Genomic DNA, 57671 nt, shown 5'->3' with positions numbered 1-57671 from the left:
GGGCGGACGAAGGTGAACACCGCGACGAAGATCAGCCCGACGACGGGTACGGCGCTGCCGAGTGCCCACGCGAGCATCACCCGCCCGGTGGTGCCGGCGAACTTCCGGCGAGGGGGTGTGCCCGCTTCGAGGGCTCTCGCGGAAATAGGGCGGAGTGCGAACTCCGTGAACATGTATGCGAAACCGCACACGGTAACCCCGGCGAGCGTGATGGTCAGGGCCACCTTGGGAATCGTCTCGGCGTCGACGATGCCGAAGCACGTGGTGAAGAAGACGAACCCGACGAACCACAGTGCACCCTGCTGAAGGGTGATCCGCCACGGCATCGTGAGAGCGATGCGCTGCTCGTCGGCGGTGGGTGGCCGGTTCTCCAGCGCCCACCGCAACCGGCGGAGTGCCCCGCGGGTGAACAGGACCGACCCCAGGACGATCGCGACCCCCACGTACACAGGCGCAAGGATCGCGGTGATCACGAGGAATTCGGAGGTGAGGACCGATGGGCCGGGGATCACCACGTTGATGAGCGCGGCCACGATCGCCGCCCCCACAAGGTGCGTCCCGATCAGCGACAGGGTGAGCAACAACTGGATGCGGATGCGCTGCCGCCGGACGGGTTCGGCGGGTTCACCGAGGATCGCGGATCCGAGCGGTGCGGTGCGGTTGCTGCGTGCTGGCATGGTCGTTCGAGAGTAGTCGAGCAGATCCACTAGGGTAGGTCCGTGCGTCTAGTGATTGCCCGTTGCCGTGTGGACTACATCGGACGCCTGACGGCGCACCTGCCCACGGCGCGCCGACTCCTGCTCGTCAAGGCCGACGGGTCGGTGAGTATCCACGCCGACGACCGCGCCTACAAACCTCTCAACTGGATGAGCCCGCCGTGCTGGCTCGTCGAGGAACCGGCCGACGAGGCGCAGGCGCTCTGGGTGGTGACCAACAAAGCCGGCGAGGAACTGCGGATCACGCTCGAGGAGATCGAGCACGACTCGAGTCACGAACTCGGGGTGGACCCCGGTCTCATCAAGGACGGCGTGGAAGCGCACCTGCAGGAACTTCTCGCGGAACACGTGGAGACGCTCGGCCAGGGATTCACGCTCGTCCGGCGCGAGTACCCGACAGCGATCGGTCCCGTCGATCTGCTGTGCCGGGACGCCGACGGCGCCACGGTGGCCGTGGAGATCAAGCGTCGCGGTGAGATCGACGGCGTCGAACAGCTCACGCGCTATCTCGAACTTCTCAACCGCGACCCGCTCCTCGCCCCGGTCACCGGAGTGTTCGCTGCCCAGCAGATCAAGCCGCAGGCGAAGACCCTGGCGACGGATCGCGGGATCCGCTGCCTCGTCCTCGATTACGAGGCTCTGCGTGGCACCGAGAGCACCGAGTTCAGATTGTTCTGACGGTGCCCCGCCGCAATCGTCCCCCTACGTCGTCGCGCAGACGCGGACACGCCGAATCGGAGAGCGCCTCCTTCGGTTACGCCACCAGCCGCACCGAGAACGGTCCGGCAGGAGCTGACGACGAGAGGTACACGGTGCGGACAGTGCCGGGAAGCCGCGCCACCAAGCCGTACCGGTGCCCGGGATGCGACCACGAGATCGCGCCCGGCACACCACACGTGGTGGCATGGCCCGTCGACACTCCGGGCGGCGCCGACGACAGACGGCACTGGCACAACGGGTGCTGGAAGGGACGCGGAACGCGGCGGCCCACGCGTCGGTGGTCCTAGCGACAGTGCTCCCTGCCGGCAAGAGCGGGTGGTGTCCACCCTCCCCGTCGTAGTCTGTCGTCGTGGCGCTGCCGATGGCGGGACGTGAGCACTGGAGGCACGGATGACCGAGACGACAGTGGCGGATGTGATGGCCGAACTTGCTGCACTCGAGGACCCGAAGGCACGTGCGGTCAACGAGAAACACGACGACGACCACGGCGTGAATCTCAGCAGGCTACGGGCGCTCGCGAAGCGCTTGAAGACCCAGCACGAGCTCGCGCGGGGGCTCTGGGACACCCGGGACACAGCGGCGAGGCTGCTCGCGCTCCTGATCTGCCGGCCCAGGTCGTTCGAGCGTGACGAACTGGACGCGATGATGCGTGACGCGCGTGCTCCCAAGGTGCGGGTCTGGCTGGTGAGCTACGTCGTGAAGAAGAGCCCGCACGCAGAGGAACTGCGCGCGCGCTGGTTCCGTGACCCGGACCCGGCGGTCGCGAGTGCCGGCTGGGATCTGACCGCCGGACTGGTGGCCACGGATCCGGCCCGGCTGGACCTGGACGGACTCCTCGACATCGTCGAGACAGAGATGAAAGATGCTCCCGACACACTGCAATGGTCGATGAACACCTGCCTCGCCCAGATCGGGATCGAGCACGCTCACCACAGGCAACGCGCGCTCGAGATCGGGGAGCGGTTGAGAGTTCTCGAGGACTACCCGACGTCACCGGGCTGCACGTCGCCGTACGCCCCGGTCTGGATCAGCGAGATGGTAGGCCGCCGCCAGGGAGCAGGGTAGTCGCGCGACGCGTCAGTTTCTGACCTTGCTGGCGACCGCGGGGGAACGTCCCTGGATATTCGGTCCGGAGCCCGTGGTGTTCCGAGGCTGCGTTCCGGAACCGCGGACGCCGTCGGCGGGTTTCGGGGTGTCGGTCTTCTCGGTGTCGGTCTTCTCGGCGGCGTCGGATTTCCCGGTGCCGGCGTTCTTGCCGCTGTCCGTGGTGCGTCCGGTCTCACCGGCTGCCGCGTCGTCCCGGTCCGCTCGCGCAGGCGGGGCGACCCGTCCCTCGGTATCCGCGGTCGCCTTCGGCTTCGCCGCGGGAGTGCCGCCCTCCGTGTTGCGATCGCGGGGAGCGCCGCCACCGGCCGTGTTCCCACCGGCCGAAGTGCTGCCACCGCCCGGACGGGGGGTATCGAGCGAGATCTCCCGGTCGAGCAACTCGCCTTCGCGGTTGATCGCGGCGAGCATGGTCGGCACGTCGTCGAGCTGTTCGCGCACCGCATCGAGCTGGCCGAGGATGCGTCCGCGCAGCATCCGCATTTCCTCCGTGAGGTCGCGGGCGTTGGCGACCTTGCGCTCGGATTGTTCGGTGGCAGTCGCGAGTCGACGGGCGGCTTCCTGCGTCGCCACATCGATACGTCGTTCGGCTTCGGCCTTGCTCGTGCGCTCGAGGTTGTCGAGTTCGCCGAGAAGCTTGCTGCGACGTTCGGCCATCGTGATCTCGAAGTCCTGCTGAACCTGCTCGCGCTTGCTTTCGGCCTCGGCGGCGTGGCGGTCGGCCTCGGCGCGCGCAGCCGCGACGATGCGGTCGGCTTCCTTGCGCGCGGCAGCCATCGTCCGCTTGTGCTCGTCCTCGAATGCGCGGCGCCGTTCTTCGAGCTCTGCGAGCTTCTGTTCGTAGTCGCCGCGGAGTCTGATGCCCTCCTGCTCGGCGAGCGAAATCATTTCCGCGGAGTCGGCCTCGGCGCGCGCCCGCAACTCGGATGCTTCGTCCGAGGCGAGGCGCAGCATCCGGGAGATGCGGTCACTCATACCCTCGGCGGTGGTGGGGGGCACCGACAGCCGGTCCACATCGCGGCGGAGCTCGTCGATCTCGTTGCGCGCATTCTCGAGCTGGCGCGCGAGATCGCGGGCCTGCGCGGACGCGGCGTCGCGGTCGGTCGCGGTCACGCGTAACTCGGCCTCGAACCGCGCGAAGTAGTTGGTTACCTCGTCGCGGTCGAAGCCTTTTCGCACGATCGAGAACGGCAGGTGGCTGGGGGTGCGATCACGATCGAAGACCATGGCGACAATCTACCTGCTGAGGCCGGAGGACACGCTGCGCTCCCGCCGAAACGCGGGCGGGAACGCAGACTCGTGATCCGTCCGCGTGGCTCAGTGCGCGGCGTGAGCGGCCGGCTCGACCAATTCGACGAGAACGCCGCCCGCATCCTTCGGGTGGAGGAAGTTGATGCGGGAGTCGGCGGTGCCGCGACGCGGGGCGTCGTACAGCAGCCGGACGCCGTTGGCTCGCAATGCGGCGGCGACCGCGTCGAGATCGGACACGCGGTATGCGAGCTGCTGCAATCCCGGACCGCTGCGGTCCAGGAACTTGGCGATCGTCGAATTCTCGTTCAGCGGAGCGAGCAGCTGGATCTGGGTCGCGCCCTCCGGACTGCCCGGCACGGACAGCATCGCTTCCCGGACACCCTGTTCCTCGTTGACCTCTTCGTGTGTGGACACGAGGCCGAGGTTCTCGGCGTACCACGTGAGAGCGGCATCGAGGTCGGGCACCGCGATACCGACGTGATCGATCGCGGTGACGAGCCCGGTCGCGAGAAGCGCAGCGGCCGGCGTGGAGGTGGGAGAGATCTCGGTCATGTTCTAGACGGTAGCGTTAACGTTGAATGCGTTCATATCGGGAGTGATGTTTCAGGCCCGGTTGGGCGCCCCACATTTCCCCGATCGTCGGAGGTCGTTTCCGTGAGCAGTTCTGTCATCGTCGCCGGAGCCCGTACGCCCATGGGGCGCCTGCAGGGTTCACTCAAGGACCTCTCCGGCTCCGACCTCGGCGGCGTCGCGATCAAAGGCGCCCTCGAGAAGGCCGGCGTTGCGCCCGAACAGGTCGAGTACGTGATCATGGGGCAGGTTCTCACCGCGGGTGCCGGTCAGATCCCCGCGCGGCAGGCCGCAGTGGCCGCCGGCATTCCCATGGACGTGCCCGCGCTGACCATCAACAAGGTGTGCCTGTCGGGCATCAACGCGATCGCCATGGCCGATCAGATGATCCGTGCCGGCGAGTTCGACGTCGTCGTCGCCGGTGGGCAGGAGTCGATGAGCCAGGCGCCGCACATGCTCGAGAAGAGCCGTGCCGGATTCAAGTACGGCGATGTGACGCTGCGCGACCACATGGCGTACGACGGGCTGCACGACATCTTCACCGACCAGGCGATGGGCAACCTCACCGAGTCCGCCAACAGCGGAGAACGTTTCGTCTCGCGCGAGGAGCAGGATGCCTTCGCCGCGGCGTCGCACCAGAACGCGGCGCGCGCCTGGAAGGACGGCCTGTTCGACGAGGAGGTCGTGCCCGTCGCCATTCCACAGCGCAAGGGCGACCCCATCATGTTCGCCGCCGATGAGGGAATTCGCGCCGACACCACCACCGAGTCCCTCGGCAGGTTGCGTCCGGCGTTCTCCAAGGACGGCACCGTGACGGCCGGTTCGGCCTCGCAGATCTCCGACGGTGCCGCTGCGGTCGTGGTGATGAGCAAGGACAAGGCCGAGGCACTCGGCCTGAGCTGGATCGCGGAGATCGGCGCCCACGGTGTGGTCGCCGGACCGGACTCGACGTTGCAGTCGCAGCCGGCCCGTGCGATCGCCAAGGCGTGCGAGCGCGAGGGTGTCGATCCTCAGGACCTCGATCTGATCGAGATCAACGAGGCTTTCGCGGCGGTGGGCATCGTCTCGGCCCGTGAACTCGGCATCGACGCCGACAAGGTCAACGTCAACGGTGGCGCCATCGCGCTCGGGCACCCCCTCGGCATGTCCGGTGCCCGCATCGCCCTGCACCTCGCGCTGGAGTTGAAGCGTCGCGGCGGTGGCATCGGCGCGGCTGCGCTGTGCGGCGGCGGCGGCCAGGGCGATGCGCTCATCGTTCGCGTGCCGAAGGCCTGACGCGCACTGAGCACGATCACGGCCCCGGCGCACTCCGCCGGGGCCGTGATGTCTCTCACCCCCACTACGGGTCGTCGTAGTCCTCCGGCACAATGGGCGCCATGACGAACATCTTCGACCTGTCCACCCCCGCGAAGCGGTTCCGCCTCGTGGCGATCTGGGAAGCTGTGACGTGGCTCGCGCTCTTGATCGCCATGTTCTTCAAGTGGGTGCTCGGGTACGAAGAAGCGATCGCCATCCCGGGCATGGTGCACGGCGTGGCCGGTTTCATTCCGTTCGTTCTCATCGCGCTTCTCACCGCGTGGGCGCTGAAGTGGGACCTGAAGACCACCTTCCTGGCGCTCGTCTCGAGTGTCCCGCCGTTCGGCACCATCGTCTTCGAGCGCTGGGCTGTGCGCACCGGCCGGCTCGCCGAACTCTCCGCGCCCGAAAGCGCCGAAAAAGTCGACACGGCTGCCTGACCGCCCGGCACACCACCGCCCGGGCATGACAAACTGGAGAGCGTGACTCGACCCGGTTCCCGTCCAGCACGTTCCGCTGCCGCAGCCGCAGCAATGTCCGGCGCGGTGGATCTCGCGCCGCTCAAGGCGAGGGCCACCGCCCCACCGCCACCTCCGCCGAGTGCCGGTGCCTCCGGCGCAATCCCGTCGATCATCGACGTCACCGAAGCGACGTTCGAGGCCGAGGTTCTCGAGCGCTCGATGCAGGTGCCCGTGATCGTCGACCTCTGGGCGACGTGGTGCGAGCCCTGCAAGCAGCTGACCCCCTCCCTCGAGAAGCTTGCCGCAGAAGCCGGCGGCGAATGGGTGCTCGCGAAGGTCGATGTGGACGCCAACCCGCGGATCGCCCAGGCGTTCGGTGTGCAGTCGGTGCCCACCGTCGTCGCGATAGCAGCCGGGCAGCCTCTTGCCGACTTCCAGGGCGTCCAGCCCGAAGCCGCGCTCCGGCAGTGGCTCGACGCGATCCGCGAGGCCGTCGCCGGCAAATTGTCGGGACCCCCGAGCGCCGACGGTGAACCGGCCGAACAGCCCGTCGACCCGCGTTTCGAGGCTGCGGAGCAGGCTCTCGAGCAGGGCGATTTCGAGGGCGCCGAGGCCGCCTACCGGCTGATCCTCAACTCGGAGCCGAACAACACGGACGCGCAGGCCGCACTGCGGCAGGTCCGGTTCCTCGGCCGTGCGCAGCAACTCCCCGCCGACGCCGTCGAGCGCGCAGACGCGGCCCCGGCCGATCTCGACGCTCAACTGGCGGCGGCAGACGCCGAATTGTTCGCTCAGGACCCCGAAGCGGCGTTTGCACGCCTGATCGAATTCGTCCGTCGCAGCGCGGGTGACGAACGTACCGCGGCGCGTACCCGGCTGCTCGAACTGTTCGAGTTGTTCGACCCGGCAGAGGACTTCGTGGTCTCGGCTCGGCGCAAGCTCGCCATGGCGCTCTACTAGAACTCCACGACCGACCACACGTGTGTAACGGCCGCTGCCTACCGGTAGCGGCCGTTACACGCTGCTTCACCGCCGAGCACGCCGGTGCGGAACGCGTCGACCCGTGAGAAACCACTGGGGACCGTGTTGCCGTTGACGTCGCTCGCGGCCAGGCCGTCGGTGAGCAGACCGGACACCGCCTCGTCGAGGTCACCGGGGGAGAGCCACACCATGTTCGCGTCGGGCCCCACCTCGGCCGCGAGCGGGCTCATCGGGCTCAGCGCGGCGCTGATCACGCCCGACAGACATGCCGCGCGGAGCGCCGTGCGAGGCTCGGTCAGCGATTGACCGTTCGCGTGCTGGACAGCCAGCGCATACCGCGACGCGATCAGCACGTACGCGTTGTAGTCGCCGCGGACATCGGCGCTGAATTCGTTGCCGGAGGAGTCCTCCGGTGTGCTGCGCTCGGTGAGCGCGGCGAGGTCCACCCCGATCGTGTTCGTGGCAGGGCAGTACGACACCGGGGAGGTGAACGCGGCGTCCGCACACGCGAGTTCGGCTCCCGAAAGATCCAGTGCCGGCGGGTCTGCCAGCTCGAATACGCGCTCGAACGACCGGAAGATGAGGTCGACGGAGTCCGCGGTGACCGGAAGCTCGCCGTCGTCGCTGCCGTCGAAGTATTGCGGCAGGTCCGCGCGGCGGGTCTCCACCTCCGCGGCGTCGATCTCCGCGCACGCCGCGGCGCCGTCGGTGAAGCCGATCTGGACGGCGGTGACCCGCTCGAACGCCGAACCGTGGATGGAATCCGGATCGTTGGGATCGGTGTCGCGGAACAGCACCATCGACGCGAGCACCTTGTTGAGGCCGTCCGAGGTGTCGAGTTCGAAATGCGCCGCACGCCCCTCGGCGACGTGTCGCATGAACGCACCGGCGAAACAATCGGCCTGCTGTTCGAACACGATGCCGGGGTCGTCGTCGGCGATCAGGCCCGCCGTGTACTGGATCGCGTGACCGTACTCGTGCGCGAGGACCATGACGGCCGCCATCGGGCCGAAGTCCTCGATCAACTGGGGCATCAGATAGGAGCGGTCCCATCCGATGACGTCGCCGAGCCTGCAATACGCCGCATTGACGAAGTCGAACGTCGGTTCCCCGCAGAACCGGGGGCCGCGCCGTTGGGAGGGATCCCACGACATGATGGTGGACACCGGCTCGAACGAACCCTTCGCGATCGTTCCGAACTCTCCACGCCAGTAGTCCTCGATATCGCCGATCGCGTTGCCCGCGAGAGTGTCGATGGGACCACCGTCGGTGTTCTCGATGACGACCCCGGCGTCGGGAACCCCGTCACGGGGCCCGCTGTACCCGCTCGTGACGGGCAGGCCGGCGACCGTGAAGGGGTTGTCGTAGACCGACACGGGCGTGCCGTCGATCTGTTGCGCACACCCTGCCAGCAGAACCATCGCGATCACCGGCACCGCCACCCGCTCGAACCGGCGTGTCCGTCTCACGTTGTGGTGCTCCTGTCGTCGAATGCGGGTTTACCCCCGCAGCGACAACCAGATGGCACCGTGCGCGGGCAACGTGACCCGAGCCGACGCGGGACGTCCGTGCCACGAATGCTCCGTGGCCTCCACCGCACCGAGGTTTCCGGTGCCGTGACCCTGATAAGCGGTCGCGTCCGTGTTGAGAATTTCTTCCCACGTGCCGGGTTCGGGTAAACCGACACGATAGTCCGCGTGAGTGCTGCCGGAGAAGTTGTGCAGGCACGCGACGACCGAGCCGTCACTGCCGAACCGCAGAAAGCTCAGCACGTTGTTGTGCGCGTCGTTCGCGTCGATCCACGAGTAACCCTCGGGTGAACTGTCGAGCGTGTACAGCGCGGGGTGCGCACGATAGGTCCGGTTGAGGTCGCCGACGAGCCGCTGGATGCCGCTGTGGAGTGGCTGGTCGAGCTGCCACCAGTCCAGTCCGCGTTCCTCCGACCACTCGGCGACCTGACCGAACTCCTGACCCATGAACAGCAATTGCTTGCCCGGGTGTGCCCACATGTAGGCGAGCAGTGACCGGAGACCCGCGGCGCGGGTGTCGTCGTCGCCCGGCATCCGGGTCCACAGTGTGCCCTTGCCGTGCACGACCTCGTCGTGGCTGATGGGCAGCACGAAGTTCTCGCTCCACGCGTACATCAGCGAGAACGTGATTTCGTGGTGGTGGAAGGTGCGGTGCACGGGGTCGCGCGACAGGTAACCGAGCGTGTCGTGCATCCAGCCCATGTTCCATTTCATGGTGAACCCGAGTCCGCCGACGTTCGTCGGGCGGGTGACACCGGGCCACGACGTGGACTCCTCGGCCACCGTCACGACCCCGGCATGCTGCTTGTGGATCGTCGCGTTCAGTTCCTGGAGGAATCCGACCGCCTCGAGGTTCTCGCGACCGCCGTAGATGTTGGGGGTCCAGCCGCCCGCGGGCCGCGAGTAGTCGAGATAGAGCATGGAGGCGACCGCATCGACACGCAGCCCGTCGATGTGGAACTCCTCGATCCAGTACAGCGCGTTCGCGACCAGGAAGTTCCGGACTTCGGCTCGTCCGTAGTCGAAGACGTAGGTACCCCAGTCCAGTTGCTCACCGCGCTGCGGATCGGCGTGCTCGTACAGCGCCGTTCCGTCGAATCGCGCGAGTGCCCATTGATCCTTGGGGAAGTGGGCCGGAACCCAGTCCATGATGACGCCGATACCTGCGGCGTGAAGCCGGTCGACGAACTCGCGGAAATCGTCGGGTGTGCCGAAACGCGAGGTCGGGGCGTAGTAGGACGTGACCTGATAGCCCCAGGACCCGCCGAACGGGTGCTCGGCGACGGGAAGCAGTTCCACGTGCGTGAAACCCGTCTCGAGGACGTACTCGGCAAGCTGGTCCGCCATTTCGAGGTAGGTCAGGCCGGGGCGCCAGGACCCGAGATGTACCTCGTACACGGCCATCGCCTCGCGCACGGGTTCGGAGGTCGCGCGGGCGGCGATCCAGTCGTCGTCGCGCCAGGTGTGGCTGCTCTCGGTGACACGGGAGGCGGTCGCCGGCGGCACCTCGGCAGCGAACGCCATCGGATCGGCCTTGTCGAGCACCGAACCGTCGTGACCGTGGACCCGGTACTTGTACAGGTCGCCCGGTCCGACTCCGGGGATGAAGACCTCCCACACTCCGCTGGAACCGAGCACCCGCATCGGTGCGGTTCGTCCGCCCCAGCCGTCGAAGTCGCCGACGACGGTCACGCCGCGTGCGTTCGGAGCCCACACGGCGAAGGACGTCCCTGCGACGGGGCCGTCCGGGGTGTCGTAGTGCTGCGGGTGCGCGCCGAGGATCTCCCACAGCCGCTCGTGCCGTCCCTCGTTGAACAGGTGACGGTCGAGTTCGCCGAGCGTCGGCAGGAACCGGTATCCGTCGGCGACGACGACGGTGTGGTCGAACGGGTACGTCACGACGAGGCGGTAGTCGGCCAAGTCGAATTGCGGGACCAGTGCGCTGAAGACGTCGTGGCCCACCGGCTCGAGCGGGTAATCGATACCGCCGATCCGCGCGGCAACCTTCTCCGCGCCCGGACGCAACGTGCGCACGACCGTGCCCTCCGGATGCGGGTGTGCGCCGAGGACGGAGTGGGGGTCGTGGTGCTCACCGGCGGCCAGTCGCGCGAGGTCTTCCGGGCGCGGACTGTGCCGCCGCCGCGGTGGTTCCTCGGAGGAAGTCGGTGGGGGCACTGTCACGTGATTCTCCTGTAGGCGAGAGTCGATCGGGCCGGAATCCCGATCGGGGGCAGCACCATGATGTGCGCGACCGATTTCCACGGTTCGAGCCGCACATAGTTGGCTTGTCCCCAGATGTACTGTTCCCCGCTCACCTCGTCGTAAACGGGGAGCTGGTCCTGCCACTCGTGGCCGATGGACGGCATGTCCAGCCAGACGGTGCCTTCCTCGGCGCCGTACGGGTTGAGATTGACCACGACGAGCACCGCATCGCCGGTCACCGGATCGTGCTTCGAGTAGGCGATCAGAGCGTCGTTGTCGATGTGGTGGAAGGTGATGTTGCGCAACTGCTGTAAGGCGGGGTGTGCGCGCCGGATGCGGTTCAGGGTGGTCAGCCACGGCTCGAGCGATTCGCCGCGGCGTCGTGCCTCGTCGAAACGGCGTGGACGCAACTGGTACTTCTCCGAGTCGAGGTACTCCTCGCTGCCGGGACGAACGGCGAGGTGTTCGTAGAGCTCGTATCCGGAGTAGACGCCCCAGGTGGGGGACAGGGTCGCGGCGAGCGCGGCTCGCAACGCGAACATTCCGGGCCCGCCGTGCTGCAGCGTCTCGTGCAGGATGTCGGGCGTGTTGACGAACAGGTTGGGCCGGGCCTCGTCGGCCTTGGCAGCGATCTCACGTCCGAATTCGGTGAGTTCCCACTTGGCCACGCGCCAGGTGAAATACGTGTACGACTGCGTGAATCCGCGTCGTGCCAGGCCGTACATCCGCGCGGGCCGAGTGAACGCTTCCGCCAGGAACAGCACGTCCTGATCGGTTTTCTTGACCTCGGCGATGAGCCATTCCCAGAAGTCCGGCGGCTTGGTGTGCGGGTTGTCGACCCGGAAGATCTTGACCCCCAGAGAGATCCAGTGCCGGACCACCCGGAGCACTTCGGCGTAGATCCCCTCGCGATCGTTGTCGAAGTTCACCGGATAGATGTCCTGGTACTTCTTGGGCGGGTTCTCGGCGTACGCGATGGTCCCGTCCGGCAGCACGGTGAACCACTCCGGATGGTCACGGGCCCAGGGATGATCGGGCGCGCACTGCAAAGCGAGATCGAGCGCGACCTCGAGTCCGAGTTCCTCGGCCCGCAGCACGAACTTCCGGAAACTGTCCTCGTCGCCGAGTTCCGGATGGATCGCGTCGTGGCCACCTTCCTCCGCTCCGATCGCCCACGGTGAACCCACGTCGTCGGGCCCCGCGACGAGGGTGTTGTTGGGGCCCTTCCGATTGACCCTGCCGATCGGGTGGATCGGTGGCAGGTAGACGACATCGAACTCCATCGCCGCGATGCGCGGCAGATCCTCGGCCGCGGTCTCGAAGGTGCCGTGCCGGGGCGTGCCGTCCTCGTTCCAGCCTCCCGTCGACCGGGGGAAGAACTCGTACCATGATCCGAACAGGGCCCGCTTCCGGTCGACCACGATGGTGAAAGCTTTTCCCCGCGTGATGAGTTCGCGGAGGGGCTGAGCGCGGACGATCTCGGTGACGTCGGCGGAGAAGGCCGGTGCGACCCGCTCCGCCAGCGGCCGCTCGGAGCGCAGAGCCGCGGCGACGGCGAGCAGGGCGGGCCGGTTTCCGCGCAGTACGCCGCGCGCAGCCTTCTCGAAAATCCGTGCGCCGCTCTCGAGATCGTTGGCGAGGTCCTCCGGGCCCTGTCCCGCGGTTATCTTCGCGTCGACAGCGTGACGCCATGTGGACACCGGGTCGCTCCAGGCCTCGATGCGGTAGGTCCAGATGCCCGGGGTTGTGGGCGCGAACACCGCGTGGAAGGTGTCGGGTTCGGAGCCCGGCACCATCGGAATGCGGGTGAGCTTGGCCGGTGTCCCGGGTGCCGTGGCGGGCCCGCGCACGGCGAGCGTCGCGGCGATGGCGTCGTGGCCTTCGCGCCAGACGACCGCAGCGACCGGTACCACCTCGCCGACGACTGCCTTGGTGGGATACCGACCACCGTCGATCGATGGCTGGACGTCGTCGATGCCGAGGCGACCTGTCACGCTTGCTCCGTTCCGTACGGGACCGGGACGTACCCGGGCCGGGGCGTACTGCGGCCGTAGTTCGTGTCAACCGTAATGGAGGCGGCGGCACGGGGCCGATCATGTGGTGGTGACCTCGGGGATACCCGGTAACCGATGTGACGAACCGTATCGGTTACCACGGTTCACCGCGCGTGACTCCTGGGCAACACGCTGTTCCCTAACGTCTCCGGGGTGAGGTTCGACCGGTCTGCGGAGCCACACCGAAAGGGCGTACACCATGGGCACAGGCGGCGGGAACGGCCGGAATTGTCGGGCCTGTTCGGTTGTGGACGGGAATGTGCTCTGCGGCTTGTCGGTTCCGGCACCGGAGGCACCGCACACCGGCGGACATGAGTAGGCTTCCCAGAGTGAAAGCCTTGCGTCGGTTCACCGTACGAGCCCACCTTCCCGAGCGCCTCGCCGCGCTGGGGACTCTGACCTCCAACCTGCGGTGGTCGTGGCACCCGGAGACCCAGGATCTCTTCGCCGCCGTCGATCCCGAACTGTGGGAGCGATGCGGAAGCGACCCCGTCCGACTGCTCGGCGAGGTCCCGCCGGAGCGCCTCGACGCGCTCGCCGAGAACGAGGAGTTCCTCTCCCGGCTCGACGCCGCCGCGGCAGACCTCGACCACTATCTGGCCCGGCCCCGGTGGTATCAGCAACAGCAGGAGCGCGGGACCGCCGTGCCCGAGGGAATCGCCTACTTCTCGATGGAGTTCGGTGTCTCCGAAGTTCTGCCGAACTACTCCGGCGGACTCGGCATCCTCGCCGGTGACCACCTCAAAGCGGCCTCCGACCTCGGTTTGCCGCTGATCGGCGTCGGATTGCTCTACCGCTCCGGCTATTTCCGGCAGTCGCTCAGCGCCGACGGCTGGCAGGTCGAGCATTACCCTGCCTACGACCCGCAGGGACTGCCGATCAAGCTGCTCACCGAAGCCGACGGCACCACGGCGCTCGTCCAGGTGGAGATCCCGGGCGGCCGCACGCTCGACGCGCGGGTGTGGATCGCCCAGATCGGCCGGGTGCCGCTGCTGCTGCTCGACTCGGATATCGCGAGCAACGACGAACAACTCCGCGGCGTCACCGACCGGCTCTACGGAGGCGACCAGGACCACCGCATCAAACAGGAAATCCTGGCCGGGATCGGTGGGGTCCGCGCCGTCCGCGCGTACACCCGCATCCACGGCCTGCCCGACCCGGACGTGTTCCACATGAACGAGGGGCACGCGGGATTCCTCGGTGCCGAGCGCATCCGGGAACTCGTCACCGGCAGCGGCCTCGATTTCGACGAAGCGCTTGCCGCGGTCCGCGCCGGAACGGTCTTCACCACCCACACCCCCGTGCCCGCCGGCATCGACAGATTCCCGATCGAGCTTGTGCGCCATTACTTCTCGGGGCGTAACGGCGAAAACGAGTCGGCGCTCCTTCCCGGCCTGACCGTCGACCGCATTCTCGCTCTCGGCCGCGAGTCGAACCCCGACGTCTTCAACATGGCTCACCTCGGGCTGCGGCTCGGGCAGCGCTGCAACGGCGTATCGAAACTGCACGGTGAAGTCAGCCGGCACATGTTCGAAGAGTTGTGGCCCGGTTTCGACGCCACCGAGGTCCCGATCGGGTCGGTCACCAACGGCGTCCACGCGCCCACCTGGGCGGCACGCGAATGGCTGGCACTGGCCGACCGGCTGGCAGGACCGGATCTCGTCGAGGAATCGCGCGGCTGGGAACTGCTCCAGACGGTCGACGCCAAGGAACTGTGGGACATGCGCAACGACTTGCGCGGGATGCTCGTCCGCGAAGTGCGGCGTCGCCTGCGGAACTCGTGGATCGAACGCGGCGCGACCGACGCCGAACTGGGCTGGGTCGATTCCGTCTTCGACCCCGACGTGCTCACCATCGGTTTCGCGCGACGCGTGCCCACCTACAAGCGCCTGACCTTGATGCTGCGCGACCCGGAACGGTTGCGCGCGCTGCTGCTCGACCCCGAGCGGCCACTGCAACTGGTCGTCGCCGGCAAGAGTCACCCCGCCGACGACGGCGGCAAGGCGCTCATTCAGCAGGTCGTGCGATTCGCCGACGAGTACGGCGTCCGTCACCGCGTGGTGTTCCTGCCCGATTACGACATATCGATGGCGCGCTACCTCTACTGGGGCTGCGACGTCTGGCTCAACAACCCGCTGCGACCGCTCGAGGCCTGTGGCACCTCGGGGATGAAGTCGGCACTCAACGGCGGCCTCAACCTGTCCATCCGCGACGGATGGTGGGACGAGATGTACGACGGTGAGAACGGCTGGGCGATTCCGACCGCGGACGGGGTCGACGATGAGCGCCGCGACGACCTCGAGGCGGGTGCGCTGTACGAACTGCTCGAGCGTTCGGTCCTGCCGCGCTTCTACGATCGCGACATCGACGGGGTGCCCGGCCGGTGGATCGAGATGGTGCGGCACACCCTCGAAAACCTGGGACCCAAGGTGCTCGCGTCCCGCATGGTGCGCGACTACGCCGTCGACTACTACATTCCGGCAGCGGAGTCGGCGCGGACCGTCGCGGCCGACAACTTCGCCGGTGCGAAGGCTGTCGCCGAGTACCGGGAGCGCCTCGAAGCAGCGTGGCCCGGAGTGCGGGTCGCACACGTCGACACGGAGGGACTGCCCGAGGTTCCCGAGATCGGTTCACGGCTCGCGGTGACCGCTCACGTCGATCTCGGTGAACTCACGTCCGGGGACGTCGAAGTTCAGGCCGTGATCGGCCGGGTCGGGTCGGACGACACACTCAGCGATATCGTGTCCGTCCCGATGTCCCACACCGGCAGCGGATCGCTCGGCGACGTGTTCGAGGCCGACGTCAGGCTGCCGTTGGCCGGGCCCGTCGGTTACACCGTGCGAGTGTTGCCGCACCACGATCTGCTCGCCTCGCCGGCCGAGTTCGGGATGGTCGTGCTGCCCTGAGACCGGACCGGGTGGATCCGCACTCCGTCGTGGAGGTGGGTCCACCCGGGCTGTCAGCTGCGCAGCCGGGTCAATGCCTTGCGCACGACCTCAGGATCCGTCGTCTCCCAGAACGGCGGAAGTGACGCGCGCAGGTAACCGCCGTAGCGCGCGGTGGCGAGCCGCGAATCGAGTACGGCGATGACGCCGCGGTCGTCGGTACTGCGCAGCAGGCGGCCAACCCCCTGCGCGAGGAGCAGCGCCGCGTGGGTGGCGGCGACCGCCATGAAGCCGTTACCGCCGCGGGCTTCGACCGCCCGCTGCCGCGCGACGAGCAACGGATCGTCCGGACGGGGAAACGGAATGCGGTCGATGATCACGAGCGACAGCGACGGCCCGGGAACGTCGACGCCCTGCCACAGGGACAGGGTGCCGAACAGGCTGGTCGGCTCGTCGGCGGCGAACTTCTCGACGAGCGCGCCGGTCGCGTCGTCGCCCTGGCACAGTATCGGGGTGTCGACGCGTTCACGCAGTGCCTCGGCGGCCGCCTTCGCCGCTCGCATCGACGAAAACAGGCCGAGGGTGCGCCCGCCGGCCGCGGTGACGAGTTCGGTGATCTCGTCGAGGTGGCTCGGAGGCATGCCCTCGCGGCCCGGCGGCGGTAGTTTCTTCGCGACGTAGAGGATGCCGGACTTTTCGTGGTCGAACGGGGATCCGACATCGATCCCGTTCCACTTCAGGGCGCCGGTGTCGGACGGCGGTTCCGCCCCGGACGCCGACGTGGTGTCGCTGCGGACGGCAGCCTGCGGCGGAAGACCCCAATCGATGGCGAGGCCGTCGAACGACCCACCGACGGTCAAGGTCGCGGACGTGAGGACGACGGTGGACTCGCCGAAGAGCTTGGAGCGCAGCAAGCCGCCCACCGACAGCGGCGCCATCCGGACCGTGCGGCGGGCAACACCGCGGAACTCGTCGGCCGCGAGCCACACCACGTCCTTGCGCTGCGACGGATCGGGCTCGTCGAATGCCGTGAGGATGCGCACCGCGCAATCGTGGACGTCGTCGATCTCGGCGAGTGCCTGGTTGCGGGCTGCGGCGGCTTCGGGATCCATGCCCGGTTTGGGCGAGCCGATCGAGGTATGCACCGCCCATGCGGCGTCGCGGACTGCTGCCAATGCGGCACCGGCGCCGTCGGGCACGGCGTCCCACCGGCCGGGAGGAAGCTCGTCGAGCAACGAGTCCCAGTTCTCAGCGGCGCCCTCGAGGCGGTCGACCTCCTCGTCGCCGGCCAGTTTGAGGCAGCGCCGCGCAGCGGCGGACACCGTGCTGCCCGACAGTTCGGCGGTGGCGACCCCGGTGACCCGGTCCACGAGTTCGTGGGCCTCGTCGACAACCACCACGTCGTGTTCGGGGAGGATCTGGATTCCGGTGATCGCGTCGATCGCGAGGAGCGCGTGGTTGGTGACGACGACGTCGACCTGCGCCGCTTCGGCTCGGGCGATCTCCGCGAAGCAATCGTCGCCCACCGGGCACCGCGATTTGCCGAGGCACTCGCGCGCCGTGACGCTGACCTGACGCCAGGCCTGATCGGACACGCCGGGGGTCAGGTCGTCGCGGTCGCCGGTCTCCGTATCCGAGGACCACTCGGTGACCCGGCGCACCTCGCGTCCGATCCGCGACAGCGTGAAGGCGTCGAACAGACCGGTGTCCGGGGGTTCTTCCGCCAGACCGGTATTGATCTTGTTGAGGCACAGATAGTTGCCGCGGCCCTTGAGGATCGCGAAGCGAGGACGGCGGCCGAGCGACTCGGTGAGGGCCTTCGCCAGTCGCGGCAGGTCACGTTCGACGAGCTGCCGCTGCAATGCGATGGTGGCGGTGGAGACGACGACCGTGCGGCCCGTGCGGACCGCGTATCGGATGCTCGGAACGAGATATGCGAGGGACTTGCCGGTGCCGGTGCCGGCCTGCACGGCGAGGTGCTCACCGGTGTCGATGCTGTGCGCCACCGCCGACGCCATGGTCAGCTGATTCCGTCGTTCCTTGCCGCCCAGCGCGTGTACCGCGGTTCGTAACAGCTCGGGCACTTCGGGAAGATCGGGCACCCGTCAAGGGTAGCGGGAGGCACCGTCACGTTCCGGTGCCTACCCGCGCGGCTTCGCGGCCGCGTCACCCCGCCCGGACGAAGCGGGTCGGGATCGCCGGATCTCCCGCCGACAGCGTCATGCCCTCCCACGGCAGGCTCACCATGCCCTGGGCGAGGAACCGGCGGCTCTCCTCGAGTGTCGGCAGATCACCGACCGGCCGGCCGCCGCGCACCAGCGGAATCGTCAGGTCCTGGACCACGGATCCGTCGCCGTCGGGTACCCGGTCCAGGTGCGCCGGGTAGACGACCTCCTCGACGAGGGTCCCGCTGCGCCGCGCGTACCGGACCGCCTTCTTCGCGCCGCCGCGCGACTCCTTCGCCGCGCTGCGCTTCTCGACGGGGATCCCCGCCACCTCCACGAGCTTGTAGACCATCCCGGCCGTCGGCGCTCCCGAGCCGGTCACCACGGAGGTTCCGACCCCGTACGCATCCACGGGCTCGGCGCGCAGGCCCGCGATCCCGTACTCGTCCAGATCTCCCGACATCACGATCTGGGTACCGGTCGCGCCCAGGCCGTCGAGCTGAGCGCGGACCTGGCGGGCCAGCACGCCGAGGTCACCGGAGTCGATACGCACCGCACCGAGGCCGGTCCCCGCGACCTCGATGGCAGTGTTCACACCGGCGGTGATGTCGTACGTGTCGACCAGCAGCGTGGTGTCCACCCCGAGGGTCTCCACCTGGCTGCGGAAGGCCGACGCCTCGTCGCGGCCGGCGGACGTCGTGTGGAGCAACGTGAACGCGTGCGCCGCAGTGCCCGCGGCGGGGATCCCGAACCGGCGGGCGGCCTCGAGGTTGGACGTCGAATCGAACCCGGCCAGGTAGGCGGCGCGCGTCGCGGCTACCGCAGCCTCCTCGTGGGTGCGTCGAGACCCCATCTCGATCAGGGTGCGCCCGTCGGCGACGCTGACCATGCGGGCCGCTGCGGACGCCACGGCGCTGTCGTGATTGAAGATCGACAACGCGAGTGTTTCGAGCAGCACACACTCGGCGAACGTCCCGCTCACCGACAGGATCGGGGAGCCGGGGAAGTAGAAATCGCCTTCGCGGTATCCGTCGATGTCGCCGGAGAAGCGGAAATCGCGCAGCCACTCGACGGTGCCGGGCGCAAGAAACTCCGACACGGACGCCAGTTCGTCGTCCCCGAACGAGAACGTGGCGAGCGCGTCGAGCAGACGGCCCGTGCCGGCGACGACGCCGTATCGGCGACCGTTGGGCAAGCGCCGGGCGAACACCTCGAACACGCACGGACGATCGCCGGACCCGTCGGCCAGCGAGGCCTCGAGCATCGTCAATTCGTACTTGTCGGTGAACAGTGCGGTGCTGCCGTGAATCGCAGCGGCGGTGGCTTCGGACACCCGAACACTGTAGATCGAGGACTCGGCGGCGGGTTTTTCGGCGCGCGCGAACGCCGTACCCTGGACCGCATGGTGCCGGGTTCCACGACAGTTCGTTTCGACGTCCGCGCAATGGCGGGGCAGGCCGTCCCGGCCGAGGCCGAGCAGGTCCAGGAGACCGAATCCGTCGACCGGCCGTGGGTCACCGTCGTCTGGGACGATCCGGTCAACCTCATGCACTACGTGACGTTCATATTCCAGAAGCTGTTCGGGTACAGCAAGGCCAAGGCCACGGAATTGATGCTCGAGGTACACAACGAGGGTAAGGCGGTCGTCTCGAGTGGCTCGCGTGACAAGATGGAGCACGACGTGCAGCGTCTCCATGCCGCCGGCTTGTGGGCGACCATGCAACGGGACGAATGACCCCAGCCTCAGGAGGACCCGACCGACGTGCGGCCGTGGATCAGGAAGAACTCGCTCAGCGGACCGAAGCTTCGCTCGGAGATGGATGCCCACGAGGCATCGGTCCTCAGATCGCTCGTCGCCTCGGTCCTCGGGATGCTCGAGGATCGGGCCGGCCAGGCGCCGCAGGACGACCTCGCTCAGCTGACCGGCTTGCGCACCGGTAACGCCACGCCACCGGACAACCCGGCAGTGCGACGGCTGCTTCCCGACTTCCATCGGCTCGAGCAGGACTCGGCACAGCACGCCGACGACGAGTCTGCCGACCTCAACGGAGCGATGCGCAGCCTCCACGAACCGGACATCATCGACGCGAAACTCGCAGCGGGAGCAATGATCCTGCGCACGGTTCCGGAGACCGGCGGTCGCGTGGTCCTGACTCCCGAACAGGCCGAATCCTGGCTGTACGCACTCAACGACGTGCGCCTGGCGCTCGGCGCAACACTCGACATCGACGACGACACCCCCGAGGTGCTCGACGACGACGACCCGCGTGCGCCGCACCTCGACGTCTACCACTGGCTCACCTGGGTGCAGGATTCGCTCGTGCAGGCCCTTCAGCCATGACCGTCGCCGGGCCCACCGACTCGATTCTCGACGTGAGCGGTCTGCGCGTGGGGCACTGGCAGGCTCTCGACACCGACGTCCGCCTCGCGGACGGGGACACCCCGGGCAGCGGATCCGCCACCGGATGCACGGTCGTGCTCGCCGAGCCGTCTGCGGTTGCGTCCGTGGACGTGCGTGGCGGGGGACCGGGTACCCGGGAAACGGACCTGCTCGATCCCAGCCATTCGGTTCAGCGGGTCGATGCGGTACTGCTCACCGGAGGCAGTGCGTACGGACTGGCCGCCGCGGACGGCGTCATGCGTTTCCTGGAAGAGCACGGCCGCGGCATCCCCATGGGTTCGCCCGGTGCGGTGGTGCCCATCGTCCCGGCCGCCGTGATCTTCGATCTCCCGGTCGGAGAGTGGGACGTCCGCCCGGATGCCGCCGGCGGCTATGCGGCCGCTGCCGCTGCGGGGGAGTCGTCGCTGCTGCGGGGAAGTGTCGGTGCGGGGACCGGCGCCCGGGCGGGTGTGCTCAAAGGCGGGGTCGGTTCAGCGAGCGTATACATCACCGACGGACCGGCCGCCGGAGTGACGGTGGCCGCACTCATGGTCGCGAACCCCGTCGGTTCCGTGTTCGATCCCGACACCGGCCTGCTCTGGGGGGTGGGACCCACCCGGGCCGCAGAACTGGGAATGACCGCGCCTACGGAGTCCGAGATCGCGGCGGCGCGTGCCCTGGGAGAGAAGCGCACCGTCCTGAACACCACGATCGGGGTGGTGGCGACCGACGCACCGCTGTCCAAGGCAGCGTGCCAGCGGGTCGCGGTCGCCGGGCACGACGGACTCGGCCGCGCGATACGCCCCGCCCACTCGCCGCTGGACGGCGACACGATCTTCGCTCTCGCCACCGGTACGGCGCATCTGCCGGACAACCCCGGCGTTGCGGACGCGTTCGCCTCCGAACTGCCCGTGCTCGCCGCCGTGGGCGCTGCCGCTGCCGAGGTGGTCGAACGTGCCATCGTCGATGCTGTGCTCGCGGCGACGGGAGTCGCCGGAATCCCGTCGTACCGCGACGTCTTCCCCTCCGTGTTCCGCTCGTCGATGTCCTGATCCGGCCGAGAGGGCCACAATGGAGTCATGACCACCCCGACCGGTACCGGCACCGACTCCACGCACAGGCCGATCTGGCAGCGCGCCGCGCTGTGGACCGGCGGTTTCGTTGTCCTCCTCTACGGGATCGAATTCGCCGACGTCGTCCTGCCCGCCGACCTCGATGCGGCCGGAGTGGAACCCCGCACCGGTGACGGACTGTGGGGGATCCTGTTCGCACCGATCCTGCACGCCGACTGGGCGCACCTGACCGCGAACACCGTGCCCGCGCTCGTGCTCGGGTTTCTCGTGATGCTCTCCGGAATCGGCCGGGGGATCGCGGCGACGGCGATCATCTGGCTCGTCGGCGGAATCGGCACGTGGCTGTTCGCCGGGTCCGGCGAGAACCACATCGGGGCCTCGACACTGATCTTCGGGTGGCTCACGTACCTGATCGTGCGCGGAATCTTCACGCGCAAAGCAGGACAGATCCTCCTCGGCGTCGTCGTGCTGTTCCTCTACGGCGGGATGCTGTGGGGCGTACTCCCGAGCGAGCCGTGGATCTCGTGGCAAGGGCATCTGTTCGGGGCGCTCGGCGGTATCCTCGCCGCCTGGATTCTGTCCTCCGCGGGCCGCACGACACGCAGGACCACGACCGTGCCTCCGCTGCGCTGACCCCGGGCCTCCCCTCGCAGGTTGTTCACTCGGAGGCCTGCGCGTCACAGCTTTGTCGCAACTGTGAGTCTGCGCCTGAAATGACGCATTGGCTTCATCACAGGGCGTCCGGCATGGCAGCATGACGGGTATGCGCATGACCGTTCTGGGGTGCTCCGGCAGTGTGGCCGGGCCGGATTCCGCCGCATCCGGATACCTGCTGACCGCACCGGACACCCCGCCTCTGGTCATCGATTTCGGTCCCGGCGTCCTCGGCGCACTACAGCGTCACGCGGATCCCGGTGAAGTCTCGGTTCTGTTGTCGCACCTGCATGCCGACCACTGCCTGGATCTGCCGGGCCTGCTGGTGTGGCGTCGCTACTCCCCGAATCCTCCGAACGGCCGGACTCTCGTGTACGGCCCCAGCGGTACGGCGTGCCGGATCGGTGTCGCCTCGGCCGAGGTCGCCGGTGACACCGACGACGTGAGCGACACCCTCGACGTGCGAACCGTCGTCGAGGGAGAACCGATCCGTTTCGGAGCGCTCGAGATCACGCCCGCCCGGATGCAGCATCCGCCGGAGTCCTACGGATTCCGGATCACCAGCGATTCCGGGCGCACTCTGGTCTATACGGGAGACACCGGCATGTGTGATGCCGTGGTCGATCTCGCACGCGGTGCCGATGTTCTGCTCTCCGAAGCATCGTGGACCCATGAGCCGGGGGAGCGGCCGCCGGGAATCCATCTGTCCGGCACCGAAGCCGGACAGATCGCCACCCGAGCGGGTGTCGGAGAACTGCTCCTGACGCATATTCCGCCCTGGACATCGCGCGAAGACGTCATCGCCGAGGCGAAGGCCGAATACTCCGGCCCGGTCCACGCGGTGTCCGCAGGCGACGTCTACCGCATCTGAACCGCCTCCCGTCATCGCCTAGGCTCGGGTGCGTGACGACACGAGAAGACGGCAGGGCGGACGATCAACTCCGCGACATCCGCATCACCCGAGGGTTCACCAACCATCCGGCCGGATCGGTACTCGTCGAATTCGGGCAGACCCGGGTGATGTGCACGGCGAGCGTCGAGGAGGGCGTGCCGCGCTGGCGTAAGGGCTCGGGACTCGGGTGGGTCACCGCCGAGTACGCGATGCTTCCGGCCTCCACGCACACGCGTAACGGCCGCGAATCCGTCAAGGGCAAACTCGGCGGCCGCACCCAGGAGATCAGCCGGCTGGTGGGCCGCTCGCTCCGCGCCTGCATCGACCTCGCCGCGATCGGCGAGAACACCATCGCGATCGACTGCGACGTGCTGCAGGCCGACGGGGGAACCCGCACCGCTGCCGTCACGGGCGCATATGTCGCGCTGAGCGACGCGGTGACGTGGCTGCGCGCCGCCGGCCGTCTCGCCGACCCCCAGCCGATCTCGTGTCAGGTCGCCGCGGTGAGCGTGGGCGTCGTCGACGGCCGGATTCGTCTCGACCTGCCGTACGAAGAGGACGTCCGCGCGGAGGTCGACATGAACGTCGTCGCCACCGACACGGGCACGCTCGTCGAGGTCCAGGGCACCGGTGAAGGCGCGACCTTCCCGCGTTCGACGCTCGACAAGCTGCTCGATTCGGCGCTCTCCGGCATCGAAGAACTCTGCCGGATCCAGCGAGAGGTGCTCGCACAGCCGTATCCGGGTGTCCTCCCCGAGCCCGCGGTCGCCGACCACGGGAAGAAGAAGTTCGGGGTCTGACATGACCGTGCGAGTTCTCGTCGCCAGCCGCAACGCCAAGAAGCTCCGTGAACTGCAGCGGGTGCTCGACAGTGCGGGCATCGCCGGGATCGAACTGGTGGGACTCGACCAGGTCCCGCCGTTCCCGGAGGCACCGGAAACCGGTGCGACCTTCGAGCAGAACGCGGTAGCGAAGGCACGCGACGGCGCGGCCGCCACCGGTATGCCGTGTGTCGCGGACGACTCCGGCCTCGAAGTCGACGCGTTGCGCGGGATGCCCGGGGTCCTGTCGGCGCGATGGAGCGGACGGCACGGCGACGACGACGCCAACACGGCACTGCTTCTCGGCCAGCTTCAGGACACCCCCGACGAGCGTCGCGGGGCAGCCTTCGTTTCCGCCTGTGCGCTGGCCTTCCCCCCGGAAGACGGGGACATCGACGTAGCGGTCGTGCGAGGTGAATGGCGCGGCCGCATCGTGCGGGAACCGCGCGGGCAGAACGGGTTCGGCTACGACCCGATTTTCGTGCCGGAGGGTGAGGAACGCACTGCGGCGGAACTCACCGCGGAGGAGAAGGACGCGTCGTCGCACCGGGGGCGTGCGCTCGCCCAACTCGTCCCGGCCCTGGCCGCGCTCGCCGCATCTCGATAGCGAGGTGGTCCGGCACCGCGGCGGCCGCACGTGCGGGACGGCATCGTGCCCGCGTGCGCCCCGGGAATCCCGGACGTGACCGACCGTCGACGAAGAACGACACCTCGGACGTCAGTGAACGTCCGAGGTGTCGTTCTCGTTCAGTGACCAGCGCATGTCGACGACGGTGCCCCCGGGCGAGCGGTCGACCGTCATCTCGGAGGTCAGGTTCCGAATCAGTGTCAGGCCATGGCCGCGGGAACGTCGAGACTCGTCGTCCGACGCGTCGTGCCAGATCCCGTGGTCGGTGACGAGCACGTGGAGTTGCCCGTCTGCTGGACGGTAGATCGCTTCGAAATCGAGTGTCGCTGCCGGGTCGCCCGGGGCGTAGGCATGCTCGACAGCATTGGCCAGTGCTTCGTAGCTGGCCAGAAGAATGTCCTGGCGACAATCGTCGTTCAGGGGCAGTTGCGCCAGCCAGCGACGCATGCTGCCACGGAGGAGTGCGATCTCGGATGGATCGGCCCGCACACCCCGATGGCTGATGCCATCGGGGGTGAACGATGCGGGCTCGTCATAGGCGGACGACATGGGTTCCTCGGTTCGTCGATGCTGTTACGCCTGCGGTGAGGAGTCCTCCGCCCCACCGCCCAGCGCGCCGAGTGCGTCGCCGAGGCGAGGATGAACCGAGAGCACCTCGCCGAGACCGAGCAGTTCCAGGGGCCGGGCGGTCGCACTGCCGTGTGCCACCACCGCGAAGCCGCGGTCGTCACCGGCGCGCTTGGACAGTTCGACCAGCAGGGCGATTCCCATGGACGCGAGGAAGTCGACTGCGGTGAGGTCCACGACGAGTCCGGTGGCATCGGTATCGAGGAGGGCGAGCGCCTGCTCTTCCAGCATGGGGGCGCTGGTCATATCGACCTCTCCGCTGATGGAGAGAACGGCGACGGATCCCTCCCTGGAGGTCGAGTACGTCATATGAGGATGTGCGGTAAGTGGATCGTTCACCGCCCTATCATGCAAGATCGCGCCGACAGAAGCGAGAAACAGGTTGAAGATTGCGCCGTCCCAGCCGTCGGGACCGACCCAAACGGATGTCTGTATTGTTCGAATGCAGCAGGGAAGGACGACCAACGTGGACGTGTACCGACCGGATGACTCGACGTACCATCCGTCGCTACTCCTCATCGAGGACGACCCCGGCGACGCCTTGCTCGTCGAGGAGTTGGTTGCGGACAGCGCTCCCGAGATGAAGGTCGTGTGGGTCCAGTCACTGGCTGCGGCCCGCGAGGAGTTCGCCGTCCGGATGCCGGACTGTGTGCTCCTCGACCTCCACCTCCCGGATGCCAGCGGTCTCGAGGCTGTCGCCAAGGTCAAGCAGATCGCCGAATCGGTGCCGATTGTCGTGCTCACCGGGCTGGCGGAGGAACAGACAGGCCTTGCGGCGGTGTCGGTCGGCGCCCAGGACTACCTGGTCAAAGGCCGCGTCGAGCCGGATCTCTTCGGTCGTGCCGTCCGGTATGCGATCCAGCGAAAGCAAGCGGAACAGGCCTCGGCCGCCCTGCAAGCCGGCCAGTTGCGTGCGCAGGAGAACGCACGCCTGGAGCGCGGCTTGCTGCCGTCGCCCTTGTTGCAAGCCACCGGAGATTTCGATGTGGTCGCGCGGTACCGGCCCGGCCGTACCTCGGCATTGCTCGGCGGTGACTTCTACGATGTCGTGCAGACCGAGGACGGCACCGTGCACGTCCTCATCGGCGACGTCTCCGGTCACGGACCGGACGAAGCGGCTCTCGGCGTCGGATTGCGTATCGCGTGGCGCACTCTTGTGCTCACCGGAGTCACAGGACCGCGCCGACTGCACAAACTCGAGGAGATCCTGGTAGCCGAACGGTCGGAGAACCGGATCTTCGCATCTGTGACCAACCTCTCGATGTCCCCTGATCGGCGGACCGTCGAAGTCATGCGCGCGGGCCACCCGGGACTGCTGCTCCGGAACGGTAGTAGCGTGGATTGGCTGGAGGCTCCGGGCGGACCGGCACTGGGTCTGCTGCCGAGTCTGTCGACCTGGCCGGTACACGAGATCACCTTGCCCTCCGGGGCGGCGATCGTGCTGTTCACCGACGGCTTGTTCGAAGGTCATCGCGGCGAAGGCCGCGAACGACTCGGGGAGGAGGGTCTGCTTGCTCTGGCACGGGCCTGCGCCGACCTGGGCCCCAACGATTTCACCGACTCCCTCATCGCACGTGCGGAGGAACTCGCCGAGAGCAATGGCGGACTGTCCGACGACGTGGCAGTGGTGTACGTGCAATGGAAGAAGGAAGTGGACGCACCCGCATGACGACAACCGACACCCCGGAGCCCGACGGCACGGCAGGGAACAGGGCAGGATCCTCCACGGTGACCAGCCGTGGAGGGGGCCCCACCGTGCAGGGCTGGTTCCTGATCGTGCTGAGCATCATGGGGGTGCTGGTCGTGCTGGGCGCCATCGTGGGCAGTCACTATCTGCGCGAGACGACCGCCATGTCCGACTACGTGAGGGATCGCATCCAGCCCGCCCGAGTCGAGGCGTACCGGCTGCAAGCAGCCCTGGTGAACCAGGAAACGGGAGCGCGCGGCTATATCCTCGCCGCCGATCCTGCCTTCCTCCAGCCCTACGAGGACGGTCGCCTGGACGAGCAACAGGCAGTCGAGACGTTGCGGGGGCTGGTGCGCGGTGAAGAAGATCTCATCGCCGATCTCGATGCCGTCGAAGCGGCCGCTGAGGACTGGCGCCGCGTCTACGCCGTACCGCTCGTGTCGACCGTTGTCCCGGGTGATCCCCGCCCGGCCGATCCGGTTGCGGTGGAAGCAGGCCGTGTCGCCTTCGACCGGCTGAGAGTCCTGTTCGACGTCCAGAACGAAGGCCTCCTTCAGGCTCGCGAGGACGGCATCCGAGAACTCGAAGCCGTCCGGACCAACCGCGACACCATCTTCGCGTCGATGGTCGCGGTCTTCCTGGTCACCGGAGTAGGGATGGCGTTCCTCGTACAGATGATCGTGGTACGGCCCCTGGCAAGGCTTCGCGAAGCGACCCGCAAGGTCGTCGCGCGCGAGGAATTCGGCCACCACATCACGCCCGAGGGGCCGGCGGACATCCGCGCGCTCGGCCAAGACGTGGAGAACATGCGCGAACGGATCGTCCGAGAGCTGGAAGTGTCCCGCGAACGTCATTCCCAGCTGGAAAGTCAGGCGATCGACCTCCAGCGGTCCAACGCGGAACTCGAACAGTTCGCCTACGTCGCGTCCCACGACCTGCAGGAGCCGCTGCGGAAGGTCGCGTCGTTCTGCCAGCTGCTCGAGAAGCGCTACGGCGACAAGCTCGACGAGCGCGGAACCCAGTACATCGCGTTCGCGGTCGACGGCGCCAAGCGCATGCAGATCCTGATCAACGACCTGCTGACGTTCTCTCGGGTCGGGCGGGTGAGCGACGATCACGTCCGCGTGGCGCTCGATCCCACGCTGGATTCGGCACTGGGCAACCTCGCCCAAGCCGTCGAAGAGTCGGAAGTGATCATCGAGCGGCCCGAAAAGCTCCCCGAGATCGTCGGCGACCCCACGCTGCTGGTGATGCTGTGGCAGAACCTGCTCGGTAATGCCATCAAGTTCCGCCACCCGGACCGTCCGATCAGGATCCGTATCGGGTGCGAGCGACTCGGCCAGGGCGAGCAGGCGATGTGGCAGTTCTCGGTCGAGGACACCGGCATCGGCATCGCCCCTGAATTCTCGGACAAGGTCTTCGTCATCTTCCAGCGCCTGCACGGACGTGACGTCTACACCGGTACGGGTATCGGTCTTGCCATCTGCCGCAAGATCGTCGAATACCACGGTGGGGGGATCTGGCTCGACCCCGAGTACAAGGGTGGTGCCAGGTTCTGCTTTACCATTCCCGCTGTGGGTGACAAGGAGCCTGCACAAGACGAGGCTCTGGAAGGAGCATCTGCATGACGATTCCCGGCGAGCCCATAGACGTTCTGCTGGTCGAAGACGACCCCGGCGACGAGCTGATGACACGCGAGGCGTTCGAGGACAACAAGATCGGCAACACGTTGCACGTCGTACGCGACGGCGAGGAAGCGCTCGACTTCCTGTACCGGCGTGGAGCCCACGAGGGTGCGCCTCGGCCGGACCTCGTTCTGCTCGATCTGAACCTGCCCAAGTACGACGGCCGGCAGGTCCTCGAGAAGATCAAGTCCGACCCGGACCTCACCGACATCCCGGTCGTGGTCCTCACCACGTCGGCTGCCGAGGAGGACATCCTCCGAAGCTACAAACTGCATGCGAACGCCTACGTGACAAAACCGGTCGATCTCGACCAGTTCATCCGGGCGGTCCGGCAGATCGACGAGTTCTTCGTCCAGGTGGTACGCCTGCCGCGGCGCTGACCCGCGCGTACAACACTCGCGTGAGACGAATCGGGTGGATGTGGTCGGATCTCTCCGGCCGCATCCACCCGATCGTCACGCTGGGGAGTCGTCAGACCCCGAAGTCGGCCTTCACCTGCTGGGTGCGCTTGTGCTCGACGTAGAACGACAGGAACGGGATCGTGCCGGCGAGTAGCGTGCCGACGGTCCGGCCGAGCGGCCAGCGCACCTTGATCGACAGGTCGAAGGTGAGCACGAGGTAGACGGCGTAGACCCACCCGTGCACGATCGCGATCCACGCGGGCACATTCTCGATGCCGATGATGTACTTGGCGACCATCTCACCCGTGAGGATGAGGAGCCAGATGCCGGTGGCGTACGCGAGGACGCGGTAACGCAGCAGGGCGGAACCGATCTTCTTGCGGTCCGCGTCGCTGACGACGCGCGTCGTGCCGGCGGACGCCTGCTCGGGGGTGGTGCTCACTGAGCGCTCCTATCGGACCTGCGCGCCAGCTGCGCGAGGTACTCGTTGTACTCCTGGGTCTGCCGTGCCTCAGGCTCGTCGGCCTCTTCGGCCAGCGCTTCCGCCACCGTGCGGGGGCGGGAGGGGAGCAGATCGGCGGGAATCTCGGTGGGTTCCTTCGGCTCCGACGGACGCGGGGCGCCGGTGGCCTCGGCTTCGGCCTCTTCCGCCTCGAGTTTGACGAAGCGGCGGTACGCATAGACGCAGAAGAATGCGAAGGCCGGCCACTGGAACGCGTAGCCGAGATTCTGGTAGGTGCCGCCGACTTCCTCGAAGCGCATCCACTGCCAGTAACCGAGCCCGAGGCATCCGCCTGCAGCTACCAGGACCAGGACAACCAGGGCGAACCGGCGGGGCGGTCGATACTCGGACACACTCTCGACGGTACCCGAGCGGTGCACCGACCTGCCAAGACGGTCGATGCACCGTGGGTCATCTCACGTGGTGCGCGAGGGGGGACTCGAACCCCCACGTCCGAAGACACGGATACCTAAAACCCGGGCGTCTGCCAATTCCGCCACTCGCGCTTCACGGACACAATACGTTACGGCTCCTGGCATGCCGACTCGAAGCCGAACCTGCGCCTGCCGGCCCAGGTCGGCGTCTGACTGTGGCAGTTCGGGCAGAGAAATCGCACGTTCTCGGGACGGGAGTCGTTGGGGTTGCCGTCGACGTGATCGACGTGGAAGACAAGCCTTTCTCCGTTCCAGACGGGCCCGGTGGTGCAGACGGCGCAGCGGTGCTCCCGGCCCGTCTCGAGAAGCGCGCGGCGAAGGAGATGTGGCTTCACGCGGGGAGCACCACGGGGGCGCTCGGTGAGGATCTCCGTCCAGTGTTGTCGTCCTGCACCGCCGCTGGGAAGGCGTGGTCGCCCTGTGAAGTGGGAGGTGTCGATACCGAGCGCTTTGATTCTGCGGCCGAGATGCGTGTGATGTCCCCCGTTCGGTGTGAGGCCGAAGTACCTCATGACCTCCGCGACGTTCGTCGAGTGCCGCACTGCTTCTTCCAGCACTTCCTTCGTGTACTTGAGCGGTCGTGCCATCACTACCCCCTGCTCGGTTATCGAAGCGAACGTGTGTTCGAACGATGGCAGGCTAGCGGGCCGGTCCGACACGGGGCGTGGCCGGAGGCACGGCCAAGGCCTCCCGTCAAGGAGGTAACGATTCGGTAACGATAAAACGTGAGGGGTCCTCGGGTTATCGGATATCCACGCATCGATGCAGCCAGGCGTGATTCTGGTTACTCGCGGGTTCGTCTTGGCGTCCGATGTGAGGTAACTCACCGGTCCGCGCCATGTCGCGGCCTCGGTGCTCCACAAAACATGAGGAACCCCTCATGATTCTGTGCGAATCTGGGCGTGCCCGTCAGAGCACACCGAAGTCCGTGCGACACACCGCGCCGGCAGTGCAGCACCACAGGAATGCCTCGACCAGGGGTGTCCAGGAGAGGAAATACACGCGTGACGATCGACGAGACCACACCAGGCGACAACGGACGGAACTCGAAGGCATCACGACGCACCGGTGAACGGGGAGCCGTCGGCGCATCCCGGGGTGCTCTGGTGGACAAGTTCCTTGCCGGCGAGCGCTATGCCCTCGCGTTCGGTGGCCAGGGTGCGCCGTGGCTGGACTCGCTCGGAGAACTCACCCGTGACAACGGCCTCGAGCCCGCACTGACGGACCTCGTCAACGCAGCAGCGGCATACCTCGCGCCGGTCGCCGCAGATCTCGTCGTGGTGCGCCCCGCGGGCTTCGACCCCGTCGCATGGATCCTCGAGCACGAACTCGCGGACGAGGACGCCCCTCTCGCCGGGCCCACCGCTGCAACTCTGACGTCCGCCGCCGTGTCTCTTCCCGGCGTGCTCCTCACCCAGCTCGCCGCGCTGCGTGCGCTGGCGAACCAGGGGCTCGACGTCAACGAGGTTCCGCCGTCCGCCGTGATCGGCCACTCCGCGGGTGTCCTCGCGGTCGAAGCCGTCTCCGCCGGCGGCCGCAGGGACATGGAGATCCTGGCGATCTCTCAGCTCATCGGAGCGGCTGCAGCGCTCGTCGGACGCCGCCGCGGTCTTCTCGCGGGCGCGGGCAGGTTTCCGATGCTTGCCGTCGCCGGCGTCGATCCCGAGCGCCTCCGCTCGATCGTCGCCGAGACCTTCCGAGACCAGGATCCTTCTCGGAGTGCGGTGGTCGCGATCCGTAATGCCCGCCGCCGCGTCGTGCTGTCCGGTCCGCCGGCCGCGCTCGAGCGCGTGCAACAGCGATGCGAGCAGATCACCGCTGCCGAGACCCGCGAACGTGAGTCCAAGCAGCGTGGCGGCGCGGTGTTCTCACCGACCTTCGAACCCGTCTCGGCCGAGGTGGCATTCCACCACCCCGCATTGGCGGACGCCGTCGACCAGGTCGCCGATTGGGCAGCCCGCTGCGGTCTCGATGCCCACCTGGCCCGCTCGCTCGCCGAATCGATCCTCGTGGCCCCGATCGACTGGGTGGAGCAGGTGGACACGGCACTCGAGTCGGGTGCGTCGTGGATTCTCGACCTGGGCCCAGGCGAGCTGCTCACGCGCATGACCAGTTCCGGACTGCGCGGCCGTGGAGTCGGAATCCTCGCCGCGTCCACCCGTGGTGGCCAGCGCAATCTGCTCACGCCCGGCGCGGAGCCCGAGATCCCGCGCGCATGGACCGAGTTCGCACCGACCCCGATCACGCTGCCGGACGGTCGCGTCGGTGTGGAGACGGCGTTCACCCGTCTCACGGGCAGGTCACCGATCCTGCTCGCCGGTATGACGCCGACGACCGTCGACCCTCGGATCGTCGCGGCCGCTGCGAACGCCGGCCACTGGGCCGAACTCGCGGGCGGCGGGCAGGTCACCGAGCAGATCTTCGCCGACAACGTCGCGGGCCTGCAGAACCTGCTCGAGCCCGGCCGCGCGGCGCAGTTCAACTCGATGTTCCTCGACCCGTACCTGTGGAAACTGCATGTGGGCGGTAAGCGCCTGGTGCCGAAGGCCCGCGCGGCAGGCGCACCGTTCGACGGTGTCGTCGTGACGGCGGGTATCCCGGACCTCGAGGACGCGGTGCAGATCATCTCCGATCTGCGCGACGCCGGCATCGAGCACATCGCGTTCAAGCCGGGCACCGTCGCACAGATCCGTTCGGTGATCCGGATCGCGAACGAAGTTCCGAACTTCCCGGTGATCGTCCACATCGAGGGCGGTCGCGCCGGCGGTCACCATTCGTGGGAAGACCTCGACGACCTGCTCCTCGACACCTACGCCGAACTGCGCACCCGCCCCAACCTCGTGCTGTGCGTCGGCGGCGGTATCGGTACCCCCGAGAAAGCGGCCGACTACCTGACCGGTCGCTGGGCGACGCGTCACGGTTTCCCGGCGATGCCGCTCGACGGCATCCTCGTCGGCACCGCGGCGATGGCGACGCTCGAGGCCACGACCGCGCCGGCCGTCAAGCAATTGCTCGTCGACACTCCCGGCACGCCCGACTGGGTCGGTGCGGGTACCGCATCCGGCGGTATGGCGTCGGGCCGCAGTCAGCTCGGTGCCGACATCCACGAGATCGACAACGCGGCCTCACGCACGGGCCGTCTCCTGGACGAGGTCGCCGGTGACGCCGACGCCGTGGCGGCGCGCCGCGACGAGATCGTCGCCGCCCTCGACATCACAGCCAAGCCGTACTTCGGCGACGTCGGCTCCATGACGTACCTGCAGTGGCTGCGCCGCTACCTCGAGCTCGCCGTCGGAGCGGATCATGCACCCGAATTCGATTGCGGCGCAGACCTGTCCGACGCCGTCGCCGAAACGCATGTCAGCCTCTGGACCGATGTGTCGTGGCGCGAGCGCTTCCGATCGATGCTGCAGCGCGCCGAGGCACGCCTGCACCCCGTCGATCGCGGCCCGATTCCGACGCTGTTCGCCGACGACGCCACGCTGGAACGGCCGTACGCGGCGCTCCACGCGCTCACCGCTCAGTACCGCGACGCGGACGAGATCGTCCTCCACCCCGCCGACGTGCCGTTCTTCGTATCGCTGTGCAAGACCCCCGGCAAGCCCGTGAACTTCGTGCCCGTGATCGACCGGGACGTTCGCCGCTGGTGGCGTTCCGACTCGCTGTGGCAGGCACACGACCCTCGTTACGGCGCCGATCAGGTCTGTGTCATCCCCGGCACCGTCGCCGTCGCGGGAATCACGCGAGTGGACGAGCCCGTCGGTGAACTGCTCGATCGGTTCGAGAAGGCCACCGTCGACGAGTTGCTGGCTGCCGGTATCGAGCCGACGCCGATCGTCGCGCGGCGACATCTCGATCTCGCGCCCGGCGTGCTCGACGCGGTGCTCTCCTCCCCGGACGTGTACTGGGCCGGTCGCCTGACCCGCAATCCGGTGCACCGTCTCGGCGACCTGAACGACTGGAACGCGGAATCCGATTCCGCGGCGTCGCATGCGCCGACCGGCGCGACCCTGACCGTCCTCGACGACCGGCACGTCGGGTTGCGCGTCCCGCTCGCCCGGGACAAGGCCGTCGACATCCGCATCACCGTGCCCTCGTCCGTGGGCACCGGCGGAGCACCTGTCGTGAGCGACACCGACGCGGACGCGGCGATGTCTGCGCTGCTCGGCGTCGCAGCGGGCCAGGAACTGCCGGCCGTCAAGAAGGGCGCCGCCCGGGTCACCCTGGGCTGGCTGCCGGAAAAGATCGCGGACCACGCCGGAGTGACCGGTTCGGGCCTGCCCGAGAACCTGACTCCCGCCGGCAACGGCGTGCCCGACGTGCTCGTCGGTGCGTGCTGGCCCGCGGTGTTCGCCGCACTCGGGGCCGCACGCACCACCGCCGACCGGTCCGTCATCGAGGGCATGCTCGATCTCGTTCACCTCGATCACGCCATCGACGTCAAGAACGGTCTGCCCACCGAGCCCGCCTTCCTGGGTGTCAAGGCAGAGGTCGCCGGAGTCTCCGACGCCGATCTCGGTCGTGTCGTGCAGGTGAACGTCGTGATCACCGCCGACAACGGTGACGGTTCCGGCCACAACGTCGTCGCAACCCTCGTCGAGCGCTTCGCGATTCGCGGTCGTACCGGCAGCGCCGAACTGGCCGATCCGGTCCGCGCAGGTGGCGCCCTGAGCGAGGATGTCACCGACACGCCTCGTCGGCGCCGCCGCGATGCGGTGATCGTCGCCCCCACCGATATGACCGCGTTCGCGAGGGTCTCGGGGGATCACAACCCGATCCACACATCCGGCAACGCCGCGCTCCTGGCGGGGCTGGGCGGCCCGATCGTCCACGGTATGTGGCTGTCGGCGGCCGCTCAGCAGGTCGTCACGGCCGCCGAGACGGACGCGAAGCTCCCGGTGAGGAAACTGACCGCGTGGACGACGCGCTTTCTGGGCATGGTCCGGCCGGGCGCGAAGATCGACGTGCGCGTCGATCGGATCGCCACGGATCGCGGCGCCGAGGTCGTCGAGGTGAGTTGCCGGGTCGACGGGGATCTGGTCATGGTGGCCACCGGGCGCATCGCCGCCCCGAAGACCGTCTACGCGTTCCCGGGACAGGGCATCCAGCGTCCGGGCATGGGTCTCGACGCCCGCGCCCGCAGCAAGGCCGCCCGGGAGATCTGGGATCGCGCCGACAAGCACACCCGCACGGCTCTGGGGTTCTCGATCCTCGCCGTGGTGCGCGACAACCCGACAGTCCTCACAGCGCGGGGCGTGACCCACAAGCATCCCGACGGCGTCCTGCATCTGACGCAGTTCACGCAGGTCGCGATGGCGACGCTCGGCGTCGCGCAGATCGCGGAGTTGCGTGAGGCCGGCGCGTTCCTCGAGGATGCGCTCCTCGCCGGGCACTCGGTCGGCGAATACAACGCCCTCGCGGCGGTCGCCGGTGTGCTGCCGCTCGAGGCCGTGCTCGAGGTGGTCTTCCAGCGTGGCTCGGCGATGCACGCTCTCGTGCCGCGCGATGCGCAGGGCCGCTCGGACTACCGCATGGCGGCGATCCGGCCGTCGCAGTTCGGCGTGGCCGACGAGGACCTCGAGGCGTTCGTCGCCGCGGTCGCGGACCGGTCCGGAGAGTTCCTCGAGATCGTCAATCTGAACCTGAGAGGATCGCAGTACGCGATCGCGGGCACGGTGGCGGGTCTCGACGCACTCGAGAAGGTGATCGAACGCAAGGTCGCCGAGTTCGGCGGCAAGCGCGCCTTCATTCTCGTGCCGGGCATCGACGTGCCGTTCCACTCGACCGTGCTGCGCGGCGGTGTGGACGACTTCCGGGAGCGCCTGCTGCACCTGCTTCCCGAGCAGATCGATCCGGACATCCTCGTGGGACGCTATATCCCCAACCTGGTGCCCAAGCCGTTCGACCTGAGCCGTGAATTCGTCCAGGAAATCGCGGATCTGGTGCCGTCCGAGCCGCTCGCCGAGGTCCTCTCCGACTTCGACGCGTGGTCGGCGGACCGGTCCGGGCTGTGCCGCGTCGTGCTGGCCGAGTTGCTCGCATGGCAGTTCGCATCGCCGGTGCGCTGGATCGAAACGCAGGACCTGCTGTTCGCGCCGGAATCCGAAGGTGGTCTCGGCGTCGAGCGGTTCGTCGAAATCGGCCTCGGTGCCGTCCCGACGGTGGCGAACCTGGCGTCGCAGACGTTGAAGCTTCCGGGCCGATTCGGTCAGCCCGTCGAGGTCCTCAACATCGAGCGTGAAGCATCGGTCGTGTACTCGACGGACGTGGATCCCGCACCGTTGGAAGACGACGAGCCCGAAGCACCGTCCGCCGAGGCCGCGCCCGCTGCGACCGCGGTCCCTGCTGCTGCCCCGGCCGCGCCGGCCGGTGGCCCGACCCCCGACGACATCACGTTCAAGGCCGCCGACGCCACGAAGGTGCTCATCGCCCTGTGGACGAAACTGCGCCCCGATCAGATCGGCCCCGCGGACACGATCGAGGCATTGTGCGACGGCGTGTCCTCACGTCGTAACCAGTTGCTCGTCGACCTCGGTTCCGAGTTGTCGCTCGGTGCCATCGACGGTGCTGCGGATGCGGACATGGGCGCGCTGGCCGGCACGGTCGATCGTCTGGCCCGTACCTACACCCCGTTCGGGCCGGTGCTGACCGATTCGATCAACGACCACCTGCGCAAGGTGTTCGGCCCGTCGGGCAAGCGTCCCGGCTACATCACCGACCGGGTCGCGAAGGTGTGGGGACTCGGCGAGGGCTGGGCCCGGCACGTCACCGCGGAGGTTGTGCTCGGTAGCCGCGAGGGCACGTCCGTTCGCGGCGGTGACCTCGGCGGGTTGTCGCAGGGTGCGCTCGCGGACACCGCGTCTGTGGACGCGCTGATCGACGCCGCTGTGCAGTCCGTCGGGTCGCGCCGCGGGATCTCCGTGTCGATGCCGTCCGCCGGTGGCGGGACCGGCGCGACCGTCGACGCCGCGGCACTCGGGGAGTTCACCGAGCAGATCACCGGCCGGGACGGCGTCCTGGCGAGTGCTGCACGCCTGGTGCTCGAGCAACTCGGCCTCGACCAGCAGGTTTCCGGCCTGGCCGACAAGGCCGACGACGAACTCGCCGAGTTGGTCTCGGCCGAGCTCGGCGCGGACTGGTCCCGGCAGGTTGCGCCCGCCTTCGACGCTCGCAAGGCCGTGTTGATCGACGACCGCTGGGCGACCGCACGCGAGGATCTCGCCCGGATCTGGCTCGGGGACCCGATCGGCGTGGAGCGCTTCGACGGTGCGGGCGCGACGGTCGCTGCGCACGCCGCGTTCTGGCGGGCCAAGGCCATCGACGCGGGCCGCGTGGTGTCGGCCGAGACCTACGGTCGTATCGCGGCCGCCGCCCAGGCCACGGGCGACGCCGCGTACACCGGAGAGGTCGCAGTCGTCACCGGAGCCAGCAAGGGCGGCATCGGCGCCGCGGTCGCAGCCGAGCTACTCGGGGGCGGCGCAACGGTGGTGGTCACCACGTCGCGTCTCGACTCGACGCGCCTCGGTTTCTACAAGGATCTCTATGCGCGGAACGCTCGCGCCGGTGCTGCCCTCTGGGTGGTGCCCGCGAACATGGCGTCGTACGCCGACGTCGACGCGCTGATCGAGTGGATCGGCACCGACACCGTCGAGAACGCGGGCGGCACCAAGAAGCTGATCAAGAATGCGCTCACACCCACCCTGCTGTTCCCGTTCGCCGCACCCCGTGTCGCCGGATCGCTGGCCGACGCCGGTGCTCGCGCCGAGATGGAGATGCGGGTTCTGCTGTGGTCGGTGGAACGGCTGATCGCCGGTCTGTCCGGCATCGGCGCGGACACCGACGTCGACACGCATCTGCACGTCGTGCTGCCGGGCTCCCCGAACCGTGGGATGTTCGGTGGTGACGGCGCGTACGGCGAGTCCAAGGCGGCACTCGACGCGATCGTCACCCGCTGGAGCGCCGAGCGCACCTGGGCCGAGCGCGTCACCTTGGCGCACGCGCTCATCGGCTGGGTCCGGGGGACGGGACTGATGGGCGGCAACGATCCGCTCGTCGAGGCCGTCGAGGCGGCCGGCGTGCGCACGTGGTCCACGTCCGAGATGGCCACCGAAATGCTGAAGCTCGTCGGACCGGAGGCCAAGCGACTCGCGAAGCAGGCTCCGCTGGTCGCGGACCTCACCGGGGGACTCGCCGAGGCAGCCCTCGATCTGCCGGCGCTCGCGAAGCAGGCCCGGGACGCGGCCGAGGTCGCGGACGCACCCGATCGGGACACCGACCCGGATGCGACGATCGCGGCTCTGCCCGCGGCCCCGCGTGTGGACGAGCTGCCGACGCCGGAGTGGTCCGCACTCGATATCGATCCCGCCGACATGGTGGTCATCGTCGGCGCCGGTGAACTCGGCCCGTACGGCTCGGCCCGCACCCGTTTCGAGATGGAGGTCGACGAGGAACTGTCGGCAGCCGGTGTGCTCGAGTTGGCGTGGGTCATCGGCCTGATCGAGTGGGAGAACGAGCCCGAGCCGGGCTTCTACGACGCGGAAACCGGCGCGCTGGTGCCGGAAGCGGAGATCGCCGATCGCTACCACGACGCGGTGGTCGAGCGCTGCGGGATCCGCCGCTACGCCGACGACGGTGCGATGACCGACAACACGGCACCGCTGTTGACCTCGGTCTTCCTCGACAAGGACCTGTCGTTCGTGGTGGGTTCCGAGGTCGAGGCCCGCGCCTTCGTCGACTCCGACCCGGAGAACACGGTCGCTTCGGTCGATGCCGAGTCCGGCGACTGGACGGTCACCCGCAAGGCCGGCACCGAGATCCGCGTGCCGCGCAAGGCGAAGCTGACCCGCACCGTCGGCGGCCAGATCCCCACCGGCTTCGACGTCACGCGGTGGGGCATCCCCGCCGACATGGCGGACTCGGTGGACCGGGTGGGGCTGTGGAACATCGTCACGACGGTCGACGCGTTCCTCACCGGAGGGTTCACCCCGTCGGAACTGCTGCGCTGGGTGCACCCGTCGCTGGTCGCCAACACGCAGGGCACCGGCATGGGCGGCATGACCTCCATGCGATCGCTCTACATCGACACGCTGCTCGGTGAGTCCCGTGCGAACGACATCCTGCAGGAAGCCTTGCCGAACGTCATCGCGGCGCACGTCGTGCAGTCCTATGTCGGTGGCTACGGCGCGATGGTGCATCCGGTGGCGGCCTGCGCCACGGCTGCGGTGTCCGTGGAAGAAGGCGTCGACAAGATCAAACTCGGCAAGGCGAAACTGGTCGTCGCGGGCGGCTTCGACGATCTCGGTATCGAAGGCATCATCGGCTTCGGCGACATGTCGGCGACCGCGAAGTCGGACGACATGCGGGCCAAGGGCATCGACGACCGTCGTTTCTCGCGGGCCAACGATCGCCGGCGCGGCGGGTTCGTCGAGTCGGCGGGCGGCGGCACGGTCCTGCTCGCCGCGGGTGATGTCGCACTCGAGATGGGCCTGCCCGTTCTCGGTGTGGTCGCCTGGGCCGGATCCTTCGCCGACGGTGTGCACACCTCGATCCCGGCGCCCGGCATCGGTGCGCTCGGGGCAGGTCGCGGTGGGCTCGAATCGGGGCTGGCCAAGGAACTGCGCAAGCTCGGCGTGACCGCAGACGACATCGCGGTGATCTCCAAGCACGACACGTCGACGGCGGCGAACGACCCGAACGAGGCGGAGTTGCACGAACGGCTCGCGGGAGCCCTCGGCCGCAGCGACGGCAACCCGATGTTCGTGGTGTCGCAGAAGTCGCTGACCGGGCACGCGAAGGGCGGTGCGGCAGCGTTCCAGCTCGTCGGACTGTGCCAGGTGCTGACCCAGGGCGTCGTCCCGCCGAACCGCAGTCTCGACTGTGTCGACGAGAAGATGGCCGAGTTCGAGCACCTCGTGTGGCCGCGCACCCCGTTGCGGTTCGGTGAGCAGTACGCGCTCAAGGCAGGCCTGCTGACGAGCCTCGGGTTCGGGCACGTATCCGGGCTGATCGCGGTGGTGCACCCGCAGGCGTTCGTCGAGGCGGTCCCGGCAGATCGTCGTGAGGAGTACCGCGCGGCAGCAGCGGCACGCACGGTCGTCGGCAAGCGGCGCCTGGCATCGGCGATGGCCGGGGGTGCGGCGCTGTACCAGCGGCCCGCGGACCGTCGTTTCGGTGGAGACGCGGTGCCCGCCGCCGCCGCCCGTCATCTCGAAGCGGCTGTGCTGCTCGACGCGGATGCACGACTCGGCGACGACGACGTGTACCGCCCGGGCCTGCCCGGCTGCAAGTAACGACGGGACAGGGACAGCAGGATGGGAGTTGCGGGTATCGGGTTCGACCTCGTGTCGGTTCCGGAGTTCGCCGAGCAGTTGAGCCGTTCGGGCACGACGATGCTGGGGAACTTCACGCCGGGGGAGCGCCGTGACGCGAATACCCGCAGCTCCGATCCGGCGCGGCATTTCGCGGCCCGGTGGGCCGCGAAGGAAGCGGTGATCAAGGCGTGGTCGGCCGCACTGTTCGGCCGCCCGCCGGTGCTGCCGGAGACCATCCACCAGCAGATCGAGGTGGTCTCCGATGCGTGGGGACGCCCGAGCATCCGGCTGCACGGCAAGGTTGCGGAGCAGTTGACGGGGATGTGCATCCACGTGTCGTTGACTCACGACGGCGACATGGCCGGTGCGTTCGTGGTGCTCGATGCCGCTGACGGCCACGGGTAGGAGCGGCCGGTCAGCTCAGGGAGGAGGGCGTGGGCTCCGCGCGGTGCGCACCCGCAGGTTCGGTCTCCTTGGACCGTTCGGACTCCTCGCGCCGTTTGCGCTTCTTCGCCTGGGTTCGCGAATCACGCTCGGCCACTTGGAGATACGCGACCATGATGCGCTTGAGTTCGGCCACCGCCTCGGCGTGGGTCTGGTCGTCCTGCACGGAGAAGTTCAGCATCGAGTAGACGACGTGGACGAGCACCTCGGCCATGAGCTTGCGACGAGGGCGAGGCGTGTCGGGAGTCAGGGGCGCGAGCATCCGCGCTACCTGCTCGGCGAATTCCCTCTCGTGGATCGCGCCGGTGGCCCGGGTGGACGGAGTGGACTGCATCGCGAGCCAGACCTCGCGCCGGGAGGGATCGGTCGCCCACAATCCGGCCATGTGATCGACGAAGCTGTTGAGAAACCGCAACCAGTCGACGGAGGGGATCTCGCCGTTGAACTTGGCGAGTTCTTCCTGGACGCCGACGAGATCCTGGCGGTTGAGTTCACACACGATCACGTACTTGTTGGCGAAGAACTGGTACAGCGTGCCGATGGGTACGTCGGCGCGGGCTGCGACTTCTTCGCAGGTGAACGACTCGAACCCCACCTCGGTGAGCAGCTCCCGGGACGCGGCGAGCAGCGCGTCGAACTTGCGCCGGCTCCGTTCCTGAGTGGGCCGCCGGCGGGGCACAAGCTCTTGTGGCTCCGTCTGGACCTCGAGCGCCGGGTCGATCCGGCGCGGGGCGCGGCGGCTGTTCGATGCTGACTCCACCCGCCCAGGCTAGCCGTACCCTTCACGAATACCGAGCACTTGCTGTGTACGCGAGTGGCAATAACCCGGCTTGTGCTGAGTTCCGGGCGCGGAACACGGAAGGGTGACATCGTCGCGGCGTGCGCACGTGGCGGTACCGGCCCCGGTCCTAGGATGTGAGGAGACCACCTCGGGTCGACGCGGAGGTTGTCGTCCCGGCCGCAGGAGGAGATTCGATGACCGACGCAGAGACCGTGCAGCGGATACGTGACCGGGTGCGGGATTCCATGGGCACCGCGCGAAGCGAACTCGAAACGCTGGTCGCGTTCCGATCCGTGGCCGACCCGCGCCAATACCCGGTCGAAGAATGCGTCGCGGCGGCCCGGTGGGTGTGCGACGCGTTCGCAGCGGCCGGCATCGAACAGGTCGATCTCGTCGAGACGGTGGACGGATCACATGCCGTGATCGGTCACACCCCGGCTCCGCCCGGAGCACCGACCGTCCTGCTCTACAGCCATTACGACATCCAGCCTCCCGGCGACGAATCCGAATGGGAAAGCCCGCCTTTCGTGCTCACCGAACGCGACGGCCGCTGGTACGGCCGGGGCGCGGCGGACTGCAAGGGCAACATCGTGATGCACCTGCTCGCCCTGCGTGCGTTGCTCGCGGACGGCGCGCTGCCCGTCGGCGTGCGAGTGGTCGTCGAAGGTTCGGAGGAGATGGGCGGAGAGGGCCTCGAACACCTCGTGGCCGCGCGACCCGACCTGTTCACCGCGGATCTCATCGTCGTCGGGGACTGCGGCAATGCCGAAGTAGGGCAGCCCACTCTGACCACCACCCTGCGCGGCACGGCGAACGTCGTCGTTCACCTCGAAACCCTCGCCGGCCCCGTCCACTCCGGTATGTACGGCGGAGGCGCCCCGGACGCGCTCGCCGCGCTGGTACGACTGCTCGGCACACTGCGTGACGACGACGGAAACACCGTCGTGGACGGCCTCGACGCCACCGCGACCTGGGACGGTGTGCCGTACCCCGAAGAGCGGTTCCGGTCGGATGCCGGGGTGCTCGCGGGAGTATCGCTCCCGACCTCCGCCACCGTGGCCGACGCGGTGTGGGCGCGACCCGCGCTCACCGTTCTCGGAATCGACGCCCCGCCGGTCGTGGGGTCCGCGGCGGCGATCGTGCCGCGCGCGTCTGCGCGCCTGAATCTCCGCGTGCCGCCGGGGGTCGATGCGCTGACAGCGCAGGACGCGCTCGTCGCACACCTCGAAGCACATGTTCCGTGGGGCGCACACCTGCGCATCGAGCGGGAAGTCGTCGGTGAACCGTTCCGCGCGGCTGCCGACGGCCCCGGCTATGCGGCGTTGCGTGCCGCCCTCGAGACCGCGTACGGCCGCGACGTCGGCTCGGCCGGGCAGGGCGGATCGATCCCGCTGTGCACCGCGCTGCAGCGTGCGGTACCGGGCGCCGAGATCGCCCTGCTCGGTGTGGAGGAGCCGCGCTGCGTGATCCACGCTCCCAACGAGAGTGTCGATCCGTCGGAAATCGAGAATCTTGCCGTCGCCGAAGCTCTGGTGATGCGCTCGCTCGGGTCCGGTTAGACCGACAGGTCGCGTCGCAGCTTCGCGACGTGCCCGGTCGCGCGCACGTTGTACTGGGCAACCTCGATCTTGCCGTCCGCATCGACCACGAACGTCGACCGGATCACCCCGGTGACGGTCTTGCCGTACATCTTCTTCTCACCGAACGCTCCCCACGCGGTGAGCGTCGACTTGTCCGGATCGGACAGCAACGGGAACGTGAGGCCCTCGTTGTCGCGGAACTTGGCGAGCTTGGCCGGCTTGTCGGGGGAGATGCCGATCACGTCGAGTCCCGCGTCACCGAGTTCGGCGAGGCTGTCCCGGAAGTCACACGCCTGCTTCGTGCAGCCCGGCGTGCTCGCGGCCGGGTAGAAGTAGACGATCACCTTGCGTCCGCGATAGTCGGACAACGAGACTTCGTTGCCGTCGGCGTCCGGGAGTGTGAAGTCGGGAGCGGGGTCGCCGGGCGAGAGTCTGTTGTTTTCGGTCATGTCCGCGACAGTAGTAGACCGATCGTCCACTACCGTGGTCGCAGCACACTGCAGCGACCTTCTGGAGGATCACGTGGGTAGGGACACCGAGGACATCGAGCGGGAGATCGAAAAGGCCCGGAACCAGCTCGCGGGCACGCTGGACGAACTGAGCGTTCGCGCCAACCCGAAGAATCTGGTGGCGAGCACGAAGCAAACGCTCGTCGCGAAGCTCAACCAGCCGGCGGTGAAGAAGTACGCGTTGGTGGCGGCGGGCACCGTGGTGGGTCTGCTGGTGCTGCGCAAGATCCTGCGCTGACACACCCGACCCGAACACTGTGCCCGCGCCGATGGCGCGGGCACAGTGCGTTTGGGGAACATCACAGTTCCGGTCGCGCAAACGAAAGATCCCCTCCCGGCGTTGCCGGAAGGGGATCTTTGTGGTGCGCCATCAGGGACTCGAACCCCGAACCCGCTGATTAAGAGTCAGCTGCTCTGCCAATTGAGCTAATGGCGCTTGGCTGGTGTCTCCGGGCTGTTGTCCCGGCGACGAAAAGAAGATTACACACCTTCGACTACCGCACCAAATCGGCTGGTCACAGCGATTTCCGCGGCGAAGGCATGTAACGAACGCGCAGCGGAGACCGATTGTCATCGGAACGTTATCGACAGGGGGGGAGTCGGTCGTCGAGACGGACGACCGACTGGCATCATCTGAACAGGACGTATGACGTGCAATTTCGGTGCCTTGTGGGGAGGGGCGGAATCGGAGAATGGCAGTGAAGGCTGGAAGTGTGACGCATCCTCGGCGGCGCAGTGCCGGGGCGGTGCTCGGGATGTTGCTCGTCGGGCTCATGGCGTTCGTCACCGCATGCTCGGGCGGATCGGGTTCCGGCGCGGACGAGGTGCCGATCGATTCCAATCCTCTTGCGGCACTGATCAAGCCCACTGTCTCGTCCAGCGTCACCGACGGGGACATCGGGTTCTCCCCGATCGACCCCGTGACGGTGTCGCTGATCAACGGAAAACTCGACTTCGTGACGCTGCTCACTCCCGCGGGGGAACCCGTCGCGGGTGAACTCGCCCCGGACGGCCTGTCGTGGGTCAACACCGAACCGCTCGGGTACAACCGGGAGTACACCCTCGAAACCGTCGCCTACGGTCTGGGCGGGTCGGCAACGACCGTCGCGTCCTTCACCACGTCGGCGCCGGGCAATCTGACCCAGCCGTATGTGATGCCCGGCGACGGGGCGGTCGTCGGTATCGGGCAGCCCGTGGCCGTCCAGTTCGACGAGAACATTCCGGACCGGCGCGCGGCCGAGGAAGCGATCACCGTGGTGACCGACCCTCCGGTCGAGGGCGCCTTCTACTGGCTCAGCAACCGGGAGGTGCGCTGGCGTCCCGAGCAGTACTGGACACCCGGCACGACCGTCACGGTGGACGTGGACGTCTACGGCAAGGATCTCGGCGACGGCTTGTTCGGCCAGGACGACGTCCACTCCTCGTTCACGATCGGTGACGCGGTGGTCATCACCGCCGACGACAACACCAAGCAGGTCACCGTCAACCGCAGCGGTGCCGACGTGATGACGATGCCCACGTCTTTCGGCAAGGACGACGCCCCCACCCCGAACGGGGTGTACGTCATCGGCGACCGCTTCGAGCACCTGATCATGGATTCCTCGACCTACGGGGTTCCGACGGATGCGCCCGAGGGGTACCGCACGCCCGTGGACTGGGCGACCCGCATGTCGTACAGCGGCATCTTCTTCCACTCGGCGCCGTGGTCGCTCGGTGACCAGGGCGTGCGCAACGTGAGCCACGGCTGTCTCAATCTGAGTCCTGCGAATGCCAAGTGGATCTTCGACAACACCAAGCGCGGCGACATCGTCATAGTCCGGAACACCGTCGGCGGAACCCTCGAGGGCACCGAGGGCCTCGGCGACTGGAACATCCCGTGGTCGACGTGGAAGGCCGGCAACGCCGATACCTGACCCGTCGTCCCGATCTCGAGGAGGCGTCCATGATGCAAGTCCGGGATCGGGAGTCGTGGTGGATCACCTCGGTGATCGCGACGGTGCTGGTGGCCTCCGTGACGGCGCCGCCGGCGGATGCCGAGCCGGTGGGTTCTCCGCCGCCGGGAGAGATCGTGTCGGTGCAGCCCCTCCCGCCCGAGCTGTCCCTCCCGGGTGCACCGATCGCGGAAAAGCTCGAATACCGCACCGAGTGGCGCTCCGGTGAGGACACGGTCGCCACCGGCGCGCTGTTCCTGCCCGAGAGAACAGCGCCGGAGGGCGGATTCCCTGTGGTCGCCTGGGCGCACGGCACCGTCGGTATAGCCGACGACTGTGCATTCACCACCGATACGCCTCGGCCGGCACGCGAGAAGTCGTACCTCCGGCACTGGCTCGACCAGGGATACGCCGTGGTGGCCGCCGACTATCCGGGGCTGGGCTCGGAAGGCCTGCACCGCTACCTCGACGGCCCGAGTGCCGCGAACAGCATCGTGGACAGCGTCCGCGCCGCACGGGCCACCGGCGCCCCGCTCTCCGAGCGGTGGGTAGTGGTCGGTCATTCGCAGGGTGGCCACGCCGCAGTCCACACCGCGCACATCGCGACGCGGCGCGCCCCCGAACTGGACTTCCGGGGCACGGTCGCGACGGGAGTGCCCGCCAACCTCGAGAACCTGTTCATCCTGGGCGTGCCGGGCTTCCCGGATCCCGGCCTCTCGGGACTGACGGCATTCAGCGGCTATCTGTTCGCCGGCCTCCGCGACGCCTATCCGCAGGTCGACGTGGACGGCTACCTCACCCCGGCCGGCCGCGAGGTGCTGGACCGAGCGGAGGTTCTCTGCATCGGCGAGCTCAACGCGTCCGTGCGGGATACCGGAATCGGCGACTTGCCCGCGCGTCCGCTGTCGCAGGGCGACCTCCCCGCCGCTCTGGCCGAGTACCTCGCCGTCCCCACCACCGGCTACGACCGTCCCCTGTTCTTCGGTCACGGTGTGGACGACAGGGTGGTGCCGTTGCCGTTGTCTGCAAAGCTCGCCGCCGACATGTCCGCCGGGGGTGCCGACGTCGACTACCGCGTATACGACGCCGATCACCTCACGGTCATCGAGCTCTCGGCACTCGACTCCACGCCGTTCGTCGCGCGCGTACTCGCAGATCGATAACGACCGGAAAACGAAGAATTGCGTCCCGCGGCCGGGGCATCACGGCAACGGAAAAGGCCCCCGACCGGGATCGCCGGTCGGGGGCCTTCTATCGGGTGAGTGACGGGACTCGAACCCGCGACAGCCAGGATCACAACCTGGTGCTCTACCAACTGAACTACACTCACCATCGCATTCGCATGTGGCCGGGGCCGCTTGCGCCTGCGGTAGAGATACTAGCGTGACTTTGCCGGAAATAACGAATCGGCAGGTCAGGCCGGTCCGAGGTCCTCCACGACCGCGGCGATGTCCTCGGGGGACGGTCCGGGTGCGGCAACGAAGGCGGTACGCCGGTAGTAGCGGAGTTCGCGGATCGACTCCTTGATGTCGGCCAGTGCCCGGTGCGACAACCCCTTTTCCGGCTGCCCGAAGTAGATACGCGGGTACCAGCGGCGGCACAGCTCCTTGATCGAACTCACGTCGACCATCCGGTAATGGAGGTAGCTGTCGAGTTCGGGCATGTCGCGGGTGATGAACCCCCGGTCGGTGCCGATCGAGTTACCTGCGAGCGGCGCCGTGCCCGCTTCCCCGACGTGTTCTCGGATGTAGTCGAGCACCAGCTTCTCGGCTTCCGCGAGCCCGACCGTCGAGCGGCGCACTTCCTCGGTGAGCCCCGAGCGGGCGTGCATCTGCTGCACGACCTCCGGCATCGCCGCGAGTGCTTCGTCGTCGGCATGGATGACGATGTCCACGCCTTCGCCGAGCACGTTGAGTTCGCTATCGGTCACCAGTGCCGCGATCTCGATCAGCTTGTCGCTGTCGAGCCGCAGTCCGGTCATCTCACAATCGATCCATACGAGTTTGTCCTGCACGAGATACAGCGTAGTCAGGCGTCGGACAAGTTAAGGTCGGCAGTGGCATTGCAGTGGTCACACGCGCGCCGTAAGGAGCATCCGTATGCCGGACGACACCGAGCTCCCCGACCACCACGACGACGAGTCCACGCCGGCGGGCGCGGCCGCACGGATCGCCGCCGGGTACGCGGCGACAGGTCCCGCGCTCGAACTCGGCGCCGTCGTACTCGACGGTGTGGCCGACCCGTCGGCGAAGGTGCGCATCCCTCTGGCCACGATGAACCGGCACGGGCTAGTGGCGGGCGCCACCGGAACGGGCAAGACCGCAACACTGCAGTTGATCGCCGAGCAGCTGTCGTCCGCCGGGGTGCCCGTGGTGATGGCCGATGTCAAAGGCGATCTGTCCGGTCTCACCGGAGAAGGCGTGATCGAGGAGAAGATCGTCGCGCGCGCGATCGACACCGGCGACGAGTCGTGGGAGCCGCGTGGATATCCGGTGCAGTTCTATTCGCTCGGCACCGAGGGGGCGGGCATCCCGGTCCGTGCGACCGTCACGTCGTTCGGACCGATCCTGCTGAGCAAGGTGCTCGAACTCAACGCGACCCAGGAGTCCACACTCGGCCTGATCTTCCACTGGGCCGACCAGCGGGGGCTGGCGTTGCTGGACCTGAAGGACTTGAGCGAGGTCATCAGGCACTTGACGAGCGACGAGGGAAAGGCCGATCTCCAGAGCATCGGCGGGGTGTCCGGAGCTACGGCCGGGGTGATCCTGCGCGCGCTCGTCAATCTCGAGCACGCCGGGGGCGACACCTTCTTCGGTGAGCCGGAATTCGAGACCGAGGATCTGCTCCGGTTCGTCGACGGCCAGGGCGTCATCAGCCTGTTCGAACTCGGCGATCGAGCGACACAGCCGGCGTTGTTCTCCACATTTCTGATGTGGTTGCTCGCGGACCTGTTCCAGGCTCTGCCGGAGGTCGGGGACCTCGAGAAGCCGAAGTTGGTGTTCGTGTTCGACGAGGCGCATCTGCTGTTCACCGACGCGTCCAAGGCGTTCCTGCGTCAGGTCGAGCAGACCGTCAAGCTGATCCGCTCGAAGGGCGTGGGGATCATCTTCTGCACCCAGTTGCCCTCGGATGTGCCCCGGCCGGTGTTGTCTCAGCTCGGGGCTCGTATTCAGCACGCAGTGCGTGCGTTCACCCCGGAGGATCGCGATGCGCTGGACAAGATCGTTCGCACCTATCCGGCGACGGACGCGTACGACCTCGGCGAGGCACTGACCGCGCTCGGAACCGGGGAAGCGGTTGTGACGGTGCTGTCGGAGACCGGCGCGCCCACACCTGTGGCATGGACGCTGATCCGGCCGCCTCGCTCCCGGATGGGGTCGGTGGGGGAGAACGCGATCCTTGCGGCCGCCCAGTCCAGCCCGCTCTACGGGAAGTACGGCCGCACCGTCGACCGTGAATCGGCGTACGAGAAGCTGTCCGCGTCGGTGGCCGGCGCCCCGGATGTCGATCCGGAGTTCGAGGCCTCGCCGCTGCCCGCGGGTGCCGACGAGGTCCTGCCGGAGTCTGCACGCGACGACGAGCCGTCGACGATCGAACAGGCGCTCGGGAGTCCGGCGGTCAAGAGCTTCCTGCGGTCGGCGGCGTCCGCGGCGGGCCGGGAGATCGGCCGCAGCATTTTCGGAACCGGACGCCGCCGCAGGCGTTAGTCCGACCCGAGTTTGCGGTAGAAGGCACCGGCGATCGGTGCGGAGACCGACCGGGGGGCGAACTGTCCCGCCGCCGACATCGCCTTGCTGATCACACCGGGCACGATGCGCATCCGGTTGGCAGCGAGGGCGTCGAGCGACACCTTGGCGGTGTGGGCGCTCGAGATCCACAGGAAGTCGGGCACGAGTTTGTCGACGATCGACGCCTCGGCAGGGTCGGGTTCCTCGGTGCGCACCGGTCCGGGGGCGAGAAGCGTGATGTGGACGCCGGTGCCTTTGAGCTCGCCGCGCAGCGACTCGGAGAACGTGTTGACGAAGGCCTTGGTCGCGGCGTAGGTCGCGTTGTGGGGGATGGGCATGTTGCCGGCGGCAGACCCGACCATGAGGATCGCGCCGGACCTGCGCTCGACCATCTGCGGCAGCACCGCGAGGGTGAGATCGTGCACCGCGACGGCGTTGAGTTCGACTTGGGCGCGTTCGTATGCCGGGTCGAGTTCGGCGACCGCACCGAAGGTGGCGATTCCCGCGTTGTTGCAGAGGATGCTGATGCGTCGTCCGGCGAGTTCGTCGACGAGGACTGCGCGCGCGTCGCGGTCGGACAGGTCGCAGGCACGTACCTCCACGGCGACGCCGTGTTCGGTGCGCAGCGTGGCGGCGAGGGATTCCATGACCTCGCCTCGTCGTGCGACGAGAATCAGGGAGTGCCCACGTGCGGCGAGTTCGGTGGCGAGGGCTTCGCCGATACCGGAAGAAGCTCCGGTGACGACGGCGCGGGCATCGGGATGGGGATTCGGCAGAGTCACGGTGGGTCAGCCTAGCGGGATCGGGCCGGGACGGGTCCGCGGTGTCGGCCGGGTGCGACTCGCGACGCCGGTGCGGGGACGATCGGTCCCGAGCGGCTTAGGCTGCGCACCATGAGCGCACACACGCACGCTCCGGCCGGGGCCGGGGGTGCCGCGACGGGCAGACAGGTCTTCGCGTGGGGTCTGTGGGACTGGGGATCGTCCGCGTTCCACGCGGTGATCCTCACCTTCGTCTTCTCGGTCTATCTCACCGATGCGGTGGGCGACGACCTGCCCGGCACCGTCTCGGCGACCTCGTGGCTCGGGTGGGCACTGGGTATCTCGGGTGCGATCATCGCGGTCACCGCACCGATCTTCGGACAGAGGTTCGACGCGGCGGGACGCCGGAAACGTTCGCTCGCGATATTGACTGCGCTCACGGTCGCGGCGATGGCGGGCATGTACTTCGTGCGCGACGACTACCGCTATCTCTGGCTCGGTCTTGTCCTGCTCGGTGCCGCATCCGTGGCCGCCGAGCTTGCGCAGGTTCCGTACAACGCGATGCTTCGGCAGGTCTCCACCGAGGACAATCTCGGACGGGTCTCCGGATTCGGTTGGGCCATGGGCTATTTCGGCGGGATCGTGCTGTTGCTGGTGTGCTATGCCGGTTTCATCTCGGGCGACGGAGACGTACGCGGTCTGTTCGGGGTCTCCACCGACGGCGGTGCCAACATCCGCCTCGTGGCGCTGCTGGCAGCGGTGTGGTTCGCAGTCTTCGCGTTGCCTGTGCTGTGGTCGATACCGGAAAAACCGGTCGAGCGCGGCGACGAGACACGTCGGGTCGGCATCGTCGAGTCCTATCGCGTGCTCTGGCGCGATCTGCGCGAGCTGTGGCAGGTCGACCGCCGCACCATCTGGTATCTCGGCGCATCTGCGCTGTTCCGGGACGGTTTGGCGGGTGTGTTCACCTTCGGTGCGGTGCTGGCCGTCAACGTGTACGGGATCAGCGCGGCGGACGTGTTGCTCTTCGGCGTCGCGGCCAATGTCGTCTCGGCCCTCGGTGCCCTCGCCGCCGGGCGCGTCGACGACCGGTTGGGCCCCAAAACCGTCATCGTCGGTTCGCTGATCGCGATGATCGCCGCGGGAACGGTGCTGCTGGTGGTCTCCGGTCCGACGATGTTCTGGATCTTCGGACTGGTGCTGTGCCTGTTCGTCGGCCCCGCCCAGTCGTCGGCCCGCACCTTCCTCGTCAGGCTCACGCCGCACGGGCGGGAGGGGCAGATGTTCGGCCTCTACGCGACGACCGGTCGTGCGGTGTCGTTCCTCGCGCCGACGCTCTTCGGATTCTTCGCATGGTGGTTCGCCACCGACCGCGCAGGCATCGTCGGTCTGCTGCTCGTGCTCGCGATCGGTCTCGCGGCGCTTCTCGCGGTCCGCGCGCCCGACGCGCACGCCCGTCCGTGAGCTCGTGTCCGTCGTTCGGCGGATCTACACCGTAGGGCCGGACGAGTCGGCCGGATCCAGCATCGGCACGAGAAATCGGCGAGCGATTCGCGCCAGCTGGGCATCGTCGTCGAGATCGACCAGACGGCTGGGATAGGTGAGGAAGGATGCGGAGATCCGCACCATCATCTCGGCGACCAGATCCGTATCCAGCGCGCGAGAAATGTTGCCGGCCTGTTGTTCACGGCGAAGCTGGCCCGCGACGAAAGCCCGTACGGTTGCCAGCATTTCTTCCCCGTTGCCCACCACGGAACCGGCGAGCAACGTGGGTTCCGTCTCGAGGAGACCGCCGATGAGCGGGTTGGTGCGGACGGCGTGGAGTGAACTGACGAAGCCGGCGACGACGCGATCGGCGGCGGTGTCGGCACGTGCGATGTCGTCGAGGAACCGCGTGAAATAGCGGCGGATCTCACGAAGGACCACTTGATCGACCAGAGCGTCCTTCGACTCGAACTTCCGGTACACCGTGATCCGCGACAATTGTGCGCGCCGCGCGATGTCTTCCATCGAGGAGCGCTGGATGCCGAGGCGGCAGAACTGCTCGTATGCGGCGTCGAGGAGTCGCGTGCGGGTGCGGTCCTCGTCGCCGGGCTGTTCGACGGCGTCGTGATATGCGCGATCGAGCAGCGACTCCACGTTTGTGCTGCGGACGAGCGGGGCTTGTTCCACGGTGTCCTCCTGGGATCCCGAGTCTACTGCGGCGCCTGTCGGAAAACCCCCGCCCGGGAAGGGCGATTGTGGTCTGATGTTACAGAGACACAAAATATGTCTCATTGCATCATCTGCTGGCCGGGGAAGGTACCGATGGAGAATCTGAGTAGACGCAGAATGCTCGAACTGAGCGGCGCACTCGGCGCACTGGGAGCGTTCTCGCTTGCCGCTCCTGCCCACGCGCAGCCGTGGAGATGGTCGCCCGCCGGGTCGATTCCCGGCGCGGGGAGCGGTGCCGATCCGAGGACGGTATGGGACACGGAGGCCGATCCGCTGGTGGCCTCGCTGCTGGACCGCGGGGATGTGCCGAGAGTCAACGAACTCCTCCGGACCTGGACCAAGAACGGTCAGCCGCTCCCCGACGGCCTGCCGGGGGACCTGAGAGAGTTCATGGAGCAGGCGCGGCAGTTGCCGGCCTGGGCGGATCCGGGCAAGCTCGAGACAGCCGTGCGTTTCAACGAGAAGCGCGGGTTGTATCTCGGCGTCCTCTACGGCTTCGCCAGCGGCATGATGAGCACGGTCATACCCAAGGAAGCGCTCGCTGTCTACTACTCCCAGGGCGGCGCGAACATGAAGCGCCGCATCTCGAAAACGGCAAAGCTGGGATACGACATCGGAACTCGCAACGCCTACCTGCCCGACGGCGAAATGGCAGTGACCGCCGTGAAGACCAGGCTGGTTCATGCTGCGGTTCGTCATCTCCTGCCGCAGTCTCCGCACTGGGAGCACGCCGCTCCGGAGAACATCCCGATCAGCCAGCACGACATGATGGTGACCTGGCACAGCCTGCCCACCACGGTCATGCGCACCTTGAAGGCATGGAAGGTGCCCATTGCGGCTGCCGAGGCCGACGGTTTCCTGCACTCGTGGCAGATCAGTGCCCACATGCTCGGCATCGAGGACCAGTACATACCCGCCACGTGGGACCAGGCCGAATCCCAGGCCGTGGAGGTGCTGGATCCGATCCTCGCTCCCACGCCGGAGGGCATCAAGCTCGCCGACATCCTGCTCGATCTCGGTGCGGGACTCGACTTCACGCTGCTGACCCGGCCGATCCTGGGTGCCCTGACGCGTTTCATGCTCGGGAACGAGATCGCCGACTGGTTGAACATTCCCCGCGAGCCGGTGTGGGGCACCCTCCTCGACGTCGCGTGGGGACCGTTCGTCGCCGTCCGCGAGGGACTGCTCCCGCTTCCGCTCGCTCCCGAGGCGTACTGGACGTTCGACGAGTTGCTCCGTCAGTTCGTGCTGCTCTACATGTCCGAGTTGCGGCCCATCAGCATCGAGATACCGGAGTTCAACAATCCGAACTACCGCTGACAGAATCTCGCCGGTGAGCGGTCAGCCGCCTGCCGCGGTTCCGGCCCGGCGCCGGATGGCGTCGGCGGCGGCGGCGGGTGCTTCTTCCGGAATCCAGTGCGAGACGTCCGGAAGTACGACGAATTCGTAATCGGCATCGACGAATTCGTGGCACCGCTCCGCCGCGGCGGAACCGATCGCCGAGTCCCCGGTGCTCCAGACGTAGGTTGTCGGCACCTGTACCGGCGGGGTCGATTCCCACTCGCGCGACATGGCTCGATACCAGTTCAGTGCCGCGGTGAGCGCGCCCGGACGGGACAGCGTCCGGACGTAGTGGTCCACCGAGTCGCGGTCGACGCTCGGATCGAACATCGCCCGCAGCCTCCGGGCATCGTCTTCGAGCAACACGGATTCGGCCTTGTCCTCCATGCGCAGGAGCTGGATGTACGACGAGCGGGCGCGCTGGTCGTCGTCCTCCCGCAGTGCCCAGCCGTACGCAGCGAGATGCGGCACCGAGAACCCGGTGAGCGTGGAGACGCGGTCGCGGTGGTGCGCGGCGGTGTGCCATGCGACCGCGGCGCCCCAGTCGTGTCCGACGAGGTGAGCCTGCTCGATCTCGAAATCGTCGAGCAGCCCGATCACGTCTCCGGCCAAGGCGGAGATCTCGTAATGGCCTACGCCCTCGGGTCGTGCACCGGGAGAGTAGCCGCGCTGATCGGGTGCGATCACCCGGTATCCGTCGCGTACGAGCAGGCGGGCGACGGCCGTCCAACTCCGTGCGGTCTCGGGAAAACCGTGCAGCAGCACCACCGGAGGGCCGCCGGGTGGTCCCGCAACCCGGACATCGAAGGTCAGATCGCCCAGTGTCGTTTCGGCGTTTCCGCTCATGACCTCCACGGTACGGAGGTCGGGTCAGTTGTGCGTCGGCTTCCAGGCGGCCATGCCGAGCAGGATCAGCCGCATCTGTTTTTCCGCGCGAGTGATCACTTCTGCTTCCTCGGGGCTGCCGGGCCGTGGCACCGACAGCAGTTCCAGCACGACGTCGAGCATCGCGGTGACCAGCAGGTCGGCGACCATCTCGAGGTCGTCGAACGGCCACTGTTCGAGCCCGGGTGTGCGGGCGAGGTCTGCGGCCAGTTCGCCGGCGAGCAAACGCAGTTCGGTCGTGATGGCGCGCGCGACTTCAGGTTGGCCTCCGTGGCGTTCACGCGCGAGGAAGCGGAACGCGGGCTCGTGTACCCGCACTTCACGCACCAGGATGCGGAGTGACTCGCGGGCGGTGGCGGGACCGGGGGAGCGTCGCGCGTCGCGCAGCAGGCGTCGCAGCACCCGCATCGTATCGGCGGCGAGGGTGACGCCGAGTTCCTCCATGGAGGCGAAGTGGCGGTAGAACGCCGTCGGCACGATTCCGGCGTGCCGGGCGACCTCGCGCAGGCTGACGCCGGCAAGACCCCGGTCCGAGGACAGCTCGAGCGCCGCGTCGAGAAGTGCCTGACGGGTGCGTTCTTTGCGCTGTGCTCGGGTCGTGGAGGACGGGGCCGGTGCTGCTGACACGTTTCGAGTGTAGGCAGACGGGCCGGCGGCACGGGCACCGGGTGTAACCGGGGTCACAAACCGGTTGACACAGGGGAGCTACCGCCTGTCACACTTACTTGAGTGCACGGATGTGCACTCAGAATACGATGTCGCTCGGAAGGCAGGCACCAATGATTGCGCGCCACCTCCCCCCTGTAGACCATGCGCGGACGTTCGCCCGAAAAGTGCTCGTCAGCGCCCTGGGGACCCTCTCGAGTCCGCACCATCCCGACCGGTACCTCGAGCTGGTCGATCCTCTGCTCGCCACTTCCGTCACCCGTGCTCGGATTACACACGTGGACCGAAATGCCTCAGGATCGGTGACGTTCACCGTCAGCCCGGCGCGGCCCGTGCGGTTCGAACCGGGAAGCCACGTTCCGCTGTCGATCACGGTCGACGGCGTGCGGCACACCCGGACCTATTCACCCGCGTACGCACCCGGTGCGGTACGCGACGGAAGCGGGCCGATCGTGTTCACGGTGGGGTTGCACCCGGACGGGATCGTCTCCCGCCACCTCTACGAACACGCGCAGCCCGGACTCGTCGTCGAACTCGGTGAACCGGCGGGCGATTTCGTGCTCCCGACACCGCGATCCGAGCGACTGATCCTCATCGGCGGTGGGTCGGGGATCACCCCGGTGCTGTCGATGCTCGAGGGACTCGCCGCCGAAGGGCACACCGGTGCGGTCACGTTTCTGTACTACGCCCGGACTCCGGCGCATGTCCCGCGGCGCGAGGCACTCGATGCCCTCGCGGCGCTCCCCAACGTCGAGGTCGTTCTCGTGTACACCCGGTCCGGTGACGGCGCTCTCCAGGGGCGTTTCGACGCCGCCCACCTCCAGGCTGTCGCACCGTGGTTCGCCGATACTCCGGTCTACGTGTGCGGGCCTGCGGGCCTGGTGTCCCGTGTTCGGGACGTCTACGCCCGAGACGGCGCCGAGAACCTCGTCCACGTCGAGGAATTCACACCGCCGACCTACACGGTCGATCCGGACGACGCCACCGGCACGGTGTCGTTCGCCTCGTCGGGTGTCGTCGCCGACAACACCGGCGTGACGGTTCTCGAGCACGCCGAGAACGCGGGTCTGACACCCGAGCACGGTTGCCGGATGGGAATCTGCCACTCGTGCACGGCTGTCCGGCTCTCCGGCTGCACCCGCGACGTGCGGACCGGTGAACTCGATTCGGAGCCCGGAACGCGAATCCAGATCTGCATCAACGCGCCGGTCGGCGACGTCGCCGTCGATCTCTGACGCTCGACTCCACAGCATCCAGACCGATACCACTGGAGGACACCATGTTCGGATTGTCCCTGCCCTCGATTCCCTTCCTGCCGTTCCTCTCGGGATCCTCCGCGCCCGCGGATCCCGAACCGCTGGTGCTCACCCGGGAACACATCGACGAACTGGGCCGCGAACTCGACGCGTTGCGCGAGGAGACCGTGGCGTCGCTCGGCGACGAGGACCGTGAATACATCTATCGCATCATCAAGGCGCAGCGTGGATTCGAGGTCACCGGCCGCGGCCTGATGTACCTCGGCTTCTTCCCGCCCGCGTGGGTTGCGGGGGTCGCGGCACTGAGCGTGTCGAAGATCCTCGACAACATGGAGATCGGGCACAACGTGATGCACGGCCAGTACGACTGGATGAGGGAGCCGTCGCTGAACTCGCGCACCTTCGAGTGGGACACCGTGTGCCCCTCGGACCAGTGGCGGCACTCGCACAACTACATGCACCACACGTTCACCAACATCGTCGGCAAGGACCGTGACATCGGGTACGGGATCCTGCGGATGGACCCCAACCAGAAATGGCACCCGTACTACCTCGGCAACCCCGTCTATGCGGCCGCACTGATGCTGCTGTTCGAGTGGGGAGTGATGATGCACGACGCCGAGGCGGAGAACATTGTCGCCGGTACCCGGTCGTGGCGAGACGTCCTTCCGCTCGCGCAGGGCTGGTGGCGCAAGGCGCGTCGTCAGGTCGTCAAGGATTACGTGGCGTTCCCGCTGCTCACCGGCCCGCTGTTCGTGCCGACCCTGGTCGGCAACGCGACCGCGAACGTGGTGCGCAACGTGTGGGCGTATTCGATCATCTTCTGCGGCCACTTCCCGTCGGGCGTGCAGTCGTTCAGCGAGGACGAGACGGCCGAGGAGACGCGCGGCGAGTGGTATGTGCGCCAGCTGCTCGGCAGCGCGAATATCTCCGGATCGCCACTGTTCCACATCATGTCGGGCAACCTGTCGCACCAGATCGAGCACCACCTGTTCCCCGACCTGCCGGCGCACCGATACCCGGAACTCGCGCCGCGTGTCCGGGAGCTGTGTGAACAGTACGGATTGCCGTACAACAGCCGCGGCCTCACCGCCCAGGTGGCATCCGTGTGGAAGAAGATCTTCACGTTCGCACTGCCGCCGAACTGGGTGTCGCAGACCCCGGACATCTCGGTGCTTCTCGAGCGTTCGCCCCGCGAGCAGGCCGACGACGCTGCGGGTACCCTCGCACGGGAGAACGTCTGAGGGGGAGTGCCATGGTCGGGAAGTTCGAACGCAACAAGGACACCATCCAGGAGATGACCGAATCGGCAGCGACGCGAGTCGGCGCTATCGCCGGGATCATCACCGGAGCCGTCCGAGACGTCACCCGCGAGGTCGGCGGGTGGATCACCGATGGCATCGAGATGCGTGAAGCTGCCCGCAAGGCGCGTAGCGACGAGGAGCGCGGAGCTGCCGAGGGCGGCCCGACGGTCTCCACGACGGAGTAGCGCGCCGCGCACGCTGCCGGAAATCACGCAGCACAGTAGTCGGCCACAAACGGCGGGC

Annotated in this window: 49 protein-coding genes and 3 tRNA genes (1 of these 52 running past the window's edge); 29 read left to right on the top strand and 23 right to left on the bottom strand. The window is 67.7% G+C overall.

The window, feature by feature from the left end:
- On the bottom strand, positions 1 to 677 hold the 5' end (the start) of the coding sequence (locus ACFWBU_RS13625; protein ID WP_169620407.1) for an adenylate/guanylate cyclase domain-containing protein. The gene continues 868 nt to the left of window position 1, outside the view; only the first 677 of its 1545 coding nucleotides appear in the window; the start codon lies at positions 675 to 677; its stop codon lies off the left edge, out of view.
- A 42-nt stretch (positions 678 to 719) separates the two neighbouring features.
- Here ACFWBU_RS13625 and nucS point away from each other — a divergent pair, with 42 nt between their 5' ends.
- The 3 genes from nucS to ACFWBU_RS13610 all read left to right on the top strand — a co-directional run bounded on the left by nucS (position 720) and on the right by ACFWBU_RS13610 (position 2501).
- Positions 720 to 1394: an endonuclease NucS gene (gene nucS / locus ACFWBU_RS13620; RefSeq protein ID WP_296549320.1), complete on the top strand. Its 675-nt coding sequence runs from the start codon at positions 720 to 722 to the stop codon at positions 1392 to 1394.
- A 2-nt stretch (positions 1395 to 1396) separates the two neighbouring features.
- Complete coding sequence (locus tag ACFWBU_RS13615; protein ID WP_169620409.1) at positions 1397 to 1723, top strand: ATP/GTP-binding protein; 327 nt, start codon at positions 1397 to 1399, stop codon at positions 1721 to 1723.
- A gap of 103 nt (positions 1724 to 1826) precedes the next feature.
- Positions 1827 to 2501: a DNA alkylation repair protein gene (locus tag ACFWBU_RS13610; protein WP_378528492.1), complete on the top strand. Its 675-nt coding sequence runs from the start codon at positions 1827 to 1829 to the stop codon at positions 2499 to 2501.
- 12 nt (positions 2502 to 2513) lie between these two features.
- On the opposite strand, the gene ACFWBU_RS13605 is transcribed toward ACFWBU_RS13610, so the two are convergent.
- The gene (locus ACFWBU_RS13605; RefSeq protein ID WP_378528491.1) at positions 2514 to 3767 is read right to left on the bottom strand and encodes a hypothetical protein; all 1254 of its coding nucleotides are present in this window, start codon (positions 3765 to 3767) and stop codon (positions 2514 to 2516) included.
- 90 nt (positions 3768 to 3857) lie between these two features.
- Entirely contained in the window at positions 3858 to 4343 is a 486-nt protein-coding gene (gene mce, locus ACFWBU_RS13600; protein WP_378528490.1) for a methylmalonyl-CoA epimerase, read from the bottom strand.
- Between the two features lie 102 nt (positions 4344 to 4445).
- Between mce and ACFWBU_RS13595 the strand changes: the two genes are divergently transcribed.
- The 3 genes from ACFWBU_RS13595 to ACFWBU_RS13585 all read left to right on the top strand — a co-directional run bounded on the left by ACFWBU_RS13595 (position 4446) and on the right by ACFWBU_RS13585 (position 7078).
- Positions 4446 to 5636, top strand: coding sequence for an acetyl-CoA C-acetyltransferase (locus tag ACFWBU_RS13595; RefSeq protein WP_169653186.1), 1191 nt, complete (start codon positions 4446 to 4448; stop codon positions 5634 to 5636).
- Positions 5637 to 5737: 101 nt separating this feature from the next.
- On the top strand, positions 5738 to 6097 hold the full coding sequence (locus ACFWBU_RS13590; RefSeq protein ID WP_169620413.1) for a DUF3817 domain-containing protein: 360 nt from the start codon (positions 5738 to 5740) through the stop codon (positions 6095 to 6097).
- Between the two features lie 93 nt (positions 6098 to 6190).
- Complete coding sequence (locus ACFWBU_RS13585; RefSeq protein WP_169620705.1) at positions 6191 to 7078, top strand: tetratricopeptide repeat protein; 888 nt, start codon at positions 6191 to 6193, stop codon at positions 7076 to 7078.
- A gap of 38 nt (positions 7079 to 7116) precedes the next feature.
- On the opposite strand, the gene ACFWBU_RS13580 is transcribed toward ACFWBU_RS13585, so the two are convergent.
- From ACFWBU_RS13580 to ACFWBU_RS13570, 3 genes are read right to left on the bottom strand one after another with little or no spacing between them, the layout of a single operon-like run.
- The gene (locus tag ACFWBU_RS13580) at positions 7117 to 8568 is read right to left on the bottom strand and encodes a metallopeptidase (protein WP_378528487.1); all 1452 of its coding nucleotides are present in this window, start codon (positions 8566 to 8568) and stop codon (positions 7117 to 7119) included.
- Between the two features lie 30 nt (positions 8569 to 8598).
- On the bottom strand, positions 8599 to 10809 hold the full coding sequence (gene glgB, locus ACFWBU_RS13575; protein WP_169620415.1) for a 1,4-alpha-glucan branching protein GlgB: 2211 nt from the start codon (positions 10807 to 10809) through the stop codon (positions 8599 to 8601).
- Positions 10806 to 12824: a maltotransferase domain-containing protein gene (locus ACFWBU_RS13570; protein WP_378528486.1), complete on the bottom strand. Its 2019-nt coding sequence runs from the start codon at positions 12822 to 12824 to the stop codon at positions 10806 to 10808. Before ACFWBU_RS13570 ends, glgB begins: the two co-directional genes overlap by 4 nt.
- Positions 12825 to 13213: 389 nt before the next feature.
- On the opposite strand from ACFWBU_RS13570, the gene glgP reads away from it, so the two are divergent.
- Positions 13214 to 15790 carry an alpha-glucan family phosphorylase gene (gene glgP / locus ACFWBU_RS13565; protein WP_296549315.1) on the top strand — a complete coding sequence of 859 codons (2577 nt, stop codon included), beginning with the start codon at positions 13214 to 13216 and terminating at the stop codon, positions 15788 to 15790.
- Positions 15791 to 15843: 53 nt separating this feature from the next.
- On the opposite strand, the gene ACFWBU_RS13560 is transcribed toward glgP, so the two are convergent.
- On the bottom strand, positions 15844 to 17871 hold the full coding sequence (locus tag ACFWBU_RS13560; protein WP_378528485.1) for an ATP-dependent DNA helicase: 2028 nt from the start codon (positions 17869 to 17871) through the stop codon (positions 15844 to 15846).
- 64 nt (positions 17872 to 17935) lie between these two features.
- Entirely contained in the window at positions 17936 to 19267 is a 1332-nt protein-coding gene (locus ACFWBU_RS13555; RefSeq protein ID WP_378528484.1) for a nicotinate phosphoribosyltransferase, read from the bottom strand.
- 69 nt (positions 19268 to 19336) lie between these two features.
- On the opposite strand from ACFWBU_RS13555, the gene clpS reads away from it, so the two are divergent.
- From clpS to rdgB, 7 genes are all read left to right on the top strand, one after another.
- On the top strand, positions 19337 to 19669 hold the full coding sequence (clpS, locus tag ACFWBU_RS13550; protein WP_169620420.1) for an ATP-dependent Clp protease adapter ClpS: 333 nt from the start codon (positions 19337 to 19339) through the stop codon (positions 19667 to 19669).
- 81 nt (positions 19670 to 19750) lie between these two features.
- A complete protein-coding gene (locus ACFWBU_RS13545) occupies positions 19751 to 20275 on the top strand; it encodes a DUF2017 domain-containing protein (protein ID WP_206036789.1) in 525 nt (174 codons plus the stop codon).
- Complete coding sequence (locus tag ACFWBU_RS13540) at positions 20272 to 21366, top strand: P1 family peptidase (protein ID WP_378528483.1); 1095 nt, start codon at positions 20272 to 20274, stop codon at positions 21364 to 21366. The genes ACFWBU_RS13545 and ACFWBU_RS13540 overlap by 4 nt, the downstream gene beginning before the upstream one ends.
- A gap of 27 nt (positions 21367 to 21393) precedes the next feature.
- Complete coding sequence (locus tag ACFWBU_RS13535) at positions 21394 to 22020, top strand: rhomboid family intramembrane serine protease (protein ID WP_169653191.1); 627 nt, start codon at positions 21394 to 21396, stop codon at positions 22018 to 22020.
- Positions 22021 to 22150: 130 nt separating this feature from the next.
- Positions 22151 to 22912, top strand: a complete 762-nt coding sequence (locus tag ACFWBU_RS13530; protein WP_378528482.1) for a cyclic nucleotide-degrading phosphodiesterase — start codon at positions 22151 to 22153, stop codon at positions 22910 to 22912.
- Positions 22913 to 22944: 32 nt separating this feature from the next.
- Positions 22945 to 23733: a ribonuclease PH gene (gene rph, locus ACFWBU_RS13525; RefSeq protein WP_378528481.1), complete on the top strand. Its 789-nt coding sequence runs from the start codon at positions 22945 to 22947 to the stop codon at positions 23731 to 23733.
- Position 23734: 1 nt separating this feature from the next.
- On the top strand, positions 23735 to 24361 hold the full coding sequence (gene rdgB, locus ACFWBU_RS13520) for an RdgB/HAM1 family non-canonical purine NTP pyrophosphatase (RefSeq protein WP_296549309.1): 627 nt from the start codon (positions 23735 to 23737) through the stop codon (positions 24359 to 24361).
- A 111-nt stretch (positions 24362 to 24472) separates the two neighbouring features.
- On the opposite strand, the gene ACFWBU_RS13515 is transcribed toward rdgB, so the two are convergent.
- Positions 24473 to 24931: an ATP-binding protein gene (locus ACFWBU_RS13515; RefSeq protein WP_169620427.1), complete on the bottom strand. Its 459-nt coding sequence runs from the start codon at positions 24929 to 24931 to the stop codon at positions 24473 to 24475.
- Positions 24932 to 24955: 24 nt separating this feature from the next.
- Positions 24956 to 25348 carry an STAS domain-containing protein gene (locus ACFWBU_RS13510; RefSeq protein ID WP_346765083.1) on the bottom strand — a complete coding sequence of 131 codons (393 nt, stop codon included), beginning with the start codon at positions 25346 to 25348 and terminating at the stop codon, positions 24956 to 24958.
- A gap of 103 nt (positions 25349 to 25451) precedes the next feature.
- Between ACFWBU_RS13510 and ACFWBU_RS13505 the strand changes: the two genes are divergently transcribed.
- The 3 genes from ACFWBU_RS13505 (at position 25452) to ACFWBU_RS13495 (ending at position 28761) form a co-directional block, all read left to right on the top strand.
- Positions 25452 to 26678, top strand: coding sequence for a PP2C family protein-serine/threonine phosphatase (locus ACFWBU_RS13505; RefSeq protein WP_378528480.1), 1227 nt, complete (start codon positions 25452 to 25454; stop codon positions 26676 to 26678).
- 119 nt (positions 26679 to 26797) lie between these two features.
- Positions 26798 to 28324 (top strand): ATP-binding protein, encoded by a 1527-nt coding sequence (locus ACFWBU_RS13500; protein ID WP_378528496.1) that lies wholly within the window; start codon positions 26798 to 26800, stop codon positions 28322 to 28324.
- Positions 28321 to 28761 (top strand): response regulator, encoded by a 441-nt coding sequence (locus ACFWBU_RS13495; protein ID WP_169620430.1) that lies wholly within the window; start codon positions 28321 to 28323, stop codon positions 28759 to 28761. The genes ACFWBU_RS13500 and ACFWBU_RS13495 overlap by 4 nt, the downstream gene beginning before the upstream one ends.
- Before the next feature lie 91 nt (positions 28762 to 28852).
- Here the strand turns inward: ACFWBU_RS13495 and ACFWBU_RS13490 are convergent, their stop codons facing one another.
- From ACFWBU_RS13490 to ACFWBU_RS13475, 4 genes are all read right to left on the bottom strand, one after another.
- The gene (locus tag ACFWBU_RS13490; protein WP_169620431.1) at positions 28853 to 29224 is read right to left on the bottom strand and encodes a DUF3817 domain-containing protein; all 372 of its coding nucleotides are present in this window, start codon (positions 29222 to 29224) and stop codon (positions 28853 to 28855) included.
- Entirely contained in the window at positions 29221 to 29637 is a 417-nt protein-coding gene (locus ACFWBU_RS13485) for a transcriptional regulator (RefSeq protein WP_378528479.1), read from the bottom strand. The genes ACFWBU_RS13490 and ACFWBU_RS13485 overlap by 4 nt, the downstream gene beginning before the upstream one ends.
- A 68-nt stretch (positions 29638 to 29705) precedes the next feature.
- Positions 29706 to 29790 (bottom strand) — tRNA-Leu (locus ACFWBU_RS13480).
- Positions 29791 to 29807: 17 nt separating this feature from the next.
- Positions 29808 to 30305 carry an HNH endonuclease gene (locus ACFWBU_RS13475; protein WP_378528478.1) on the bottom strand — a complete coding sequence of 166 codons (498 nt, stop codon included), beginning with the start codon at positions 30303 to 30305 and terminating at the stop codon, positions 29808 to 29810.
- A 417-nt stretch (positions 30306 to 30722) separates the two neighbouring features.
- Between ACFWBU_RS13475 and ACFWBU_RS13470 the strand changes: the two genes are divergently transcribed.
- Positions 30723 to 40007, top strand: coding sequence for a fatty acid synthase subunit beta domain-containing protein (locus ACFWBU_RS13470; RefSeq protein WP_378528477.1), 9285 nt, complete (start codon positions 30723 to 30725; stop codon positions 40005 to 40007).
- Positions 40008 to 40028: 21 nt separating this feature from the next.
- The gene (locus ACFWBU_RS13465; RefSeq protein WP_169620435.1) at positions 40029 to 40433 is read left to right on the top strand and encodes a holo-ACP synthase; all 405 of its coding nucleotides are present in this window, start codon (positions 40029 to 40031) and stop codon (positions 40431 to 40433) included.
- Between the two features lie 10 nt (positions 40434 to 40443).
- Here the strand turns inward: ACFWBU_RS13465 and ACFWBU_RS13460 are convergent, their stop codons facing one another.
- Positions 40444 to 41232: a TetR family transcriptional regulator gene (locus ACFWBU_RS13460; RefSeq protein ID WP_169620436.1), complete on the bottom strand. Its 789-nt coding sequence runs from the start codon at positions 41230 to 41232 to the stop codon at positions 40444 to 40446.
- 215 nt (positions 41233 to 41447) lie between these two features.
- Between ACFWBU_RS13460 and ACFWBU_RS13455 the strand changes: the two genes are divergently transcribed.
- Positions 41448 to 42812, top strand: coding sequence for a dipeptidase (locus tag ACFWBU_RS13455; RefSeq protein WP_169653198.1), 1365 nt, complete (start codon positions 41448 to 41450; stop codon positions 42810 to 42812).
- Here ACFWBU_RS13455 and bcp read toward each other — a convergent pair.
- A complete protein-coding gene (gene bcp / locus ACFWBU_RS13450; RefSeq protein WP_169620438.1) occupies positions 42809 to 43282 on the bottom strand; it encodes a thioredoxin-dependent thiol peroxidase in 474 nt (157 codons plus the stop codon). The genes ACFWBU_RS13455 and bcp overlap by 4 nt on opposite strands.
- 73 nt (positions 43283 to 43355) lie before the next feature.
- Here bcp and ACFWBU_RS13445 point away from each other — a divergent pair, with 73 nt between their 5' ends.
- Positions 43356 to 43580: a DUF3618 domain-containing protein gene (locus ACFWBU_RS13445; protein ID WP_169620439.1), complete on the top strand. Its 225-nt coding sequence runs from the start codon at positions 43356 to 43358 to the stop codon at positions 43578 to 43580.
- A 122-nt stretch (positions 43581 to 43702) separates the two neighbouring features.
- Here ACFWBU_RS13445 and ACFWBU_RS13440 read toward each other — a convergent pair.
- A tRNA-Lys gene (locus ACFWBU_RS13440) sits at positions 43703 to 43778 on the bottom strand.
- A 319-nt stretch (positions 43779 to 44097) separates the two neighbouring features.
- Between ACFWBU_RS13440 and ACFWBU_RS13435 the strand changes: the two genes are divergently transcribed.
- Together ACFWBU_RS13435 and ACFWBU_RS13430 are read left to right on the top strand one after the other, a co-directional pair.
- Positions 44098 to 45255 (top strand): Ig-like domain-containing protein, encoded by a 1158-nt coding sequence (locus ACFWBU_RS13435; protein ID WP_378528495.1) that lies wholly within the window; start codon positions 44098 to 44100, stop codon positions 45253 to 45255.
- A 32-nt stretch (positions 45256 to 45287) separates the two neighbouring features.
- Entirely contained in the window at positions 45288 to 46436 is a 1149-nt protein-coding gene (locus tag ACFWBU_RS13430; protein ID WP_378528494.1) for a lipase family protein, read from the top strand.
- Positions 46437 to 46530: 94 nt separating this feature from the next.
- On the opposite strand, the gene ACFWBU_RS13425 is transcribed toward ACFWBU_RS13430, so the two are convergent.
- Together ACFWBU_RS13425 and orn are read right to left on the bottom strand one after the other, a co-directional pair.
- Positions 46531 to 46603: transfer RNA gene (locus tag ACFWBU_RS13425), tRNA-His, on the bottom strand.
- Between the two features lie 84 nt (positions 46604 to 46687).
- Positions 46688 to 47287 carry an oligoribonuclease gene (gene orn, locus ACFWBU_RS13420; RefSeq protein ID WP_169653200.1) on the bottom strand — a complete coding sequence of 200 codons (600 nt, stop codon included), beginning with the start codon at positions 47285 to 47287 and terminating at the stop codon, positions 46688 to 46690.
- Between the two features lie 85 nt (positions 47288 to 47372).
- On the opposite strand from orn, the gene ACFWBU_RS13415 reads away from it, so the two are divergent.
- Positions 47373 to 48980 (top strand): helicase HerA-like domain-containing protein, encoded by a 1608-nt coding sequence (locus ACFWBU_RS13415; RefSeq protein WP_378528476.1) that lies wholly within the window; start codon positions 47373 to 47375, stop codon positions 48978 to 48980.
- On the opposite strand, the gene cmrA is transcribed toward ACFWBU_RS13415, so the two are convergent.
- Positions 48977 to 49783 carry a mycolate reductase gene (cmrA, locus tag ACFWBU_RS13410; protein WP_378528475.1) on the bottom strand — a complete coding sequence of 269 codons (807 nt, stop codon included), beginning with the start codon at positions 49781 to 49783 and terminating at the stop codon, positions 48977 to 48979. The genes ACFWBU_RS13415 and cmrA overlap by 4 nt on opposite strands.
- Before the next feature lie 111 nt (positions 49784 to 49894).
- Between cmrA and ACFWBU_RS13405 the strand changes: the two genes are divergently transcribed.
- Positions 49895 to 51226: an MFS transporter gene (locus tag ACFWBU_RS13405; protein ID WP_296551112.1), complete on the top strand. Its 1332-nt coding sequence runs from the start codon at positions 49895 to 49897 to the stop codon at positions 51224 to 51226.
- Between the two features lie 24 nt (positions 51227 to 51250).
- On the opposite strand, the gene ACFWBU_RS13400 is transcribed toward ACFWBU_RS13405, so the two are convergent.
- A complete protein-coding gene (locus tag ACFWBU_RS13400) occupies positions 51251 to 51934 on the bottom strand; it encodes a TetR/AcrR family transcriptional regulator (protein WP_346765417.1) in 684 nt (227 codons plus the stop codon).
- Positions 51935 to 52069: 135 nt separating this feature from the next.
- On the opposite strand from ACFWBU_RS13400, the gene ACFWBU_RS13395 reads away from it, so the two are divergent.
- Positions 52070 to 53296 carry an oxygenase MpaB family protein gene (locus ACFWBU_RS13395; protein WP_296551110.1) on the top strand — a complete coding sequence of 409 codons (1227 nt, stop codon included), beginning with the start codon at positions 52070 to 52072 and terminating at the stop codon, positions 53294 to 53296.
- A 21-nt stretch (positions 53297 to 53317) separates the two neighbouring features.
- On the opposite strand, the gene ACFWBU_RS13390 is transcribed toward ACFWBU_RS13395, so the two are convergent.
- Together ACFWBU_RS13390 and ACFWBU_RS13385 are read right to left on the bottom strand one after the other, a co-directional pair.
- Positions 53318 to 54163 (bottom strand): alpha/beta fold hydrolase, encoded by an 846-nt coding sequence (locus ACFWBU_RS13390; RefSeq protein WP_378528474.1) that lies wholly within the window; start codon positions 54161 to 54163, stop codon positions 53318 to 53320.
- Positions 54164 to 54187: 24 nt separating this feature from the next.
- Positions 54188 to 54829, bottom strand: a complete 642-nt coding sequence (locus ACFWBU_RS13385; RefSeq protein WP_169620447.1) for a TetR family transcriptional regulator — start codon at positions 54827 to 54829, stop codon at positions 54188 to 54190.
- Positions 54830 to 54981: 152 nt separating this feature from the next.
- On the opposite strand from ACFWBU_RS13385, the gene ACFWBU_RS13380 reads away from it, so the two are divergent.
- From ACFWBU_RS13380 to ACFWBU_RS13370, 3 genes are read left to right on the top strand one after another with little or no spacing between them, the layout of a single operon-like run.
- Positions 54982 to 56103, top strand: a complete 1122-nt coding sequence (locus tag ACFWBU_RS13380; RefSeq protein WP_169653207.1) for a ferredoxin reductase — start codon at positions 54982 to 54984, stop codon at positions 56101 to 56103.
- Positions 56104 to 56147: 44 nt separating this feature from the next.
- Positions 56148 to 57368 carry an acyl-CoA desaturase gene (locus ACFWBU_RS13375; protein ID WP_169620449.1) on the top strand — a complete coding sequence of 407 codons (1221 nt, stop codon included), beginning with the start codon at positions 56148 to 56150 and terminating at the stop codon, positions 57366 to 57368.
- Positions 57369 to 57379: 11 nt separating this feature from the next.
- Positions 57380 to 57613: a hypothetical protein gene (locus ACFWBU_RS13370; RefSeq protein WP_169620450.1), complete on the top strand. Its 234-nt coding sequence runs from the start codon at positions 57380 to 57382 to the stop codon at positions 57611 to 57613.
- The last annotated feature ends 58 nt before the right edge of the window (positions 57614 to 57671 follow it).

Source organism: Rhodococcus sp. NPDC060084 (genome assembly GCF_042730335.1).
GTDB lineage: Bacteria > Actinomycetota > Actinomycetes > Mycobacteriales > Mycobacteriaceae > Rhodococcus.
Note: the sequence above shows the minus strand (reverse complement) of the source record. Positions and strands in the feature narration are given on the sequence as shown.

Bases quoted from the DNA above. Each gene is read 5' to 3' on its own strand.
- ACFWBU_RS13430 (WP_378528494.1), top strand. From the start codon at position 45,288: ATGCAAGTCCGGGATCGGGAGTCGTGGTGGATCACCTCGGTGATCGCG.
- ACFWBU_RS13495 (WP_169620430.1), top strand. From the start codon at position 28,321: ATGACGATTCCCGGCGAGCCCATAGACGTTCTGCTGGTCGAAGACGAC.
- ACFWBU_RS13375 (WP_169620449.1), top strand. From the start codon at position 56,148: ATGTTCGGATTGTCCCTGCCCTCGATTCCCTTCCTGCCGTTCCTCTCG.
- ACFWBU_RS13610 (WP_378528492.1), top strand. From the start codon at position 1,827: ATGACCGAGACGACAGTGGCGGATGTGATGGCCGAACTTGCTGCACTC.
- ACFWBU_RS13535 (WP_169653191.1), top strand. From the start codon at position 21,394: ATGACCACCCCGACCGGTACCGGCACCGACTCCACGCACAGGCCGATC.
- ACFWBU_RS13380 (WP_169653207.1), top strand. From the start codon at position 54,982: ATGATTGCGCGCCACCTCCCCCCTGTAGACCATGCGCGGACGTTCGCC.
- ACFWBU_RS13545 (WP_206036789.1), top strand. From the start codon at position 19,751: ATGGATGCCCACGAGGCATCGGTCCTCAGATCGCTCGTCGCCTCGGTC.
- ACFWBU_RS13505 (WP_378528480.1), top strand. From the start codon at position 25,452: ATGCAGCAGGGAAGGACGACCAACGTGGACGTGTACCGACCGGATGAC.
- ACFWBU_RS13530 (WP_378528482.1), top strand. From the start codon at position 22,151: ATGCGCATGACCGTTCTGGGGTGCTCCGGCAGTGTGGCCGGGCCGGAT.
- ACFWBU_RS13465 (WP_169620435.1), top strand. From the start codon at position 40,029: ATGGGAGTTGCGGGTATCGGGTTCGACCTCGTGTCGGTTCCGGAGTTC.
- rdgB (WP_296549309.1), top strand. From the start codon at position 23,735: ATGACCGTGCGAGTTCTCGTCGCCAGCCGCAACGCCAAGAAGCTCCGT.
- ACFWBU_RS13475 (WP_378528478.1), bottom strand. From the start codon at position 30,305: ATGGCACGACCGCTCAAGTACACGAAGGAAGTGCTGGAAGAAGCAGTG.
- ACFWBU_RS13605 (WP_378528491.1), bottom strand. From the start codon at position 3,767: ATGGTCTTCGATCGTGATCGCACCCCCAGCCACCTGCCGTTCTCGATC.
- ACFWBU_RS13540 (WP_378528483.1), top strand. From the start codon at position 20,272: ATGACCGTCGCCGGGCCCACCGACTCGATTCTCGACGTGAGCGGTCTG.
- ACFWBU_RS13390 (WP_378528474.1), bottom strand. From the start codon at position 54,163: ATGAGCGGAAACGCCGAAACGACACTGGGCGATCTGACCTTCGATGTC.
- ACFWBU_RS13585 (WP_169620705.1), top strand. From the start codon at position 6,191: ATGTCCGGCGCGGTGGATCTCGCGCCGCTCAAGGCGAGGGCCACCGCC.
- mce (WP_378528490.1), bottom strand. From the start codon at position 4,343: ATGACCGAGATCTCTCCCACCTCCACGCCGGCCGCTGCGCTTCTCGCG.
- ACFWBU_RS13515 (WP_169620427.1), bottom strand. From the start codon at position 24,931: ATGTCGTCCGCCTATGACGAGCCCGCATCGTTCACCCCCGATGGCATC.
- ACFWBU_RS13590 (WP_169620413.1), top strand. From the start codon at position 5,738: ATGACGAACATCTTCGACCTGTCCACCCCCGCGAAGCGGTTCCGCCTC.
- ACFWBU_RS13405 (WP_296551112.1), top strand. From the start codon at position 49,895: ATGAGCGCACACACGCACGCTCCGGCCGGGGCCGGGGGTGCCGCGACG.
- ACFWBU_RS13395 (WP_296551110.1), top strand. From the start codon at position 52,070: ATGGAGAATCTGAGTAGACGCAGAATGCTCGAACTGAGCGGCGCACTC.
- clpS (WP_169620420.1), top strand. From the start codon at position 19,337: ATGGTGCCGGGTTCCACGACAGTTCGTTTCGACGTCCGCGCAATGGCG.
- ACFWBU_RS13500 (WP_378528496.1), top strand. From the start codon at position 26,798: ATGGGGGTGCTGGTCGTGCTGGGCGCCATCGTGGGCAGTCACTATCTG.
- ACFWBU_RS13415 (WP_378528476.1), top strand. From the start codon at position 47,373: ATGCCGGACGACACCGAGCTCCCCGACCACCACGACGACGAGTCCACG.
- bcp (WP_169620438.1), bottom strand. From the start codon at position 43,282: ATGACCGAAAACAACAGACTCTCGCCCGGCGACCCCGCTCCCGACTTC.
- ACFWBU_RS13455 (WP_169653198.1), top strand. From the start codon at position 41,448: ATGACCGACGCAGAGACCGTGCAGCGGATACGTGACCGGGTGCGGGAT.
- ACFWBU_RS13370 (WP_169620450.1), top strand. From the start codon at position 57,380: ATGGTCGGGAAGTTCGAACGCAACAAGGACACCATCCAGGAGATGACC.
- ACFWBU_RS13435 (WP_378528495.1), top strand. From the start codon at position 44,098: ATGTTGCTCGTCGGGCTCATGGCGTTCGTCACCGCATGCTCGGGCGGA.